This window comes from Mesorhizobium sp. P171375, assembly GCF_057786075.1.
In genome coordinates this window covers 4175469-4230462 of the sequence record NZ_JBYNWF010000001.1, presented here as the reverse complement: position 1 = coordinate 4230462, position 54994 = coordinate 4175469, and the positions used below count along the sequence as shown (strand labels likewise).

At 62.2% G+C, this 54994-nt stretch carries 58 protein-coding genes, 1 tRNA gene and 1 pseudogene (2 of these 60 only partly in view); 30 read left to right on the top strand and 30 right to left on the bottom strand.

The window, feature by feature from the left end:
* Nucleotides 1-191, bottom strand: the 5' end (the start) of a protein-coding gene (locus tag ACYHH6_RS20475) for an ABC transporter ATP-binding protein (RefSeq protein ID WP_488500464.1). The gene continues 862 nt to the left of window position 1, outside the view; only the first 191 of its 1053 coding nucleotides appear in the window; it begins with the start codon at nucleotides 189-191; its stop codon lies beyond the left edge, outside the window.
* A 275-nt stretch (nucleotides 192-466) separates the two neighbouring features.
* On the opposite strand from ACYHH6_RS20475, the gene ACYHH6_RS20470 reads away from it, so the two are divergent.
* The 3 genes from ACYHH6_RS20470 to ACYHH6_RS20460 all read left to right on the top strand — a co-directional run bounded on the left by ACYHH6_RS20470 (nucleotide 467) and on the right by ACYHH6_RS20460 (nucleotide 4271).
* Nucleotides 467-2131 (top strand): ABC transporter substrate-binding protein, encoded by a 1665-nt coding sequence (locus tag ACYHH6_RS20470; protein ID WP_352591096.1) that lies wholly within the window; start codon nucleotides 467-469, stop codon nucleotides 2129-2131.
* A gap of 97 nt (nucleotides 2132-2228) precedes the next feature.
* Entirely contained in the window at nucleotides 2229-3344 is a 1116-nt protein-coding gene (locus tag ACYHH6_RS20465; protein ID WP_352591099.1) for a carbohydrate ABC transporter permease, read from the top strand.
* A gap of 9 nt (nucleotides 3345-3353) precedes the next feature.
* Nucleotides 3354-4271, top strand: coding sequence for a carbohydrate ABC transporter permease (locus ACYHH6_RS20460; RefSeq protein WP_352591102.1), 918 nt, complete (start codon nucleotides 3354-3356; stop codon nucleotides 4269-4271).
* Between the two features lie 31 nt (nucleotides 4272-4302).
* Here ACYHH6_RS20460 and ACYHH6_RS20455 read toward each other — a convergent pair whose 3' ends face one another.
* From ACYHH6_RS20455 to ACYHH6_RS20445, 3 genes are all read right to left on the bottom strand, one after another.
* Nucleotides 4303-4785: a hypothetical protein gene (locus ACYHH6_RS20455; RefSeq protein ID WP_352591105.1), complete on the bottom strand. Its 483-nt coding sequence runs from the start codon at nucleotides 4783-4785 to the stop codon at nucleotides 4303-4305.
* Between the two features lie 78 nt (nucleotides 4786-4863).
* Nucleotides 4864-5607, bottom strand: coding sequence for a creatininase family protein (locus ACYHH6_RS20450; protein WP_352591108.1), 744 nt, complete (start codon nucleotides 5605-5607; stop codon nucleotides 4864-4866).
* 5 nt (nucleotides 5608-5612) lie between these two features.
* Nucleotides 5613-6179, bottom strand: coding sequence for an SIS domain-containing protein (locus tag ACYHH6_RS20445; RefSeq protein WP_352591111.1), 567 nt, complete (start codon nucleotides 6177-6179; stop codon nucleotides 5613-5615).
* A gap of 176 nt (nucleotides 6180-6355) precedes the next feature.
* Between ACYHH6_RS20445 and ACYHH6_RS20440 the strand changes: the two genes are divergently transcribed.
* Entirely contained in the window at nucleotides 6356-7378 is a 1023-nt protein-coding gene (locus tag ACYHH6_RS20440) for an aldo/keto reductase (protein ID WP_352591227.1), read from the top strand.
* 108 nt (nucleotides 7379-7486) lie between these two features.
* Here ACYHH6_RS20440 and ACYHH6_RS20435 read toward each other — a convergent pair whose 3' ends face one another.
* The 4 genes from ACYHH6_RS20435 to clpP all read right to left on the bottom strand — a co-directional run bounded on the left by ACYHH6_RS20435 (nucleotide 7487) and on the right by clpP (nucleotide 12842).
* Complete coding sequence (locus tag ACYHH6_RS20435) at nucleotides 7487-7759, bottom strand: HU family DNA-binding protein (RefSeq protein ID WP_112392385.1); 273 nt, start codon at nucleotides 7757-7759, stop codon at nucleotides 7487-7489.
* Nucleotides 7760-7957: 198 nt separating this feature from the next.
* Nucleotides 7958-10369 carry an endopeptidase La gene (gene lon / locus ACYHH6_RS20430; protein ID WP_488500463.1) on the bottom strand — a complete coding sequence of 804 codons (2412 nt, stop codon included), beginning with the start codon at nucleotides 10367-10369 and terminating at the stop codon, nucleotides 7958-7960.
* A gap of 274 nt (nucleotides 10370-10643) precedes the next feature.
* Nucleotides 10644-11918, bottom strand: a complete 1275-nt coding sequence (clpX, locus tag ACYHH6_RS20425) for an ATP-dependent Clp protease ATP-binding subunit ClpX (RefSeq protein ID WP_023682305.1) — start codon at nucleotides 11916-11918, stop codon at nucleotides 10644-10646.
* 294 nt (nucleotides 11919-12212) lie between these two features.
* Nucleotides 12213-12842: an ATP-dependent Clp endopeptidase proteolytic subunit ClpP gene (gene clpP, locus ACYHH6_RS20420; RefSeq protein WP_192253416.1), complete on the bottom strand. Its 630-nt coding sequence runs from the start codon at nucleotides 12840-12842 to the stop codon at nucleotides 12213-12215.
* 315 nt (nucleotides 12843-13157) lie between these two features.
* Here clpP and ACYHH6_RS20415 point away from each other — a divergent pair, with 315 nt between their 5' ends.
* From ACYHH6_RS20415 to ACYHH6_RS20405, 3 genes are all read left to right on the top strand, one after another.
* Nucleotides 13158-13748: a hypothetical protein gene (locus ACYHH6_RS20415; RefSeq protein WP_352591115.1), complete on the top strand. Its 591-nt coding sequence runs from the start codon at nucleotides 13158-13160 to the stop codon at nucleotides 13746-13748.
* A 107-nt stretch (nucleotides 13749-13855) separates the two neighbouring features.
* Nucleotides 13856-15103, top strand: coding sequence for a cytochrome P450 (locus ACYHH6_RS20410; RefSeq protein ID WP_352591118.1), 1248 nt, complete (start codon nucleotides 13856-13858; stop codon nucleotides 15101-15103).
* Complete coding sequence (locus ACYHH6_RS20405) at nucleotides 15072-15650, top strand: hypothetical protein (RefSeq protein ID WP_352591121.1); 579 nt, start codon at nucleotides 15072-15074, stop codon at nucleotides 15648-15650. Before ACYHH6_RS20410 ends, ACYHH6_RS20405 begins: the two co-directional genes overlap by 32 nt.
* A 4-nt stretch (nucleotides 15651-15654) precedes the next feature.
* Here the strand turns inward: ACYHH6_RS20405 and ACYHH6_RS20400 are convergent, their stop codons facing one another.
* The 7 genes from ACYHH6_RS20400 to ACYHH6_RS20370 form a co-directional block, all read right to left on the bottom strand.
* Entirely contained in the window at nucleotides 15655-16002 is a 348-nt protein-coding gene (locus ACYHH6_RS20400; RefSeq protein WP_352591124.1) for a cupin domain-containing protein, read from the bottom strand.
* A gap of 90 nt (nucleotides 16003-16092) precedes the next feature.
* Nucleotides 16093-17373 (bottom strand): O-acetylhomoserine aminocarboxypropyltransferase, encoded by a 1281-nt coding sequence (locus ACYHH6_RS20395; protein ID WP_352591127.1) that lies wholly within the window; start codon nucleotides 17371-17373, stop codon nucleotides 16093-16095.
* A gap of 180 nt (nucleotides 17374-17553) precedes the next feature.
* Nucleotides 17554-18075 carry a CoA-binding protein gene (locus ACYHH6_RS20390; RefSeq protein ID WP_352591130.1) on the bottom strand — a complete coding sequence of 174 codons (522 nt, stop codon included), beginning with the start codon at nucleotides 18073-18075 and terminating at the stop codon, nucleotides 17554-17556.
* The gene (locus ACYHH6_RS20385; protein ID WP_352591133.1) at nucleotides 18072-18824 is read right to left on the bottom strand and encodes a GNAT family N-acetyltransferase; all 753 of its coding nucleotides are present in this window, start codon (nucleotides 18822-18824) and stop codon (nucleotides 18072-18074) included. Before ACYHH6_RS20385 ends, ACYHH6_RS20390 begins: the two co-directional genes overlap by 4 nt.
* 10 nt (nucleotides 18825-18834) lie before the next feature.
* Nucleotides 18835-19611, bottom strand: a complete 777-nt coding sequence (locus ACYHH6_RS20380; protein ID WP_352591136.1) for an AAA family ATPase — start codon at nucleotides 19609-19611, stop codon at nucleotides 18835-18837.
* Between the two features lie 9 nt (nucleotides 19612-19620).
* Nucleotides 19621-20043, bottom strand: a complete 423-nt coding sequence (locus tag ACYHH6_RS20375; protein ID WP_352591139.1) for a VOC family protein — start codon at nucleotides 20041-20043, stop codon at nucleotides 19621-19623.
* A 3-nt stretch (nucleotides 20044-20046) separates the two neighbouring features.
* Nucleotides 20047-20862 carry an enoyl-CoA hydratase gene (locus ACYHH6_RS20370; RefSeq protein WP_352591141.1) on the bottom strand — a complete coding sequence of 272 codons (816 nt, stop codon included), beginning with the start codon at nucleotides 20860-20862 and terminating at the stop codon, nucleotides 20047-20049.
* Between the two features lie 177 nt (nucleotides 20863-21039).
* On the opposite strand from ACYHH6_RS20370, the gene ACYHH6_RS20365 reads away from it, so the two are divergent.
* The 3 genes from ACYHH6_RS20365 (at nucleotide 21040) to rpsI (ending at nucleotide 22676) form a co-directional block, all read left to right on the top strand.
* Nucleotides 21040-21504 (top strand): PaaI family thioesterase, encoded by a 465-nt coding sequence (locus ACYHH6_RS20365; RefSeq protein WP_352591144.1) that lies wholly within the window; start codon nucleotides 21040-21042, stop codon nucleotides 21502-21504.
* Between the two features lie 223 nt (nucleotides 21505-21727).
* Entirely contained in the window at nucleotides 21728-22192 is a 465-nt protein-coding gene (rplM, locus tag ACYHH6_RS20360) for a 50S ribosomal protein L13 (protein WP_112561362.1), read from the top strand.
* Between the two features lies 1 nt (nucleotide 22193).
* Nucleotides 22194-22676 (top strand): 30S ribosomal protein S9, encoded by a 483-nt coding sequence (gene rpsI, locus ACYHH6_RS20355; RefSeq protein ID WP_112561361.1) that lies wholly within the window; start codon nucleotides 22194-22196, stop codon nucleotides 22674-22676.
* Nucleotides 22677-22937: 261 nt separating this feature from the next.
* Here the strand turns inward: rpsI and ACYHH6_RS20350 are convergent, their stop codons facing one another.
* Entirely contained in the window at nucleotides 22938-23837 is a 900-nt protein-coding gene (locus tag ACYHH6_RS20350; RefSeq protein WP_352591147.1) for a LysR family transcriptional regulator, read from the bottom strand.
* A 91-nt stretch (nucleotides 23838-23928) separates the two neighbouring features.
* Between ACYHH6_RS20350 and ACYHH6_RS20345 the strand changes: the two genes are divergently transcribed.
* The gene (locus ACYHH6_RS20345) at nucleotides 23929-24801 is read left to right on the top strand and encodes an aldo/keto reductase family oxidoreductase (RefSeq protein ID WP_352591150.1); all 873 of its coding nucleotides are present in this window, start codon (nucleotides 23929-23931) and stop codon (nucleotides 24799-24801) included.
* A 197-nt stretch (nucleotides 24802-24998) separates the two neighbouring features.
* On the opposite strand, the pseudogene ACYHH6_RS20340 reads toward ACYHH6_RS20345, so the two are convergent.
* Nucleotides 24999-26010: pseudogene (locus ACYHH6_RS20340) on the bottom strand (glycerophosphodiester phosphodiesterase family protein).
* Nucleotides 26011-26279: 269 nt separating this feature from the next.
* Here ACYHH6_RS20340 and speB point away from each other — a divergent pair.
* From speB to ACYHH6_RS20325, 3 genes are all read left to right on the top strand, one after another.
* Complete coding sequence (speB, locus tag ACYHH6_RS20335; RefSeq protein ID WP_352591153.1) at nucleotides 26280-27281, top strand: agmatinase; 1002 nt, start codon at nucleotides 26280-26282, stop codon at nucleotides 27279-27281.
* A 29-nt stretch (nucleotides 27282-27310) separates the two neighbouring features.
* Entirely contained in the window at nucleotides 27311-28237 is a 927-nt protein-coding gene (gene argC, locus ACYHH6_RS20330; RefSeq protein ID WP_352591156.1) for an N-acetyl-gamma-glutamyl-phosphate reductase, read from the top strand.
* Between the two features lie 123 nt (nucleotides 28238-28360).
* Nucleotides 28361-29200 carry an aminoglycoside phosphotransferase family protein gene (locus ACYHH6_RS20325; protein WP_352591159.1) on the top strand — a complete coding sequence of 280 codons (840 nt, stop codon included), beginning with the start codon at nucleotides 28361-28363 and terminating at the stop codon, nucleotides 29198-29200.
* On the opposite strand, the gene ACYHH6_RS20320 is transcribed toward ACYHH6_RS20325, so the two are convergent.
* Entirely contained in the window at nucleotides 29190-30281 is a 1092-nt protein-coding gene (locus tag ACYHH6_RS20320; protein ID WP_352591162.1) for a COX15/CtaA family protein, read from the bottom strand. The genes ACYHH6_RS20325 and ACYHH6_RS20320 overlap by 11 nt on opposite strands.
* Before the next feature lie 257 nt (nucleotides 30282-30538).
* Here ACYHH6_RS20320 and ACYHH6_RS20315 point away from each other — a divergent pair, with 257 nt between their 5' ends.
* Nucleotides 30539-30754, top strand: coding sequence for a DUF2842 domain-containing protein (locus ACYHH6_RS20315; protein ID WP_142868027.1), 216 nt, complete (start codon nucleotides 30539-30541; stop codon nucleotides 30752-30754).
* Between the two features lie 56 nt (nucleotides 30755-30810).
* Here ACYHH6_RS20315 and ACYHH6_RS20310 read toward each other — a convergent pair whose 3' ends face one another.
* Nucleotides 30811-31869, bottom strand: a complete 1059-nt coding sequence (locus ACYHH6_RS20310; protein WP_352591165.1) for a polysaccharide deacetylase family protein — start codon at nucleotides 31867-31869, stop codon at nucleotides 30811-30813.
* A gap of 92 nt (nucleotides 31870-31961) precedes the next feature.
* Here ACYHH6_RS20310 and ACYHH6_RS20305 point away from each other — a divergent pair, with 92 nt between their 5' ends.
* Nucleotides 31962-33191: a GNAT family N-acetyltransferase gene (locus tag ACYHH6_RS20305; protein ID WP_352591168.1), complete on the top strand. Its 1230-nt coding sequence runs from the start codon at nucleotides 31962-31964 to the stop codon at nucleotides 33189-33191.
* Between the two features lie 3 nt (nucleotides 33192-33194).
* Here ACYHH6_RS20305 and ACYHH6_RS20300 read toward each other — a convergent pair whose 3' ends face one another.
* Nucleotides 33195-33908, bottom strand: coding sequence for a GntR family transcriptional regulator (locus tag ACYHH6_RS20300; protein ID WP_112561350.1), 714 nt, complete (start codon nucleotides 33906-33908; stop codon nucleotides 33195-33197).
* 264 nt (nucleotides 33909-34172) lie between these two features.
* On the opposite strand from ACYHH6_RS20300, the gene ACYHH6_RS20295 reads away from it, so the two are divergent.
* From ACYHH6_RS20295 to ACYHH6_RS20270, 6 genes are all read left to right on the top strand, one after another.
* Nucleotides 34173-35261, top strand: coding sequence for an ABC transporter ATP-binding protein (locus ACYHH6_RS20295; RefSeq protein WP_352591171.1), 1089 nt, complete (start codon nucleotides 34173-34175; stop codon nucleotides 35259-35261).
* 34 nt (nucleotides 35262-35295) lie between these two features.
* Nucleotides 35296-36585 (top strand): ABC transporter substrate-binding protein, encoded by a 1290-nt coding sequence (locus tag ACYHH6_RS20290; protein ID WP_112561348.1) that lies wholly within the window; start codon nucleotides 35296-35298, stop codon nucleotides 36583-36585.
* Between the two features lie 209 nt (nucleotides 36586-36794).
* Nucleotides 36795-37706 carry an ABC transporter permease gene (locus ACYHH6_RS20285; RefSeq protein ID WP_352591174.1) on the top strand — a complete coding sequence of 304 codons (912 nt, stop codon included), beginning with the start codon at nucleotides 36795-36797 and terminating at the stop codon, nucleotides 37704-37706.
* Between the two features lies 1 nt (nucleotide 37707).
* Nucleotides 37708-38526, top strand: coding sequence for an ABC transporter permease (locus tag ACYHH6_RS20280; protein WP_142868020.1), 819 nt, complete (start codon nucleotides 37708-37710; stop codon nucleotides 38524-38526).
* Nucleotides 38526-39275 (top strand): aspartate/glutamate racemase family protein, encoded by a 750-nt coding sequence (locus ACYHH6_RS20275; protein WP_352591178.1) that lies wholly within the window; start codon nucleotides 38526-38528, stop codon nucleotides 39273-39275. Before ACYHH6_RS20280 ends, ACYHH6_RS20275 begins: the two co-directional genes overlap by 1 nt.
* 3 nt (nucleotides 39276-39278) lie before the next feature.
* The gene (locus ACYHH6_RS20270) at nucleotides 39279-40115 is read left to right on the top strand and encodes a GNAT family N-acetyltransferase (protein WP_352591181.1); all 837 of its coding nucleotides are present in this window, start codon (nucleotides 39279-39281) and stop codon (nucleotides 40113-40115) included.
* 120 nt (nucleotides 40116-40235) lie between these two features.
* Here ACYHH6_RS20270 and ACYHH6_RS20265 read toward each other — a convergent pair whose 3' ends face one another.
* Nucleotides 40236-42452: a GumC family protein gene (locus ACYHH6_RS20265; protein ID WP_352591184.1), complete on the bottom strand. Its 2217-nt coding sequence runs from the start codon at nucleotides 42450-42452 to the stop codon at nucleotides 40236-40238.
* A gap of 265 nt (nucleotides 42453-42717) precedes the next feature.
* On the opposite strand from ACYHH6_RS20265, the gene ACYHH6_RS20260 reads away from it, so the two are divergent.
* From ACYHH6_RS20260 to ACYHH6_RS20245, 4 genes are all read left to right on the top strand, one after another.
* On the top strand, nucleotides 42718-43281 hold the full coding sequence (locus ACYHH6_RS20260) for a polysaccharide biosynthesis/export family protein (RefSeq protein WP_112561792.1): 564 nt from the start codon (nucleotides 42718-42720) through the stop codon (nucleotides 43279-43281).
* A 7-nt stretch (nucleotides 43282-43288) separates the two neighbouring features.
* Entirely contained in the window at nucleotides 43289-44419 is a 1131-nt protein-coding gene (locus ACYHH6_RS20255; protein ID WP_352591187.1) for a glycosyltransferase, read from the top strand.
* Between the two features lie 84 nt (nucleotides 44420-44503).
* On the top strand, nucleotides 44504-46039 hold the full coding sequence (locus ACYHH6_RS20250) for an undecaprenyl-phosphate glucose phosphotransferase (protein ID WP_352591190.1): 1536 nt from the start codon (nucleotides 44504-44506) through the stop codon (nucleotides 46037-46039).
* A 5-nt stretch (nucleotides 46040-46044) separates the two neighbouring features.
* Nucleotides 46045-47355, top strand: a complete 1311-nt coding sequence (locus tag ACYHH6_RS20245; protein ID WP_435053430.1) for an O-antigen ligase family protein — start codon at nucleotides 46045-46047, stop codon at nucleotides 47353-47355.
* A gap of 35 nt (nucleotides 47356-47390) precedes the next feature.
* Here ACYHH6_RS20245 and ACYHH6_RS20240 read toward each other — a convergent pair whose 3' ends face one another.
* Nucleotides 47391-48374: a glycosyltransferase family 8 protein gene (locus tag ACYHH6_RS20240; protein ID WP_352591193.1), complete on the bottom strand. Its 984-nt coding sequence runs from the start codon at nucleotides 48372-48374 to the stop codon at nucleotides 47391-47393.
* 48 nt (nucleotides 48375-48422) lie between these two features.
* The gene (locus tag ACYHH6_RS20235; RefSeq protein ID WP_352591196.1) at nucleotides 48423-49391 is read right to left on the bottom strand and encodes a glycosyltransferase family 8 protein; all 969 of its coding nucleotides are present in this window, start codon (nucleotides 49389-49391) and stop codon (nucleotides 48423-48425) included.
* Nucleotides 49392-49535: 144 nt separating this feature from the next.
* On the opposite strand from ACYHH6_RS20235, the gene ACYHH6_RS20230 reads away from it, so the two are divergent.
* Nucleotides 49536-49612: transfer RNA gene (locus tag ACYHH6_RS20230), tRNA-Pro, on the top strand.
* A 90-nt stretch (nucleotides 49613-49702) separates the two neighbouring features.
* Here the strand turns inward: ACYHH6_RS20230 and ACYHH6_RS20225 are convergent.
* The 4 genes from ACYHH6_RS20225 to ACYHH6_RS20210 all read right to left on the bottom strand — a co-directional run bounded on the left by ACYHH6_RS20225 (nucleotide 49703) and on the right by ACYHH6_RS20210 (nucleotide 52056).
* Entirely contained in the window at nucleotides 49703-50080 is a 378-nt protein-coding gene (locus ACYHH6_RS20225) for a CatB-related O-acetyltransferase (protein ID WP_352591199.1), read from the bottom strand.
* Nucleotides 50081-50265: 185 nt separating this feature from the next.
* Nucleotides 50266-51054, bottom strand: coding sequence for a hypothetical protein (locus ACYHH6_RS20220; protein ID WP_352591201.1), 789 nt, complete (start codon nucleotides 51052-51054; stop codon nucleotides 50266-50268).
* Nucleotides 51055-51102: 48 nt separating this feature from the next.
* Nucleotides 51103-51561, bottom strand: a complete 459-nt coding sequence (locus ACYHH6_RS20215; protein ID WP_352591204.1) for a YbaK/EbsC family protein — start codon at nucleotides 51559-51561, stop codon at nucleotides 51103-51105.
* A gap of 213 nt (nucleotides 51562-51774) precedes the next feature.
* Nucleotides 51775-52056 (bottom strand): helix-turn-helix domain-containing protein, encoded by a 282-nt coding sequence (locus tag ACYHH6_RS20210; protein WP_352591207.1) that lies wholly within the window; start codon nucleotides 52054-52056, stop codon nucleotides 51775-51777.
* Nucleotides 52057-52329: 273 nt separating this feature from the next.
* On the opposite strand from ACYHH6_RS20210, the gene ACYHH6_RS20205 reads away from it, so the two are divergent.
* The gene (locus ACYHH6_RS20205; protein WP_352591210.1) at nucleotides 52330-52944 is read left to right on the top strand and encodes a hypothetical protein; all 615 of its coding nucleotides are present in this window, start codon (nucleotides 52330-52332) and stop codon (nucleotides 52942-52944) included.
* Nucleotides 52945-53114: 170 nt separating this feature from the next.
* On the top strand, nucleotides 53115-53324 hold the full coding sequence (locus tag ACYHH6_RS20200; RefSeq protein WP_352591213.1) for a hypothetical protein: 210 nt from the start codon (nucleotides 53115-53117) through the stop codon (nucleotides 53322-53324).
* Nucleotides 53325-53555: 231 nt separating this feature from the next.
* Here ACYHH6_RS20200 and ACYHH6_RS20195 read toward each other — a convergent pair whose 3' ends face one another.
* Entirely contained in the window at nucleotides 53556-53759 is a 204-nt protein-coding gene (locus tag ACYHH6_RS20195) for a hypothetical protein (RefSeq protein ID WP_352591216.1), read from the bottom strand.
* A gap of 420 nt (nucleotides 53760-54179) precedes the next feature.
* On the opposite strand from ACYHH6_RS20195, the gene ACYHH6_RS20190 reads away from it, so the two are divergent.
* Nucleotides 54180-54449: a hypothetical protein gene (locus ACYHH6_RS20190; RefSeq protein WP_352591219.1), complete on the top strand. Its 270-nt coding sequence runs from the start codon at nucleotides 54180-54182 to the stop codon at nucleotides 54447-54449.
* 147 nt (nucleotides 54450-54596) lie between these two features.
* Here the strand turns inward: ACYHH6_RS20190 and ACYHH6_RS20185 are convergent, their stop codons facing one another.
* Together ACYHH6_RS20185 and ACYHH6_RS20180 are read right to left on the bottom strand one after the other, a co-directional pair.
* Complete coding sequence (locus ACYHH6_RS20185; protein ID WP_352591221.1) at nucleotides 54597-54899, bottom strand: hypothetical protein; 303 nt, start codon at nucleotides 54897-54899, stop codon at nucleotides 54597-54599.
* A gap of 90 nt (nucleotides 54900-54989) precedes the next feature.
* A protein-coding gene (locus ACYHH6_RS20180; protein ID WP_112561331.1) for a MerR family transcriptional regulator crosses the window boundary here: on the bottom strand, nucleotides 54990-54994 show its 3' portion. It continues 538 nt past the right edge of the window; the window shows 5 of its 543 coding nt (coding positions 539-543); its start codon lies off the right edge, out of view; it ends in the stop codon at nucleotides 54990-54992.

The following is a 54994-nucleotide window of genomic DNA, read 5'->3' as shown; positions in this document are numbered from 1 at the left end:
TCGCCGATGGCGATCGTGCCGCCGGAGACGGTTTCCAGCCCGGCCACCATTCTGAGCAGCGTGGACTTGCCGCAGCCCGACGGGCCGACCAGCACCACGAACTGGCCATCAGCTATTTCGACGCTGACCTCGTGCAGGACCTTGACGGTTCCGAACGCCTTGGCCACATTGGTGATCGCGACTTGAGCCATCGTCCCCCCTTTATCGTTTGCGGTGAAGCTAGCCATTGCCAACGGCAAGGGCAAGTCAGTATCTTATAGATAAAAAGTCATTCGTGTTGACAAGGTAATCGATTACGCGAATAGTGGCGAGTGCCAATCCGACAGTCGGAATTTTTCCCGAAAATCGGAGCTCCAGGCGACGCAGGCTGGGGTCCCACGTCCCCGTGTGATAAGGAGAACTGCCGACGTTTTCGGCGCCCGAGAGATTGGCATTTCAATTCACGACTGTGTTCTGGGAGGAATAGATGAGAGTCGGTCTGTACGAAAAACTCGTCCGCGCGGGTGCGACCCGGCGTGATATCCTTAAGGGAGCGGCCAGCATGGCCGCGCTCTCTGCTGCGTCCGGCGCGGGTCTCGGCGCATTGACGCGTCCAGCTTTCGCCGCCGATGATCTGCGCGCGCAGATCCTGCAGGTCCCTGGCGTCGGCAAGGGTCAACCAACCGACGCCGACTTCCAGAAGGTCGGCGAGATGTGCCTTGGCGCCACCAAGGCCAGTGTCAAGCAAGGCGAGTTCGCCGGTGTCGAACTCACCTTCATGGGCCTCAACAACCAGAACCTGCACAATGTGCTGTACCGCGGCTTCTTGAAGGCGTGGGAAGACTATACCGGGGCCAAGTTCACCTGGATCGATCTGGCACAGGCCGATTACGGCGCTCGTCTGCAACAGTCGATCGCCACCGGTACCGTCGACTTCGACGTCATCGAGATGGGTGCGCCCTTCGAAGGCGACGTCTGCGGCAAGGGGCTGGCCTCCGAGATGCCGGACTGGGTCAAGACGCAAATCGACATGGACGACCTGGTCAACTATCTGAAGCCGCCTGTCGGCACATGGGACGGCAAGCAGTATCGCGTGACCGTGGACGGCGACGCGCACAACTTCAACTATCGCACCGATGTCTTCTCCGACAAGGGTCTCGCCGACGCCTGGAAAGCCGCCGGCAACGCAACGCCGTGGGGCGTGCCGACCACCTGGCAGCAGGTGCAGGCCGTGACCAAATTCCTCAAAGGCCAGAAGTTCAACGGCCAGGACGTCTACGGCTATCTCGACGCGCCCAAGGCTTGGGGCGGGTTCGGCTTCTACTTCCTTGGCAGCCGCGCCAGCGCCTATGCCAAGCACCCCGACGACAAGGCCTGGCTGTTCGACTCCGACACGATGAAGCCGCGCATCAACAATCCGGCCTGGGTGCGTGCCATCCAGGATGTGATCGACGCGCTACCTTTCGAACCGGCCGACCAGATCAACGCCGATCCCAACACCACAGGCTTCAGTCAGTTCCTCGCCGGTACCGGCTCGATGATCCCGTGGTGGGGCGACATCGGCTCCAACGCCAAGACCAACGATTCCTCGGTCATCGGCGACACGGTCGGCTTCTCGATCCTGCCCGGCTCGGACGATGTCTACAATTCCAAGACCGGCAAGTGGGACACGCTGGCGAGCGGCCCGAACTTTTCACCGAACTGCGCCTATCTCGGCTGGGGCGTCTACGTCATGGCCCGCGTCGACAGCGACGAAAAGAAGAAAAAGGCGGCCTGGTCGGCCGCTGCACATCTCGGCGGCAAGGACCTGTCGCTTTGGTGCGCGGCGTATCCGTCGGGCTTCCAGCCCTACCGCAAAAGCCATTTCAACATTCCGGAATGGGTGGCGGCCGGCTACGACGAGGCGTTCATCACCTCGTATCTCAAGTCGGAAGCCGACAGCTACAACCATCCGAACGCGGCGATCGAGCCGCGCATCCCCGGCATCTTCCAGTATTACAGCGCTGCCGAGGACATTTTGGCCAACACCTTTGCCGGCAAGATGAAGGCGCAGGAAGGCGCTGACGCCATTGCCGCCGCCTGGGAGAAGCTGACCGATCAACTCGGCCGCGAGAACCAGATCAAGCTCTACAAGGCCTCGCTTGGCGTGTAGGCTGATCGTATGGTGAACAAGGGTCCGGCGGTGCACAACCCGCCGGACCTGACCGGCTCGGGCCGGTCGCAGGCATAGTTTTGAACGGACGGGACGCGTGGCTGACCAGACCACCAATGCATGGCCGGCAAACGCCGGTCCAGCCGATCTGATCTCGCCAAGCCGCAAGCGGGCGGGTTTTGCCCTGATGGCCGCCGCCACGCTTGGCCTTCTGGCGGTGATCGCGCTGGAAATCCTCTACAAGAGTGAAATCACTACGCTCGGTTTCGAGACCTGGCGCCCCATCGTCTACGCCTATGTGCTGTGGGGTGTGGCGCTCGGCGCCGGCCAGGTGCTGACGCGCGGCGAAGATGGCCAGCGCGCGCTGTTCCTGCTGCCGGCGCTCTTGTTCACCATCGCCATGGTGATCTTTCCGACGCTGTTCGGCTTCTACATCGCGCTGACCGACTGGAACCTCAGTTCCATCACCGGCCGGAAATTCAATGGGCTCGACAATTTCTGGCAGATGCTGGCCGACCCGTATTACCGCAACGCGCTGTTCAACATGGTGCTCTACGTGCTCGCGGTGCTGGTCGAATATGCGATCGCCTTTGGCCTGGCGCTGCTGCTCAACGCGCAGATCCGGGCACGCAAATTCTTCCGCGTCGTCTTCCTGATGCCGTTGATGCTGTCGCCGGTCGCGGTGTCGTGGATGGTCGGCAAATCGATCATGGAATACCGGTTCGGGCCGGCAGCGACGCTGGCACGCTATCTCGGCTGGGAAAACCCGGCCTTCTTCTCGGACCCGATCACCGCCCGCATCTCGATCATGGTGCTCGACGCCTGGACCTTCATCCCGTTCATGATGATCATGCTGCTTGCCGGCCTGCAGGCGATGTCGCGCGAGGTGCTGGAGGCGGCACGCGTCGACGGCGCCACGACATGGCAGACCTTCTGGCAAGTCACCTTCCCGCTGATGCTGCCGGTGTCAGTAACGGCGGTGATCCTGCGCATCATCTTCAAGCTGAAGTTGGCCGACATCATCATCACCGTCACCTCCGGCGGCCCTGGCGGCGCCACGGATTCGGTGTCGAGCTTCATCTACCGCGAATACCGCGACCGTTCGAATGTCGGCTACGGCACCATGCTGGCGATGGCCTATCTCGTCATCATCGTGGTGTTCGTGACCTGGCTTTTGAAATTCGCCAACCGCTTCGTGCGCAACGTGAACTGACAGGGGAATATGAGCGTCCAGACCACCGACTATGTCGCTTCGGAAATCCGCTCGCCGGTGGGCTTTTTGGCCAATCGCGTGTTCATCTATGGCGCGCTGGCGTTCTGGGCTTTCATCTGCCTGTTCCCAATCTACTGGACGATCACCACCTCGTTCAAGACGGCGGTCGACGTCACGCAAGGGCATCTGATCCCGTTCGTCGATTTCCAGCCGGACTGGAAAGGCTGGCGCTCGCTTGGCTTGTCGCCGGACTCGATCTTCCGGACCTCGACGGTGCGCGACGAGTTCCTCAAGCGCTTCATGAATTCGGTCATCACCTCGGTCGGGGCGTCGAGCCTGGCCATCATCATCGGCAGCCTCGCCGCCTATGGGCTGACCCGTTACCGCTACCAGTTCGCCTGGTTCAAGAACGAGGACATCTCGTTCTTCTTCCTGTCGCAGCTGATCCTGCCGCCGGTGGTGCTGGCCCTGCCCTTCCTGGTGCTCTACCGCGAAGTCGGCCTGCTCGACACCCGCATCGGGCTGATCCTGCTCTACACGCTGATGGTGCTGCCGATCGTCATCTGGATCATGCGCGACCAGTTCAACTCGATCCCCGTCGAGCTCGAGGAAGCCGCCTTGGTCGATGGGCTGTCGATCTGGGGCGCCTTTTTCCGCATAGTCATGCCGATTGCGCTCCCCGGCATGGTCGCCGCCTTCATCCTGGCAATGGTGCTGTGCTGGAACGAGTACTTTTTCGCCGCGCTGCTGACCTCGACCGATGCCAAGACCATCCCGGTCATGGTGGCGAGCCAGACCGGCTCGCAAGGCATCAACTGGTGGTCGATGGCGGCGCTCGCCACCGCCGCGATCGCGCCGCTGGCGGTGATCGGAATTGCGCTGGAGCGGTATCTTATCATGGGCATGACGGCTGGGGCGGTAAAATAGGATCCAATACAGGGCAGCGCGGCAAGGCCGCTTATGCCCCCATGAGCACCGATTTTATCCGGTCGCGGAACATCTCCGCGGTCTTGGCGGTGCTGAAGTCTCGCGTCTCAAATCGCTCGCCGTTCACCGTCGTCAAAACGACCGTGTAGCTTGGACCTCCACTGTCCCATTCGATTGTCCGCAGACTGAAGCTGGCTATGTCGCCCGGCAGCACATGATGCCGGCGCAGAAAGATCGGGTTGCGCAGCACGATGTCGATACGCCCGCGGCGGACGATCCAGCGCACCGCTGGGCTGAAGACGGCCGCGTATACAAGCGGAATGCCGACGGCATAGGCGCCGAAAATAATGAAGAGAAAGAACGGGCTGGCGACGCTCAACGGCCAGACGCCGCGATAGAGCTCCCATGTCGGCATGACAATGCAGAACAGGCCGGCAAGCCCGAGAAACAGGCGCTTGGCGACATGCATCGGAATGTCATGCCGCAACCGCCCGTCCCTGCTGATCTCGTCCATGCCATGCCTCCAAGCCGACGATGGTGGCGGAAGGTGAAAAAGCCGTAACGATGCTAAGCCTGCACGCCCGGCTATTGGTCAGGGCTTCAAAATGGCTCGCAGGTGATCGAGGATCATGGCGACACCCTTTTGCCCGAGTTCGGCGGACGCCTCCGGCGCACTTGCCGTGAACCAGCTTGTGTTGTCTGCGAAATGTCCGGCATCGACTGCTTCCGGGCACAGCGCCAGCATCAAGGAGGTCTCGCCGATGCCGGCATGGTCGAACGGGTACTTGCCGTTCATGGCGGCCGACATCAGCGGGTGCACCTGCACCCAGTTGAAGAAATTTTCGCCGGCGGCGTGCTCGGCATAATAGTCGGCCATCTCGTTCGAGCCCCACCAGCCCTCGCCGCGCTGCTTCTCGAGGAAGCGGAAGATCGCCTGGCGGCCGGCAATCTTGAAGGCGAGATCGGTCGGCATCCCCGCCGCGAAATTCTCGGTCTGGTGGTGGATGATCGCGTGGATGTTGCGAAAGCCGATGCGTAGCAGGCTGTAGAACAGCTCTTCGCCAAACGGCGCCAGCTGATTGCCCCCGACCTGCACCGAACCGCTGCCTTCGGGTGCTGCCACCACATAGCTCGCCGCGCCGTAGTAGAAGGACGGCAGGATGACGATGTCGGCTTCCTTTTCGTAGAGCTCCAGCGTCTTGATGACGGCCAGCGTGTCCATGCCGACGGCCATGTGCTCGCCGTGATATTCGAGCACGCCGAGCGGGAGGGCGACCGGCCAGTTCTCGGCGATCGCCTTGCGGATCTGGTGCGGCAGCATCAATTCGTAGCGCATCGCGCCTACTCCAAGTTGGTGTGGCGCGCGCGCATGGCCTCGGACGACTGGCCGGTCAGCCCCTTGAGCTTCAGCACCATCACCTCGAACAGCAGGAACAAAGCGCCTTCGAAGACCGAGCCCATCGGCAGCAGCGATGTCTTTTGCGGCCCCTGGTCGCGGGCCATGGTCTGCGCCGGGATCAGCAAGGTGAAGTCGGCGAGTGCGGTCGCACTGCCCCCGGCCTCGGCGGTGAGCAGCAGCACCGTCGCGCCGGCGCCACGGGCGACCCGCATCAAGGTCAGCACCGTCGTGGTCTCGCCCGGACCGGAACTGACCAGGAAGACATCGCCCGTGCCAAGAGGTGGCGTGTTCATGTCGCCGACCACCGACACGTCGAGCCCAAGGTGATAGAGCCGCATGGCGAGGCCCTTGAGCTGCAAGGCCTCGCGGCCGCAGCCATAGACGACGATTTTTTGCGCGCGGGCAAGCGTTGCGCAAGCAGTGTCGATGCCGGCTTCGTCGACGCGCGCCAGCACGGCGCCCAGCTCTTGCAGGGCGGTCGCGAACATATCCGAGCCGGCATTCGTCATCAGGGTTCCGCCAGGGTTGTGGCCGGGATTTCCGGTTGCGCATTTGCCGGGAAAGGCTTGTTTTTGTTCATGCTATCACCGCGAAAATGCGTGTCCAACAGCCGCCGCGGCTTTTGCTGTGCCACCGGCGTGATAGTGTCATGTCAGACAAATCAATCCAGGAAATCTCAAGCGACATGAAGACACGGCATTTCGACCGCATCGGCAATGGCGGCATCGACTTCACCGAACTCGGCTTCGGCAGCGCGCCGCTCGGCAACCTCTACCGCGCCGTCCCCGACGAGGATGCCAATGCCACGCTGGAGGCGGCGTGGGCGACCGGCTGCCGCTACTACGACACCGCGCCGCTCTATGGCTTAGGTCTCGCCGAAACACGCCTCAATGCCTTCCTGCGCGGCAAAAGCCGTGACGACTATGTGCTGTCGAGCAAGGTCGGCCGCCTGCTACGCGTTTGTTCGCCGGAAGAGCGCACCGGCATCGGCAAGTTCTTCGACACGCCGACGCGCCGCGAAATCTACGACTACAGCTATGACGGCGTCATGCGCTCGTTCGAGGCATCGCTGGAACGGCTCGGCGTCGACCGCATCGACATCCTTTTCGTCCATGACCTCGACATCTTCACCCATGGCAGCAAGGAAGCGTCCGACCAGCGTATCGAGGAGTTCATGGCCTCGGGCTACAACGGACTGCTTGCGCTGCGCGACCAGGGTGTGATCAAGGCGTTCGGCGGCGGCATCAACGAATGGGAGGTCTGCCAGACGCTGGCCGAGCGCGGCGATTTCGACCTGTTCCTACTGGCCGGGCGCTACACGCTGCTCGAGCAGGAAGCGCTTGCCACCTTCCTGCCGCTCTGTGAGAAGCGCGGCATCGGCATCGTGCTCGGTGGCCCCTACAATTCCGGCATACTGGCGACCGGGCCGAAGCCAGGCGCCTATTACAATTACTCCGAGGCGCCACACGACATCATGGATCGTGTCGGGCGCATCGAGGGGGTCTGCAAGCGCCATGGCATCAGGCTGATCGAGGCTGCGCTGCAGTTCCCGCTGCTGCACCCGTCCGTGGTGTCGGTCATCCCCGGCGGCCAGCGGCCGGCCGAGGTTGAAAGCAACCGCGCACTGCTCGACGCCAAGCTGCCCGCAGCACTTTGGGCCGATCTCAAGCAGGAAGGCCTGATGAGGCCCGACGCGCCGGTGGGCTGAAGGCTCGCCTCAGCGGGCTGACGGCCTGCCGTGTCGCTTTGCCGTCGAGGCAAAAGAAAAGCCGGGCGAACCCGGCTTTTCAAGATTCTCTGAAAAGAAAAAATGGTCTTAGTTGACCGCGTCCTTGAGGCCTTTGCCGGCCGAGAACTTCGGCACGGTACGCGCCGGAATCTTCACTTCCGCGCCAGTCTGCGGGTTGCGGCCAGTCGACGCCGCGCGCTTGGAGACGGTGAAATTTCCGAAGCCGACGAGCCGTACATCGCCGCCCTTCTTCAGTTCGCCAGTGATGACGGAGAACACCGCATCGACCGCCGACTGTGCGTCACCCTTCGAAATGCTCGCGGATTCAGCGACAGCGGAAACCAGTTCGTTCTTGTTCATAAAAATTCCCTTCCATGAGAAAAACCGGAACTCTTCGACTCATCCGGCAGGAAACGGACTTTAGAAAGAAGCGCTCCCGCAACCAAGTCGAAAAGCGCGGAAAAAGTTCGAAAAAGCCCGGAAAAGGTGGGTTTTTCACATGAAAAAGCCGGGCTCAAGGCCCGGCTTTCCATTTGTGCACTGCACACTTAGCAAAAACTAATGTGCAAGCGACTTTCCAGCATCGTCGGCGCTATCGGTCGTGGCCGGCGGATTGACCGGCTCGACCCACTCGATCGGCTCCGGCATGCGCACCAGCGCATGCCTCAGAACCTCGCCGACGCGTGAGACCGGAATGATCTCCATCCCGTTCTTCACGTTGTCCGGAATCTCCGCCAGATCCTTGGCGTTGTCTTCCGGGATCAGCACCTTCTTGATGCCGCCGCGCAGTGCGGCGAGCAGCTTCTCCTTGAGGCCGCCGATCGGCAAGATGCGGCCGCGAAGCGTTATCTCGCCAGTCATCGCCACATCGGCCCTGACCGGAATACCCGTCAGTATCGACACAATGGCTGTCGCCATGGCGGCACCTGCGGACGGTCCGTCCTTCGGCGTAGCGCCCTCCGGCAAGTGCACGTGGATATCGCGCTTGTCGAACAGCGGCGGCTCGATGCCGAAATCGACGGCTCTTGAGCGGACATAGGAGGCCGCCGCCGAAATCAATTCCTTCATCACGTCGCGCAGATTGCCGGTCACTGTCATGCGGCCCTTGCCGGGCATCATGACGCCTTCGACCGTCAGCAGCTCGCCGCCGACTTCCGTCCAGGCAAGACCGGTGACGACACCGACCTGATCGTCAGCCTCGACCTGACCGAAGCGGAAGCGCTGAACACCGAGGTAGTCGGCGAGGTTCGCCGCCGTGATGCTCACCGTCTTCTTCTTGGTCTTCAGGATCTCGGTCACCGCCTTGCGCCCGAGCTTCATCAGCTCGCGCTCCAGGCTTCTGACACCCGCTTCACGGGTGTAGGTCTGGATGATGCCGCGGATCGCGTCCTCGCTGACCGAAAATTCCTTCGGCTGCAGCGCGTGGTCGCGAACCACCTTGGGCATCAGGTGACGCTTGGCGATCTCGATCTTCTCGTCCTCGGTGTAGCCGGCGATACGGATGATCTCCATGCGGTCCATCAAGGGCGCAGGGATGTTCAGCGTGTTCGCCGTCGTCACGAACATCACGCTCGAAAGGTCGTATTCGACCTCGAGGTAATGGTCCATGAACGTCGAGTTCTGCTCGGGATCGAGCACCTCGAGCAAGGCCGATGACGGATCGCCGCGGAAGTCCTGGCCCATCTTGTCGATCTCGTCGAGCAGGAAGAGCGGGTTGGACTTCTTGGCCTTCTTCATCGACTGGATGACCTTGCCGGGCATCGAACCGATATAGGTGCGGCGGTGACCACGGATCTCAGCTTCGTCACGCACGCCGCCAAGCGCCATGCGGATGAACTCGCGGCCGGTCGCCTTGGCGATCGACTTGCCGAGCGAGGTCTTGCCGACGCCGGGAGGGCCGACGAGGCACAGGATCGGCCCCTTCAGCTTCTTCTGGCGGCTCTGCACGGCGAGATACTCGACGATGCGGTCCTTGACCTTGTCGAGGCCGAAATGATCGGTGTCGAGCACGTTCTGCGCAAACGCCAGGTCCTGCTTGACCTTGGAGTTCTTGCCCCACGGGATCGACAGGATCCAGTCGAGATAGTTGCGCACGACGGTTGATTCAGCCGACATCGGCGACATCGTCCGCAGCTTCTTCAACTCGGCTTCCGCCTTTTCGCGGGCCTCCTTGGAGAGCTTGGTCTTCTTGATGCGCGCCTCGATCTCGGCGGCTTCGTCGCGGCCGTCCTCGCCTTCGCCGAGCTCCTTCTGGATCGCCTTCATCTGCTCGTTGAGGTAGTATTCGCGCTGCGTCTTCTCCATCTGGCGCTTGACGCGCGAGCGGATGCGCTTCTCCACCTGCAGGACGGAGATTTCGGCTTCCATGAAGCCCATCGCCTTTTCCAGCCGCTCCTTGACGGAAAGCGTGGCCAGCATCTCCTGCTTTTCAGGGATCTTGATGGCGAGATGCGAAGCGACCGTATCGGCGAGCTTGGAATAGTCGTCGATCTGGCTGGCAGCGCCCACCACTTCGGGCGAGATCTTCTTGTTCAGCTTGACGTAGTTCTCGAAGTCGGTGACGACCGAACGCGCGAGCGCCTCGACCTCAACCTCTTCCTCTTCCGGCTCGACCAGCGCCGCAGCGCGGGCTTCGTGGAAGTCCGGACGGTCGGTGAACGAGACGATTTTGGCGCGCGAAGCGCCTTCGACCAGCACCTTGACGGTGCCGTCGGGCAGCTTCAGCAATTGCAGCACATTGGCGAGCGTGCCGATGTCGAAGATCGCATCGGGCTCGGGATCGTCATCGGCGGCATTCATCTGGGTGGCAAGCAGGATCTGCTTTTCCTGACCCATAACCTCTTCCAGCGCCTTGATCGACTTTTCACGCCCGACAAAGAGCGGAACGATCATGTGCGGGAACACCACGATGTCGCGCAGTGGGAGGACTGCGAAGACGCCGTCGCTGGGAGCCTTGGATATTTTGGCCATTGTCCAACCTTTCATGTCGCGGCCGCTAATTGAGCCAACCGCGAATCTCATATTAACGACCGTGGGTCGTTCCGCCTACCACCGTTTGTGACGGGAGTTTTACAGCACAGAATTCGGCACCACGGCCTTCCAGTGTTAGTTGGATGCACAAGGGGCAAAGATCAAGGGTCAACACGGGCCGTTCGTCCACTCCAGCACTAGGCTTGATACCTCACCACAGCAAAACGGCGCCCAAGGGGCGCCGTTCCATAAAAAGGTTGGGCCAGATGCCATGTCAGGCGCTGACGTTGCCCTTCTTTTCTTTCTGCTCGGAATAGATGTAGAGCGGCCGGGCGCTGCCGGTCACCACTTCTTCCGAAATCACCACTTCGCGCACGCCTTCCAGCGCGGGCAGTTCGAACATGGTGTCGAGCAGGATCGCTTCCATGATCGAGCGCAGGCCGCGGGCGCCGGTCTTGCGCTCAATGGCGCGCTTGGCGATCGCCGACAGCGCATTTTCGTGGAAGGTCAGGTCGACACTCTCCATCTCGAACAGCCGCTGATACTGCTTGACCAGCGCGTTCTTCGGCTCGGTCAGGATCTGGATCAGCGCCGGCTCGTCGAGGTCTTCCAGCGTCGCCAGGACAGGCAGACGGCCGACAAACTCAGGGATCAGGCCAAACTTCAGGAGATCCTCGGGCTCGACCAGGCGGAAGACGTCGCCGGTGCGACGATCCTCGGGCGAAGCGACGATGGCGCCGAAGCCGATCGAGGTTTTCCTGCCGCGATCCGAGATGATCTTGTCCAGCCCGGCGAAGGCGCCGCCGCAGATGAACAGGATGTTGGCAGTGTCGACCTGCAGGAACTCCTGCTGCGGATGCTTCCTGCCGCCCTGCGGCGGCACGGAGGCGACGGTGCCTTCCATGATCTTCAGAAGCGCCTGCTGCACGCCCTCGCCCGACACGTCGCGGGTGATCGAGGGGTTGTCCGACTTGCGCGAAATCTTGTCGATTTCGTCGATGTAGACGATGCCGCGCTGGGCGCGCTCGACATTGTAGTCGGCCGACTGCAAGAGCTTCAGGATGATGTTTTCGACGTCCTCACCGACATAACCGGCTTCGGTCAGGGTCGTGGCGTCGGCCATGGTGAAGGGAACGTCGATGATGCGGGCCAGCGTCTGCGCAAGTAGCGTCTTGCCGCAGCCGGTCGGGCCGATCAGCAGGATGTTGGACTTCGCCAGTTCGACGTCGTTGTTCTTGCCGGCATGCGCCAGGCGCTTGTAGTGGTTGTGCACGGCCACCGACAGCACGCGCTTGGCGTAGGGCTGGCCGATGACATAGTCGTCGAGGACCTTGAGGATCTCCTGCGGTGTCGGCACGCCCTCGCGCGACTTCACCATCGAGGTCTTGTTCTCCTCGCGGATGATGTCCATGCACAGCTCGACGCACTCGTCGCAGATGAACACCGTCGGGCCGGCGATCAGCTTGCGCACCTCGTGCTGGCTTTTGCCGCAAAACGAGCAATAAAGCGTGTTCTTGGAATCACCGCTGTTGTTGCCGACCTTGCTCATTTTCCTGTCCTTTCATCGCCGCCCGCCGATGGTCTGGCTGAAACGGCGCATATTCTATCTATCGCGGGAATTCGCCGCCGCCAGTGTCCCGGCTCCCGCAACGCAATCCTTACGAAACACAAATCAGAAAACGTAGCAATGATTCGCGACAACCCCACCCAAAGCTAAGCCGTCGAAAATCAACATAGCATTAACGTAGGCAATCCCATCCGCCGAGGGAACAGCCAATTGTGGCCGAAATGCCGCAAATCCCAGCAAAAGCGTGTTATCCCGCCATCCAACGGCCATGCAGCCTTATGCGGCGACGCCTTCGACCGGCTCGCGCGACGAAATGACCTTGTCGATGAGGCCGAAATCCCTGGCTTCGTCGGCGGTCATGAAATGGTCGCGGTCAAGCGTCTTTTCGATCTCTTCGTAGCTCTTGCCGGTGTGCTTGACATAGACCTCGTTGAGGCGGCGCTTCAGCTTGATGATGTCCTGGGCGTGGCGCTCGATGTCGGACGCCTGGCCCTGGAAGCCGCCGGAAGGCTGGTGCACCATGATGCGGGCATTCGGCGTGGCAAAACGCATATCCTTGTGGCCGGCGGTCAGAAGCAGCGAGCCCATCGACGCCGCCTGGCCGATGCACAGCGTTGACACCGCCGGCTTGATGAACTGCATGGTGTCGTAGATCGCCATGCCCGAGGTCACCACGCCGCCCGGCGAGTTGATGTAGAGGTTGATCTCTTTCTTCGGATTTTCGGCCTCGAGGAACAAAAGCTGCGCACAAACCAGCGTCGCCATGCCGTCTTCGACCGGGCCGGTGATGAAAATGATGCGCTCTTTCAGCAGGCGCGAGAAAATGTCGTAGGCCCGCTCGCCGCGATTGGTCTGCTCGACCACCATCGGAACGAGGTTCATGTAGGTTTCGACGGGGTTCTTCATGGACTATCCCTTTTTGGAGATGGGGATTCCGGCGCCGGGAATATGAGCAATCGGGCAGAATCGGTTCTGGACGGTTAGGATGTAAATAGGATGCCGGCTCACCCTAGCGCAAGGCCGCCTTCTCCTAGCCATCTGGTTAAGTCGAATCAAGGTTTCCGCGCAAGGGGAAGCCAGGACGCGGCTGGCCCCGTTGAGTGTAGCAATTCCTTAACCGCATCGCTTAACGAAATGCGGCGAAACCGCTTTCCCCTAGAGAACCATACCCTACAATTCAACGTTGAACTTGCGTTTTCGCGTTCAAACAGGGGGAGTGCCATGATCAGGAAAACAGCTTGCCTCGCCATTGCCGGCCTGGCCGGTCTCGGCATGGTGTCTGAAGCGGTCGCCGGCGGCCGCGCCGCCGAATGCTACGAGCCGGTGCACAGGCCGGCGCTCTATGACACGGTCTATGAAGACGTCATGGTCAGCCCCGGCGGGCAGCTGGTCGATTACGACCCCCCGATCTACGGCACGATGGAGCGCGTCGAGCAGATCGCGCCGCCCCGCGTCACCTATGAGGTCGTGCCGGCCATCACCCGCACCGTCTATCACACGGTCAAGGTCGACGATGGCGGCTATGCCTGGGAGTGGCGCGTCATCCATGGCCGCCGGGTGCTGTGCAAGATCTGGCGCAAGGCGCGCTATGCGCGTGTCGCCGAAACGGTAGAGATTGAACCCGCGCGTACCCGCCGGGTCGTGCTGCCGGCCGAATATGAGAGCGTCGCGCATGAAGTGCTGGTGCGGCCCGAGCGGCGGCACATCACCGAGATTGCGCCGTCATACCAGCGGGTGGCGCGCCGGGTGGTGGTGCAGGAAGGCTCGACCAGCTGGCGCCGCGTGCATATTGCGCGCCATTGCCAGGATTAGAGTTCGGCACGTCGTTGAGAGCCGTCCCGGCTGGCTCAATCCATAGGCCCGTCGGTGGGCAACATACGGTCTGGCACCAAGCTGGCAAGCCGCGCTAATGGTCTGGCATGACCAAATCCATGCCGCCCTACCTCTCCTTTGATCCAGCCGCGCGCCGTCTTCGGCTCGATCCGCATGAGCCGGCGTTTTTCCAGAACCCTTACGACGCCTACGCCTTCCTGCATGGCGCATCGAACGCCTTCTTCTGGGAAGAATTCGGCTTCTGGTGTTTTGGCGGCTTCGACGACGTCAACCGGCTGCTGCGCGACCGCCGCTTCGGCCGGCAGAGTCCGACCGGCGTTCCGGACAGGCGCGGCGTCGGCATGGATCGCTCGCATCTTGCCGCCTTCGACGGCATCGAGACCAATTCGATGCTGGAGCTGGAACCGCCGGTGCACACCAGGCTGAGGACGCTGGTCAACCGCGCCTTCGTCTCGCGCCAGGTTGAGCGGTTGAGACCCCGCGTCGAAGCGCTCGCAAATGAGCTTATCGACCGGTTCGAACCGGGCCAGGTCGATCTGCTGCCTGCCTTCGCCTCACCCTTGCCGATCACCATCATCGCCGAAATGCTTGGCGTGCCGGTCGAAATGGGGCCGCAACTGCTCGACTGGTCGCACCAGATGGTGGCCATGTACATGCACAGCCGCACACGCGAGATCGAGGAAACGGCCAATCGCGCCGCGCGCGATTTTTCCGACTTTTTGCGCGGCTATGTCGCCAAGCGGCGCAAGCAGCCAGGCGACGATCTGTTGTCGTTGCTGATCGCGGCGCAGGAGGATGGCCAGAAACTCTCGGAGGACGAACTGGTCTCATCCGCCATCCTTTTGCTCAATGCCGGCCACGAAGCAACGGTCCACCAGACCGGCAACGCCGTGCGCTCATTGCTGGCGCAAGGCGGCGATCCCGGCCGTTTCTTCACCTCGCCGGAGGCTACCGCGGCTACCGTCGAGGAATGCCTGCGCTTCGACGCGCCGCTGCACATGTTCACCCGCTACGCCTATCATGAGATCGAGGTGACATCAGGGGTTGTCGTACAACCGGGCGAGACGATCGGCCTGCTGCTCGGCATGGCCAACCATGACTCGCTTGCCTTTGCCGAACCCGAGGTCTTCCGGCCCGGCCGCGCCGACCAGAAGAACGTCTCGTTCGGCGCCGGCATTCATTTCTGCATCGGCGCGCCGCTGGCGCGGCTGGAATTGCAGGTATCGCTGAAAACGCTGTTCGAGCGGCGGCCGCAGCTCCATCTTGCCGAGGAGCCGTGCTTCCGCGACACTTATCACTTCCATGGGCTGGAAAGGCTCGTCGTCGGGTTCTGACGCGAGGCCGGGGTCAAACGAGCAGCCCGAAGAGGGCGAGGCCGAAAGGGTCGCCGGCGAATGTCAGTGCCAGTTCAATCGCTTTCAGGCGATCGGTTTCACACAGGCCGACCTCGATCAATATGCCGCCTCTCTGGGCGAGAAATTCGACTATCCGACGGGCGACAAGGAGAAGGCCTGGCAGGCCATCGCCACCAGCGCAAGCGACACCGCAACCGGTTGCGACATCATCGGCGGCAAGAGCCAGTGGCAGCCGGCCTACTTCAACCATGGCGACCAGACGCAAGATTTCAGTGACTTCATCGCCGCCTGTCCGGCCAAGGATTTCATCCTGGGCAACCGCAAGTTCGGCACACGGGACCGGGCGCTCGGCCTGTGCGGCTGCCTTGCCCGCGAAATGCCGACGCAAGGAATAACGCAAGCCGGGCTCGACCTGGTGACACGCTACTACCGCGACGAAATATCGGACAGCGATGCCGAGGCCGAGGATGCGCTGGCGATGCACGACAAGGCGTCGGAAGGGTGCCTCAGTTCGTTTCCGAAGTAGTCGTTCAGAGCTTGATCACGTACTCCTTGCGAGTCGTTTCAAGCACTTCCCAGCTGCCCTTGAAGCCCGGCCTGAGCACGAAACTGTTGCCGGCACGCACGGTGCGCGCCTCGCCGCCGTCCTCAGCTATCACCGAAACGCCGGACAGGATGTGGCAGAACTCCCATTCGTCATAGACGATGCGCCACTTGCCGGGCGTGGCTTCCCATATCCCGGCGTATAGGCCGCCGTCGCGCTCCTCGACGTTCCATGTGCGGAATTTCGGATCGCCCGCAATCAGGCGATCCGGTGCCGGCGCGCCATGCTCGGCGTCGACGCTGTCGGTCGATATCGTCAGGTAATGCGTGGACAAGAATTGCCTCCATGAAAGAGCCGGCTTGCGCCGGCTTGCCCCCACCCCGGCGCTGCGCGCCGACCCTCCCCACAAGGGGGAGGGTAAAGATCAAACCTTGGCCAGAGCCTGTTCCAGATCGGCGACGATGTCGTTGACATCCTCGATGCCGATGGAAAGCCGGACCGTGTCCGGTCCCGCGCCGGCCTTGACCTTCTGCTCGTCGGACAGCTGGCGGTGCGTGGTCGAGGCCGGGTGGATGACCAGCGATTTGGTGTCGCCAACATTGGCCAGATGCGAGAACAGTTCGAGCGCCTCGACGAATTTGACGCCCGCCTCGTAGCCACCCTTCAGGCCGAAGGTAAACACTGCGCCGGCGCCGAGGGGCGAGTATTTCTTCTGCAGCGCGTTGTTCTTGTCACTTGGCAGGCCGGGATAGTTCACCCAGGCGACCTTGGGGTGGTTGGACAGCCAGCCGGCGACGGTGACCGCATTGTCGCAATGGCGCTGCATCCTGAGCGGCAAGGTCTCCAGCCCAGTCAGGATCAGGAAGGCGTTGAAGGGCGAGATCGCCGGGCCGAGGTCGCGCAGGCCAAGCACGCGCGCGGCAATGGCGAAAGCGAAATTGCCGAAGGTTTCGTGCAGGACGATGCCGCCATATTCGGGGCGCGGCTCCGACAGCATCGGGTACTTGCCCGATTTCGACCAGTCGAAGGTGCCGCCGTCGACAATGGCGCCGCCGATCGAATTGCCGTGACCGCCGATGAATTTGGTCAGCGAATGGACAACGATGTCGGCGCCATGCTCGATCGGCCGCACCAGATAGGGCGAGGCCAGCGTGTTGTCGACGATCAGCGGCAGGCCGTGCTTGCGGGCGATGTCGCCGATCTTTTCGATATCGACGAAAGTGCCGCCCGGATTGGCCAGGCTTTCGATGAAGATCGCCTTGGTCTTGTCGTCGATCTGGCTCTCGAAGGTGGAGATGTCGTTGGTGTCGGCCCAGCGCACTTCCCAGCCGTAATTCTTGAAGGCATGGCCGAACTGGTTGATCGAGCCGCCGTAAAGCCTTGTCGCAGCGACGAAATTGTCACCGGGGCGCATCAGATTGTGGAACACCAGGACCTGCGCGGCGTGGCCGGAGGCAACGGCCAGCGCCGCGGTGCCGCCTTCAAGCGCGGCGATGCGTTCCTCCAGCACCGCCTGGGTCGGGTTCATGATGCGGGTGTAGATGTTGCCGAAGGCCTTCAGCCCGAACAGCGACGCGGCATGGTCGGCATCGTCGAAGACGAAGGAGGTCGTCTGATAGATCGGCGTGGCGCGTGCGCCGGTCGCCGGGTCGGGCTTGGCGCCGGCATGGACGGCGAGCGTGTTGAAACCGGGCGTACGGGTCATCGAAACCTCCCTCTCCTGAACCTTCTGAAAATCGTGGGCATTCTTGGCGAACCGCAGCCACGAATGCAAAGAAGAAAATACCTTTCGGCAAGCGATCTACGATGAACGCGCGGGGAACTTCATCGCTTCCCGGAATATTTTGCTCGCCTGGGAACCGAGCATGGCTTTCGGGATCGCGGTCTATTTCTGGCGCACGCCAAAACTCTGGAATCCCGACCGCATCAGCGGCTTCTTAGATGACAGCACACCCGAGTTAACACCGGTCCAGCCGATCTCGCCCGACAGCTTGCCATATTCGATCTTGGGGCAGCGGTTCATCACCACCTTGATGCCGGCCGCTTCGGCGCGCGCCGCCGCCTCGTCATTGCGCACGCCAAGCTGCATCCAGATCACCTTCGGCAAGGGATTGAGCTTCAGCACCTGATCGAGAATGCCGGGCACTGCAGTGGAGGCCCGAAAAATGTCGACCATATCGACGGGACCCGGCAGATCGGCCAGGCTGGCATAGACTGTGCGGCCGAGGATTTCCTTGCCGGCCTGTCCGGGATTGATCGGGAAGACCAAAAAACCCTTGGCCAGCAGATATTTCAGCACGAAAAAGCTCGGCCTGACGTCATTGGCCGACGCGCCGACCATGGCGATGGTTTTCACCGAATTGAGGATGCCGCCGATATAGGCATTGTCGTAGGTATCGTGGTTCATCCGGCAATTGCCTTCCTGCGGTAGTGATAGCGGTAGAGTTCTTTGGTGAACCCAAGCGAAGCATAGAGCGCGCGGCCCGGCGCATTGTCGGCGACGACCTGCAGGCAGGCCGCCGAGACCCCTGCACGCCGCGCCCAGCCGATCAGGCTGCCGACCGTCCTTCGGCCGAGGCCTTGCTGCCGAAACCGGCTGTCGGTCTCGACCGACTCCACCACAAGCAGCCCATTGCGGATGACGCCATAGGCCAAAGCGGCAATTTCGCTGTCGCGCTCGCAGGACACGAACGCCTTGTCGCCGGTGATCAGCCCGGGCATCTCGCGAAAGACGCGGCGATCGGTGTCGTCATAGGCACCCATGCGGAACCGCGCGGCGAACCAGTCCTCGCTGGGCGTCGGCGACACGGTGACGTACTCATCGCTGACATCGACCAGTTCCTCGATCCCGCCATAGAGATGGATGGTTCCGCCTTCGAAATCGTAGCCGCGGCGGCCGAGCAGCGTGTCCATTTCGGCGGCGATGTCGGGAACCCGGAACAGCGGCGTCTGGCCATGATCGAGATAGAATGCCTCGGCAACATCGAGCACGCTTTCAGGCGTTCCGCGCTTGCCCCGCAAGGGATTTACCGAATTGCTGCGCCGGATCCGGCCGCCGGAGCGCCTGAGAAGCCAGCCGTCGAAAACCGTCTCTACCGCTGCCGGCCAGGCTTCGCGGCAAGCCTGTTCGCTCTGCCAGTTGAGATCGTCGCTCATGCCCGCACCGTCACTCGTTGTCTTCCTGCAGCGCCTCTTCCATAAACGCCTGCGGGTCGGTGCAGAAGTCGCGCATCATGCGAAAATGGTCGGTGTCGCTGAAATCGGTCGGGTCGAGGCCGAAACGGCTGATGCGGAACAGCCTAGCGCCCGGACAGGCCATCAACAGCGGCGAATGCGTGGCCATGATCACTTGCGCGGTCCCCGACTGGTCCATGCGCCGCAGCATCTTCAAGAGTTCGATCTGCCGCGATGGCGACAACGCGCTTTCGGGCTCGTCGAGGATGTAGATGCCTTGCCGGCGGCAGCGCTCCTCGAAGAAGCGGATGAAGCCCTCGCCATGTGACCAGGACAGGAAATCCGGCGGCGTCCCGCCGGATTCTCTGGCCGCCTCGTCGAGGTAACGGGCTACAGAATAGAAGGATTCGGCGCGAAAGAACCAACCGGCTGTAACCTTCGGCAGCCAATGGCAACGAAAGCTGTTGGCAAGCCCAGCACCGCTCTTGTCGATGGCATGAGAATGGTCGACCGGCATGTAGCCCTTGCCGCCACCTGCTTCGTCGTAACCGGCCAGCGCGCCGATGGCTTCCAGCAGCGTCGATTTGCCTGTGCCATTTTCACCGACGATGATGGTGATCGGCGTGTTGAATTCGAGCGAGAATTCCTGGCCGCGAAACAGCGGCAGGTTCCACGGGTATTTTTCCCAGTCGGCCACCCGCTCGGGATCGAGCAGGATGCGCTTGAGGTAAGGCGCCTTCAGCCGCGTCAACTGCTTGCGGTAGGCCATCCCCGGCGATCAGTCCGGCAGCGAAATGGTGCCGTCTTCCGCGATCGGGAAGGCCGGATTGTGGGCGACTTCCCAGACATGGCCGTCGGCATCGGCGAAATAGCCGTACCAGCCGCCCCAGAAGGCGCGGCCGGCCGGCTTGACGATCCTGCCGCCGGCTTTCTCCGCCATGGCGAGCACCTCGTCGACTTCGGCATCGGAGCGGGTGTTGTAGGCGAGGTAGACCGCCGACGGCGCCCTGGCGAAGGTGACGCCTGAATCTTCTTCGGCGCTTTGGCGTGGAAACAGGCCGAGAATGACGCCGCCCATCTGGAAGAAGGCGACGCCGTCGGTGATGCCGGCGTGACGCTTCAGGCCCATTGCCTCATAGAAGCGCACGGCGCGGTCGAGATCGTCGGTGGCGACGGTGATGATCGAGATGCGCGGTTCCATGTTTTAGTCGTCCGTCCATTCCGGCTTGCGCTTGCCGATGAAGGCGCCGATGCCTTCTTCCGCATCGCGTGCCAGCATGTTCTCGACCATGACGCGGCCTGTATAGGCATAGGCGTCGGCCAGCCCCATTTCGGCCTGCGCGTAAAAGGCTTCCTTGCCGGTCTTGACCACCAAAGATGATTTGGAAGCAATGGTTTGCGCGTATTTGGTGACGATCTGATTAAGGTATTCGCGCGGCACGACGCGGTTGATAAGGCCGAACTCCTTGGCCGTCGCGGCATCAATGGTCTCGCCCGTGAGCAGCATCTCCATCGCCTGCTTGCGCGAGACATTGCGCGACAGCGCCACCATCGGCGTCGAACAGAACAGGCCGATATTGACGCCGGGCGTGCAGAAGGTCGCTTCGTGCGAAGCAATCGCGAGGTCGCAGCTGGCCACCAGCTGCAGTCCGGCGGCGGTGGCAAGGCCATCGACCTCGGCGATTATCGGCAGCGGATGGCGCACGATCGCCTGCATCAGGGCAGCACAAGCCGAAAATGTCTGCTCGAAGAACACCTTGCCCTTGTCCGCGTCGGCGCGGCGCGCGGTCATTTCCTTGAGGTCGTGACCCGCACAGAAAACCTTTCCGGCCGCCGCCAGGACGATGACGCGGACGGATTTGTTGGCTTTTGCATGGTCGAACTCGGCACTCAGCGCCGCCATGGCGGCAAGCGACAAGGCATTGGCAGGCAGGTTGGCGAGCGTCAGACGCAGCACGCCCTTGTCCAGCCTGGCGATGACCGGACCTTCGGGCGGCTTGATCGCGACTATTTCGGCCATGAGCCGCTTCTCCCCAGTCGAGTTGGATGACTACAATCTAGTATGCGATCTTGCTTCGTCCAACACCTTGAAACCGACGCTGGCACAAGCGACGAACCGACCTGACGCCATCGGCGACGGTTGCAACAGGGACCGGACCACGTTCATACAGGCGCAGGTGCCAAGGGGGAAACCGACATGCCCGCCCAGGACAATCTCAAGCCGGTGCTGAATGCGGCTGAAGTCAATGCGCTGATGGCCAGCGTCTACCCGCAGCTCAACGACGAATTCGCTTCATACGAAGCACTTGAAGTGTTTCCTGGCGGCTGCACGGTGCGGCTCAATGCCGACGAGCGGCATTTGCGGCCCGGCGGCACGGTGTCGGGTCCGTCGCTGTTCACGCTGGCCGATATTGGCGGCTATGTCTGCGTGCTCAGCCATGCCGGACAGGACGCGCTATCGGTGACCGTCAACCTCAACATCAACTTTGTCCGCAAGGCCGAGGCCGGGCCGATCGACGGCCATTGCCGCATCCTGAAGCTGGGCAAGAGCCTTATGGTGTTCGACATCGACATCGTTGCCGGACCAGACGGACACACGGTGGCGCATGCAACGGGCACCTATTCGATCCCGCCGAAGCGGATAAATGATGTGGTAAAATAATACCTTTTACTCAAGTAGTTGTTTTTACTATATTTTTGGCGATGACGGGCGTTTCCTGCGCCTTGACGCGCAAAGCCCCCTCGCCTATAAGCCCTCCCGAAGCAGCGGCCCGCAAAGGCCGCCGTTTTGTTATTGGCGGCGGACAAGCGTCTTGTCACCAATCCAAGCAACAAGAAACGCCTTCCCGATCGTTTGGGTAGGTCCTAACCGAAAGCAGAAATCCATGGCAACCTTTTCGCAGAAGCCTGCGGATGTGGTGAAGAAGTGGGTGCTGATCGACGCCGAGGGTCTCGTCGTCGGCCGTCTCGCCACTGTCATCGCCAATCATCTTCGCGGCAAGCACAAGCCCACCTTCACCCCGCATGTCGACGACGGCGACAACGTCATCGTCATCAATGCCGATAAGGTGGTGTTCACCGGCAAGAAGTTCACCGACAAGGTCTATTACTGGCACACCGGTCACCCCGGCGGCATCAAGGAGCGCACCGCGCGCCAGCTGCTCGAGGGCCGTTTCCCCGAGCGTGTCGTTGAGAAGGCCGTCGAACGCATGATCCCGCGCGGGCCCCTCGGCCGTCGCCAGATGAAGAACCTCCGCGTCTATGCAGGCACGGAACATCCGCATGTCGCCCAGCAGCCCGTCACCCTCGACGTCGGCGCGCTGAACGCCAAGAACAAGAAGGCTTCGTAAGATGGCTGAGCTTTCCTCGCTCGCAGAACTCGGAACGGCTACCGGCAACACCAACACGCAGCCGGCTGCTCCCGTCCATGTCCAGAAGCTCGACAAGTCGGGCCGCGCCTATGCCACCGGCAAGCGCAAGAACGCTATTGCGCGCGTCTGGGTGAAGCCGGGTTCCGGCAAGATCGTCGTCAATGACAAGGAATTCGCGACCTATTTCGCGCGTCCGGTCCTGCAGATGATCCTCAACCAGCCGATCATCGCCTCCAACCGCGCCGGCCAGTACGACATCGTCGCCACTGTCGTCGGCGGTGGCCTGTCCGGCCAGGCCGGTGCGGTTCGTCACGGCATCTCCAAGGCGTTGACCTACTACGAGCCGGCACTGCGCGCCGTGCTGAAGAAGGGTGGCTTCCTGACCCGCGACAGCCGCGTCGTCGAGCGCAAGAAGTACGGCAAGGCGAAGGCCCGCCGCAGCTTCCAGTTCTCGAAGCGCTAAGCGTATCGAGCTTCCATGTCGAAAAGGCCGCCTCCGGGTGGCCTTTTTGTTTTGGGTCTCGGCAGTCACCCCTCCCGCGCCTTCGGCGCGACCTCCCCATCGAGGGGAGGTAGAAGGTCGCGGCAGTTTCGCCCGACGCCATTCAATAAGGTGGCAGGGCACGGAACGACAGTGCAAGGGGCGTGACGCCCTACCTCCCCTCGATGGGGAGGTCGGCGCGCAGCGGCGGGTGGGGTGACGGCGCCGGCTTCAGTTCAAGTCTCAGAACTTGCCGGCCTTGACGAAATCGATAAACGCCCGCAGCGGCGCCGGCACCAAGCGCCGTCCCGGATAATAGAGAAACGGTCCGGAAAAGCTCTGCCACCACGGTTCGAGGACGGGCTCGAGGGCGCCGCTCTCGAAGTGAGGGCGAAGCCAGCCCTCGAAGAGCGCGACGATGCCGCTGCCGGCAATCGCCGCATGGACGGCAAGGTCGCTCGCGCCGCCGATCCGCACGATCAACGGCCCCGTCGTGTCGACCCGCACCACTTCGCCGTCGCGCTCAAATTCCCACGGCAGCATCGCACCGCTGGCAAAGCGGCCGCGCAGGCAGGAGTGGCCAAGCAGGTCGCTCGGATGTTGCGGCCGTCCATGAAGATCCAGATAGGCAGGGCTGGCAGCCGTGGCGAAATGCTGCACGCGCGGTCCGATCGGCACCGCGATCATGTCCTGCTCCAGCCGCTCGTCGTAGCGGATGCCGGCATCGCAGCCGGCCGCCAGAACGTCGACAAAGTTCTCATCGGCGATCACCTCGAGCCGGATGCCGGGATAAGCGGCGAGGAAGCCCGGAATGATGTCGGGCAATATCAGCCGCGCGGCGCTGACCGGCACGTTGAGACGCAGCGAACCGGCCGGCCTGTCGCGAAACCCATTGACCACGTCGAGCGCCGCCTCCACCTCCGACAGTGCCGGGCCAAGCCGTCCCAAGAGGCTGAGGCCGGCCTCGGTCGGGACAACGCTGCGCGTCGTGCGGTTGAACAGCCTGACCCCAAGCTGCGTCTCCAGCCGGCGCACCGCCTCGCTCAAGCCCGACGCGCTGCCGCCACTGGCGCGAGCCCCTTCGCGAAAACCGCCGGCACGCGCCACCGCCACGAATGAGTTCAGATCGCCAAGGTCCATCATTGTTCGCCATTCCGCACAAGCTGTGCGGATTGTACCTTATTATCCCGAGGTTGAGCAGCGTCTATCTTCGCCTCCTCAAAGGAGATCGAGCATGTCCACTATCCAAAAGTCCGGCATATTCACCCTCGGCAGCCACACCGTGAAGCGGCTCGGCTACGGCGCCATGCAACTTGCCGGCCCCCACGTTTTCGGTCCGCCGAAGGATCGGGACGCGGCCATTGCCGTGTTGCGCGAGGCGGTGGCGTCCGGGGTCAACCACATCGACACCTCGGACTATTACGGCCCGTATGTCACCAACCAGCTGATCCGCGAAGCGCTGGCGCCCTATCCTCAAGACCTCGTCATCGTCACTAAGATCGGCGCGCGGCGCGGCAGCGATGCCTCCTGGCTGCCTGCCAATTCGCCCAAGGAGCTTGAGCAAGCTGTGCACGACAATCTGAGGAACCTCGGCCTTGAGGTTCTGGACGTCGTCAATCTGCGCTCCATGTTCGGGACGATGGGGCCGTCCGAAGGCTCGATCGAAGGGCAGTTGACAGCGCTTGCCGAATTGCAGCGCAAGGGGCTGGTGCGCCATATCGGCCTGAGCAACGTCACTCCTGCGCAGGTCGCGGAAGGCCGGGGGATTGCCGAGATCGTCTGCGTGCAGAACATGTACAATCTGGCGCACAGACACGACGACGGATTGATCGACGAGTTGGCGCGCGCCGGTATCGCCTACACTCCATTTTTCCCGCTCGGCGGCTTCAGCCCGCTGCAATCGTCGACCTTGTCGGAGGTGGCGGCGCGGCTCGGCGCCACGCCGATGCAGGTGGCGCTGGCCTGGCTGCTCGAGCGCTCGCCGAATATCCTGCTGATTCCGGGGACATCGTCGGTTGGGCATTTGAGGGAGAATTTGGCGGCGGCGGAGCTGGAGCTGTCGGTTGATGTGCTGAGCGAGTTGGATGGGGTCGCGAAGGCGGCGTGAGACCTTTGCGGGTTGCGCTATCACCCCACCCGCGCCTTCGGCGCGACCTCCCCATCGAGGGGAGGTAGGAGGCTGCGGCAGCTTCCCTGCCCTGCGATCATTGCAATGGTCAGGACATAAGCGCCAACGCCCTACCTCCCCTCGATGGGGAGGTCGGCGCGCAGCGCCGGGTGGGGTGAAGCGCCGGCGTTGAATTTCTAATTGATACTCGCCGTACTCGCCGGCTCGGCCGGCTTTGCATCATCCGCATAAGGCACGCGAAACCCATTCGCCGCCAGCCACGCAATCGCAACCTTCGGTTCGTCGGTCTGGATGATGGTGGCGCCGCGTTCGGCCCAGAAACCGTAGGTCTCGGCCGGCAGGCTGGCCGCGGCCGCCTGAGAGGAAGCCGCCCGGTTTGTTGACGATGGCGTAGGTGTCAGCCCAGATGTGCCAGCCGCCCCGCACCGACACTGCCCGCATGCGAGTGCTGAACAGCGGACCGCCGGTCTCAGTTAGCGTTTGCGCCTCGATCGCGCCGGGCGTAAATGCCTTGCCGACCTGCTCGGCAAAGGCAGCGTCATGCACGGCGTCGTCAGCGATGATCGGCATGAACTGGAAACCGCCGCCGGCGGTGTCGAGCGTCGCCTTGACGGTGTCGATCCGCTGCTGGTTCCAGAGGTTTTCCTTGACGATCACCTGTTCGGCCATGCCGAGATCGCGGGCAACCGCGATCATCCCGGGCAGCGCCTGGACATCGAGCTTGTTGTCGAGATTGATCAGGATCCGATCCCTGGTCGCCAGCAGCATTTCGCGCAGCGTGGAAACACTTTCCCCGGTGACGGCGCCGGTGCCTTCGACCACCAGCTTGCAACGCTTGAGCTTTGCCAGCGTGTAGTTGAACACCTCGCCCTTGCAAGTCGTGGTGCGGTCGAGCCAGCTGTCATGCATGACGACGAATTCACCATCCTTCGAGCGCCTGATGTCGACCTCGACGATCTCGGCGCCGATGGCGATCGCGCCTTCGACGGCGACGAGCGAGTTTTCGGCATAGAGCGTCTTGCCGGCCTGCATGCTGCCGGCGCGATGCGCGGCGACAATGACATGGTCGCGCCACTGGTTGGCATGCTCGAAACGGTCGAGGATCTGCCTGGCGCGGGTTTCGCTTGCCTGGGCCTCGCCGGTGAAGGCGGCAAGTGCTGCGCAAAACAGAAGGCATATGGTCCGCATCGAGAATCGCTCCTTGCCGGGTCGACCCGGGGATAGGCGACGTCAGTGACAGGCCGGTGAACGAAGCCGGCTATCGGCTGCCTTGGGAGCCAGGGAGCAGCCCGTCGTGCTGCTGCAATGAAGTCGTGCTGAAACCCTTGTGCAATGGCGGGATGCCTGCTGCGCAGCGGCATAAGAGAAGCGCGCCATGTCGTTTCGCCAAGCTGTGACTGGCATCTTGCGTACCGGTTCTGTAGTTGTGGCAGCCCGATGAACAAAGAGGACCCGTAATGGCGAACCAGACCATCGACAACGCCTTCACCGCCCGCTCCAAGACGGGGGCATCCTTCGAGCCGACCTATGCCGGCGCGCTGTCGTTCATGCGGCGCAAATACACCAAGGATGTAAAGGGCGCGGACGCGGTCGTATGGGGCATTCCTTTCGATGCCGCCGTGACCAACCGGCCGGGCGCGCGCTTTGGGCCGCAGGCGATCCGCCGCGCTTCGGCGATCCTCGACAACGACCCGCAATATCCGTTCTCGCGCGACCTGTTCGAGCATCTCTCGGTCGTCGACTATGGCGACTGCCTGCTCGATTCGGGCAATCACCAGAAGACGCCCGGCACGATCGAGCGCGAAGCGGCGAAGATCCTGAAATCGGGCGCCTTCCTGCTCTCGCTCGGCGGCGACCATTTCGTCACCTGGCCGCTGCTCAAGGCGCATGCCGCCATCCATGGGCCGCTGGCGCTGGTGCAGTTCGACGCCCACCAGGACACATGGCCGGACGACGGCAAGCGCATCGACCACGGTTCGTTCGTCGGCCGGGCCGTCAATGAAGGCATCATCGACCCTGATCGTTCGATCCAGATCGGCATCCGCACCCATGCGCCCGATACGTTCGGCATCAAGATCCTCTACGGCCACGAGATCGAGGAGATGCGGGCTTCCGACATCGCCTATGCCATCGTCGACCGCACCGGCGGCAGGAAGACCTATCTCACCTTCGACATCGACTGCCTCGACCCGGCGTTTGCGCCCGGCACCGGCACGCCGGTCGCCGGCGGACCGTCCTCGGCGAAAATCCTCTCAACGCTGCGCCAGCTCGGCCAGATCGATATTGTCGGCGCCGACGTTGTCGAGGTTGCGCCGGCCTATGATCACGCCGATATAACGGCGATCGCCGGTTCGATGGTGGCTATGCACTATCTCGGCCTGGTGGCCGAACGAAAGGCGCGCGCCGAGGAGTTGAACAACGGCAACCATGGCGCTACGAACCACGGCCAAGGCATATAGGTTTGAATTAGAACGGAATTTGCAGGGATATGAAACCGAAAATCTTCATCGACGGCGAACACGGCACCACCGGCCTGCAGATCAGGGCGCTGCTGGCCGAGCGCGGTGACCTGGAGATCATCTCGATCCCGACCGAGCGCCGCAAGGAAACGGCGGCGCGCGCCGAATTCCTCAATGCCGCCGATGTCGCCATCCTGTGCCTGCCGGATGCGGCCGCCAAGGAAAGCGTGTCGCTGATTGCCAACGACACCACCAAGGTGATCGACGCCTCGACGGCGCATCGCGTCGCGCCCGGCTGGGAATACGGTTTTGCCGAACTGGACAAGGGCCAGGCCAAGACCATCGCCAACGCCAAGCGCGTCGCCAACCCCGGCTGCTGGCCGCAAGGGCCGATCGCGACGCTGCGGCCGCTGGTGGCGGCGGGCCTGTTGCCGCCGGACTTCCCGGTTACGGTCAATGGCATTTCGGGCTATTCGGGCGGCGGCCGGCCGATGATCGAGGAGTATGTCGCCCAGGGCGAGGATGCCTCGGAATTCCTGCCCTATGGGCTGACTCTGCAGCACAAGCATGTGCCGGAACTGCGCACCTATGCGAAGCTGTCGCATGATCCGATCATGCAGCCGGCGGTCGGCAATTTCGCCCAGGGCATGATCACCGTGGTGCCGCTGCAACTCGGCGGCCTCGACCACGTGCCGACCGGTGCCGAACTGCACGCCGCGATCGCCGACCATTTTGCCACCATCAAGGGCGGCGTGGTCGAGGTGGCGCCCTATGTGCATATGGAGCGCATGCCGGAGATCAATCCGGAGGTGTATAACGGCACCAACCGCATGAAGGTGTACGTCTTTGCCAATGACGACAGGGCACAGGCGCTGCTGATTGCCGTCTACGACAATCTCGGCAAGGGCGCTTCAGGTGCGGCCGTGCAGAACATGGACCTGATGCTCGGCCTCTAGAGCCTTTCACCGTTTCGTGGAAACGGCGAACCGCTCTATCTCTTTGTTTGGAGAAATTCCCCAGGGAAAGCGCTACGCGCTTTTCCCGGAAAAACCGCTCACACTTTTTCTGGAATTGCTCTAATGGACGCGCCGGCATTTCCAAAGCGCTGGAAGGTCAGCGCGCCCGAGCTTATTGCCGAGACGTTTTCGAGCCGTATCTGGAAGGTTGTCCGCGAGGATGGCTCGCCGGCGATCGTCAAGGCATTAAAACCCTTCGACGATGTCGAGGACGAACTGCGCGGCGAACACTATCTCGCCTGGCGGCGCGGCGAAGGCGCGGTGCGGCTGCTTGGCCGCGACGGCCACCGCATGCTGCTTGAATATGCCGGCGACACCTTGCTTGCCGAGGTTCTCGACAAAGAGGGCGACAACGCCGCCACCGCAATCGCAGCCGAAGTGATGGCAAGGCTGTTCTCGCCGTCAAAGCACCCTGCCCCACTGGACCTGCAGCCGCTGCGGACACGGTTTGCCAGCCTGTTCAAAAAGGCCAAAACCGATCGCGACGCGGGGAAACCGAGCCTTTATCTCGAGGCCGCCGAAATCGCGGACCGACTGCTCGATGCCCCGCATGCGGTCAGGCCGCTGCATGGCGATCTGCACCACGACAACATCCTGCAGGGACCGCGCGGCTGGCTGGCGATCGACCCGAAGGGCGTGCTCGGCGATCCAGGCTTCGACGCCGCCAACCTGTTCTACAACCCACTCGAGCGCGACGATCTCTGCCTCGATCCGGAGCGCATCGCGCATATGGCGGAAGTCTTCACCGCAACGCTTGGCCAGGCGCCGCCCGCCATTCTGGACCACGCAATCGCCTGGGGTTGCCTGTCGGCCGCGTGGCACCACGAAGACGAGAATGCGGTCGATGAAAACCGCGAGTTGTCGGTAGCCGAAGGGATCCGGAAGGTGCGGCTCAGCTTCTGACTTCTATCTCGTGCGGCAGCGGATAGGCGCCCTTTGTGCCGCGCCAGTGCGCGGCGGCAAACCCCAGCAGGATAAGCGCGAAGGCCTGATGGGTCAGCGCCATGTGCAACGGCACCTGCATCAACAGCGTACCGATGCCGATCGAACCCTGGACCAGCACCAGCAGAAACAGCAGCGTCGCGCGTCGCGCATGCGTCGTTCCCGGCTGGCGCATCCGTGTCGCGATCATGTGCCAGAGTGCCACGACAAAGACGGTATAGGCGCCCAGCCGGTGAACGAACTGCACCGTCTTCGGGTTCTCGAAGAAATTGCGCCAGGCCGGTTCGAGCAGCAGCAGGTCGCTGGGGATGATCTTGCCGTCCATCAGCGGCCAGGTGTTGTAGCTCAGGCCGGCATCGAGCCCGGCGACCAGGCCGCCGAGATAGATCTGGATGAGAGCCAGGAGCACGATGAAACCGGCCAATCTTTGCGTCGACCGGTCGGCGGCGGGCTCGGAATGCGGCGCCAGCCCACGCGCGACCACCATGGTGGCGGTGAAGATCAGTGCGGCAAGCGTCAGATGCGTCGCCAACCGGTACTGGCTGACGGAGACGCGGTCGACAAGGCCGGAGGCCACCATCCACCAGCCGATGGCGCCTTGCAGTCCGCCGAGCAGCAGAATGCCGAGCAGCTTTGGCCCAAGGCCGCGCTCGATGCGGCGCGTCGCCCAGAAGACCAGCAGCGGCAGGCCGAAGACCAGGCCGACGCTGCGCGCCAGGATACGGTGCGCCCATTCCCACCAGAAGATCGACTTGAAGGCGTCCAGGCTCATGCCCTTGTTGAGTTCGGCATACTGCGGGATTTTTTGGTAGAGCTGGAATTCCTCCTGCCACTCCGCGTCGTTGAGCGGCGGTATCACGCCGTGGATTGGCTTCCATTCAGTGATCGACAGGCCGGACTCGGTGAGCCTTGTGGCGCCGCCGATCAGCACCAGCGCAAACAGCACCAAAAGCACGACATAGAGCCAGCCGCGCACCAGCGCCCGGTTGTTTAGGTCGCGGTCGCGGGCCGTGTACGGCGCGGCAGCTGATATGGCGGCCATGTGTTTGTCCCGGCAGGTTGCAAGTGGCGGATTGGTGAACCATCGCAACCCGGCTGACAAGACCGAACGGCGCGGCACGCCGTCGCGCCGCAAGCGGAGCATTTCACCGTTTCACGGAAACGGCGAACCGCTCTATCTTTTGGTTTTTCGGCGCAATTCCGGACGGAAAACCGTTTCACACTTTTCCTGGAATTGCTCTGGCGGGTTGCACAGGCGCCCCGTTGGGCCTAAGCGAAGGCGATCAACGAGAACGCCTCATGCCCATCCGCCTGAAAAAGCTGATCGGAACCTTCCTGCTGGTGGCGCTGGTCATCATCTACGCGCTGGTCGCGTCGATCATAGCGGTTGCGCAGCTGTCGGAATCCGGCCCGCTGGTGCATTTCCTGTTCTTCCTGTTCAGCGGCCTGTTCTGGGTGCTGCCGGCGATGGGCATCATCAAATGGCTGATCCTGGAGCCGCGGCCGAAGGGCTGAAGCGGGCCATTTGCAGCCAGCTGAATATCGACGCACCCTAGATCGTCACAACCGTCTCAGATGGTCACCACCATCTTGCCGGCATTGGCCAGCGGCGTCGTCACCCCCGACAGCATGGTGCGGATATGGGCGACGCTCTGGTAGCGGCCATTGACCGAGATGCGCGGCAGCGCGTGCAGGAAGCCGGCATGCTCGGCATGCAGCACGCCGTGGCGGGTCGTCACCGCCGAGGCGTAGCCGGCGTCGCGGGCAAAGTCGACTTCGCGGCAGCCGACAGCGCTTGCATAGCCATAGGGGTAAGCGAGATGGCGCGGCTCTTCGCCGAGCTGCGCCTGCAGCTGGCGCCTGACGTCGCCGATCTCATGACGCGCATCGGCTTCGTCGAGCCGCTTCAGATTGCGATGGTTGACCGTGTGCGCGCCGATCGTCACCAACCTGTGCCCGGCCATGGCGCGGATATCGTCCCAGGTCATCAGTGTGCTTGAGCGCAAGCCATCGAGTTCGATGCCGTTCGAGCGCGCGAGGTCGCGCAGCACAGCGCGCTGGTCCTCCTCGCGCACTTCCAGCGTCAGATAGGCGTGCAGGCGCGCATTGGCCTGGAGTTTTCTGCCGTGGGTAGAGCAGTCGATCGTCACCGGCCCCTTCGGCGTCGCCAGCGTCAGCCGGTCGCGCGAGTTGACGATGTCCTCGACCACGTCCCACCACAGGTCGGCGCTGCCGTCGATCAGGCCCGGCGCGACATAGATGGTGATCGGCGCGTCGTGCTTTTCCAGCACCGGCAGCGCTTCGGTCATGTTGTCGCGATAGGCGTCGTCGGCGGTGATGGTGGCGAACTGGCCGTCCTTGCCACCGGCCTTGATGCGCTCGATCGCCTCGTCGAGCGTGACGAAGGCATAGCCCCTCGCCTTCATGTCGGCGACAAGAGTGTCGAGGAAACGCGGGGCGATGTTGAGGTGGCGGTTGACGCCGTCGGGCTTCTCCGGCGTGGCGGTGACCCGGTGCAACATCAGGATGGCGCCGATGCCGCCGACGAAGGGCTTGGCCAGCGGTGCAAGGCCGGTAAAGCGGGCGATGTTAAGCGCCAGTTTCCGAACTGCCTCCCCGCCGTCGATCATTCATTCACCTTTTGCGCCTAGGCTCAATCCAAGCACGGAACGCGCCGACGCGAACTCCCTGATCGCGACGAATACGCCTTAAGGATTGAGGTATGGTTGACGCCACCGCGTCATTTGACGGCAATCGGCTCGCCGCTAGCAAGGCGTCCGCGCGCGCAACGGCTGCCGACCAGACCAGCCTGTCGGTGTCGATCGCCGACGCTGCCGCGCTCGCCTCTTACGGGGAATTCTGCCGTTCCGCGCTGTTTGCGCCGGCGCAGAGCGCCGCCTGGGCCCGCGCCTGGACGACGCAGGCCAATCCGGATGCCGTCGTCGCCACGCTGAAAATCGGGGACCGGCCGGTCTTCTCGCTCGCACTGGAAATCACGCGAACTGGTCCACTCCGCGTCGCCCGCTTCATGGGCGGACGTCATGCCAACGGCAATTTCGCCGCCGCCGATGAGGCCTGGCTGGCAAAGACCGATGCCGGGGCGGTCCGCAGTCTGGTGACGGCGATCGGCAAGGCGCGTTCCGACATCGACGTCGTTGCGCTGGAAAGGCTGCTGCCCGATCTCGATGGCGTTGCCAATCCGCTGGTGGCATTGGCGCATTTCCCCAGCCCCAATTTGTCGCTCGCCGTCGACCTCGATGGTGGTTTCGATGCTTTGCTCTCCCGCGCGAGCGGCAAGCGCAAACGCAAGAAGCACCGTTCGCAGACGCGCAAGTTCGAGGCTGTCGGCAGTCATCGCCGCATCGAAGCGCAGACGACGGAAGAGGTGAACAGGCTGCTCGATGCTTTCTTCGAGATGAAGGAATTCCGCTTCGCCAAGATGGGCATCGCCAATGTCTTCGGCGAACCGGAGGTGCGCGCCTTCTTCCGCGCTTTGTTCGCCGGCGCGCTGGCCGAGGAGAAACCGGCCTTTGTGCTGCATGGGCTGGAAGTGGCCGGCAAGCTGCGCGCCATCACCGGCTCGAGCCGCTCGGGCAAGCGCCTGATCTGCGAATTCGGAGCCATCGCCGAGGACGATCTCGGCCACACCAGCCCCGGCGACTTCCTGTTCTTCGACAACATCCAGGAAGCCTGCGAGACGGGTTTCGAAGTCTATGATTTCTCGGTCGGCGACGAGCCCTATAAGCGCCTCTGGTGCGATATCGAGACCCAGCATTTCGAGGTGCTGGTGCCCTTGACACTGAAGGGACGCACCCTCGCGTCGGCGCTGCGGCAAGGCGCGCGGGCGAAAGCCTTCATCAAGAACAGCCCGACGATCTGGAAACTGACCAAGATGCTGCGCCGCAAGGCGGCCGGACAGGCGGCGCCCGCCACCACGGAAGACGAAAACTAGCCGTCAGAAATTGAGAGCTTCGCGCAGCGCGGGACCGGCCCTGACACGCAGATCGAGATCAGCCTCGATGTGGTCGATGTGATGCAGCATCAAACGGCTCACCAACCCGCAATCGCCGCTCTCCAGCGCACCGACAATCCCCGTGTGCTCGCTATGCCCGCAGGCTGACACGCCAGAGCGGCCGTAAAGGGCGATAACGAGTGAGGAGCGCGCAACCAATTCCTCCATAAAGCGCTGCAGGATGGCGTTGCCGGCGACCGAGGCCAGCAGCAGATGGAAATCACCTGACGCCTTGATTTCGGAGCGCCGCGCGGTCGGACCGCGTTCGGCGATGAAGCGGCCTTCCTCATCGAGTTGGGCGCGGAACGCGGCGATATCGGTGGCTGTGACCCGCCCGCAGGCGGCGGTGGCAAGGCCCGGCTCGATCAGCCGGCGGGAGGCGAACACCTGGCGCGCTTCCTCGGGCGACGGGTTGGCAACGAAGGCGCCGCGGTTTCGCTCGGTACGCACCAACCCCTCGAAGGACAGCATCTGCAGCGCCGCGCGCGCGACAGTGCGCGAGACGTCGAACAGCGTGCCGACCTCGCCTTCCGACAGCTTGGTGCCCGGCGCCAGCCGTCGGTCGACGATGGCGTCCCGCAGATTGTCGCGGATCGCCTGGGCGCGATCCTGATTGGCGCTGTCGGCTGCGGAATAGATCTGATCGGCAATGTTCATGGCGATGATGGTTCCCGCCCCCTTCTAGCGCGACTCATCGTCTGCACACGAGAGGCAAAGTGGACACGAAGCTAAAAAAGATTGCATACGATTCCTGTGCAAATCGCGCACAATCGCCCATAATTTGTGCAATGCACAAGGCAGCTTGCCAGATAGGCAGCACTGCCGAAGCCTGATTTTTCAGCCAATTCAATCGCTTGGCCGCTGGCCCGCAAATTGGCACGCATGATGCTTTGGTTAATGCGACCAAACGGGGAAGCCTGAATGTCCAAAGCCGCCGAGATCGACATCGTGTCCGTTTCGAAAGTCTACGGAACGACGACTGCCGTCGAGGCCATCAGCCTGAAAATACCGGCAGGCACCTATTGCTGCCTGCTAGGCCCCTCCGGCTGCGGCAAGACCTCGACGCTGCGCATGATCGCCGGCCACGAAAGCATTTCGTCGGGCGATGTCCGACTTGGCAACACCGTCGTCACCGATCTGCCGCCCGCCAAGCGAGGCACGGCGATGATGTTCCAGTCCTATGCGCTGTTCCCGCATCTCGACCTTATCGACAATGTCGCTTTCAGCCTGAAGATGAAAGGCGTCGACAAGGAAAAGCGCCGTGCCAAGGCGCTCGACATGCTCAAGCTGATGCAGATGGAAGCCTATGCGACGCGCCGCCCCGCGCAGCTTTCCGGCGGCCAGCAGCAGCGCGTCGCACTCGCCCGCGCGTTGATCACCGACCCGGAGGCGCTGCTGCTCGACGAGCCGCTGTCGGCGCTCGACCCGTTCCTGAAAATCCGCATGCGCGCCGAGTTGAAGAAGCTGCAGACTTCGCTCGGCATCACCTTCGTCCACGTCACCCACAGCCAGGAGGAGGCCATGGCCTTGGCGGACCTGATCGTGGTGATGAATGACGGCCGCATCGAACAGGCGGCACCTCCGCGCAATGTGTTCGAACGCCCGGCCACGGCCTTTGTCGCGCGCTTCATGGGTGACCACAATGTCATCTCCGGCCGGGTCAGCGGCGCGCGCGACGGCATGGTCGTTTTCGACGTCAATGGCGGCGGCTCGCTCGCTGCCTGCGGACAAGGCCAGGAAGCGGGAGCCTCAATCGAAATCGCGATCCGCACCGACCATGTGCGCATCGGCGAGCCACCCTCGCCCGGCCTCGGCTTCAACGGCATCGTCTCCAACATCGAATATCGCGGCGCCACGGTGAAGCTGTCGGTGACCGGTGCCGGCATCGACGATTTCACGGTCATCGTCGACGATTCCGACTTTTTCGCCAAACCCGTCGCCATTGGCGACGCCGTACCGCTCGCCTGGGATTCCGAGGATGCGATTGTCCTCGGGCGCCTTCATTCATGAATTCAACGAAGCAAAACAAAACAGGGGAATAAGCATGACAAACACACCGCAAACCAAGACTGGCATTTCGCGCCGCTCGCTGCTCAAGACCGGTGCCGCCGCCGTCGGCCTCGCCGCAGGCTCCGGCGTCATCACCGGGTTCCCGACCATCTGGGCGCAGTCCAACATCACGCTGCGCCAGTTCGGCACCGGCGTCTCGAACCTCAACGCCATCGCCGACAAGTGCAAGGCCGACCTCGGCATCACGCTTGAGATGACGGCGACCGATTCCGACGCCGCCGCCCAGCGCGCCGTTACCCAGCCCGACAGCTACGACATTGCCGACATCGAATACTGGATCTGCAAGAAGGTATTCCCGAGCGGCGTGCTGCAGCCGATGGATGTCAGCAAGCTGAAATACTACGACGAGCTGGTGCCGCTGTTCAAAACCGGCAAACTGACCCCCGACAGCGTCATCGCTCAGGGCACCGCGCCGCACACGGTCGGCTATGTCGAGGCGCAGGACTCAAAGACCTTCGCCAAGGCGCCGACCAACTGGTTCACCATGGTGCCGACGATCTATAACGCCGACACGCTGGGCATCCGGCCCGACCTCGTCGGTCGCGACATCACCACCTGGGCCGATATCATGGACCCCGCCTTCAAGGGCAAGACCGCGATCCTCAACATCCCGTCCATCGGCATCATGGATGCGGCCATGATCATGGAGGCCACCGGCAACATCAAATATGCCGACAAGGGCAACATGACCAAGGAAGAGATCGACAAGACGATCGACTTCCTGATCAAAGCCAAGCAGGCCGGCCAGTTCCGCGCCTTCTGGAAGTCGTTTGACGAGAGCGTCAACCTGATGGCATCGGGCGAAGTGGTCATCCAGTCCATGTGGTCACCGGCCGTCGCCGCGGTGCGCTCCAAGGGCATCGCCTGCCGCTTCCAGCCGCTCAAGGAAGGCTACCGCTCCTGGGGCGGCGGCCTTGGCCTTGCCGCCCATCTCAAGGGCGCCGAGCTCGACGCGGCCTACGAATACATCAACTGGTACACGTCGGGCTGGGTCGGCGGCTATCTCAATCGTCAGGGCTACTATTCCGCCAACATGGTCTCGGCCAAGAAGTTCATGTCCGAGGACGAATGGGGCTACTGGATCGAGGGCAAGCCCGCCAAGGGCGAGATCAAGGCGCCGGACGGCACAGTCATGGAAAAGGCCGGCGCCGTGCGCGACGGCGGCTCGTTCGAGGAACGCATGGGGAAGGTCGCCTGCTGGAACTCGGTCATGGACGAGGACCGCTACATGGTGAAGCGCTGGAACGAGTTCATCGCGGCGTAAGGAAGAGCCGGCGCCGCCACCTTCTCCCCTTGCGGGAGAAGGTGGATTGGCGCGCAGCGCCAAGACGGATGAGGGGTGTTGGACGGAGTGCCGTCATTGCCAAGATGGAACACCCCTCATCCGACCGAGCTTCGCTCGGCCACCTTCTCCCACAAGGGGAGAAGGAAAGGCCGCTCCGCCCGTACCGCGAACCTGCACCGGGAGCATTGATGACAGTCGCGCTCGAACGTCCCGCAACCGCCGCCGCCAAGCCCGCCAGGCGCGGCCGCTTCTCGCTCAGTGCCGTCACGCCCTATTTGCAGTCGGCACCGCTGGCACTCATCCTCGGCGCGTTCCTGCTGCTGCCAATCATCATGATCGCCGTCGTATCCTTCTGGGATTACGACTTCGCCGCCATGTATCCGGATTTCCTGACGACGAACTATTCAGACGTGCTTGGCTCCTGGGTCACCTGGAAGACCTATCTCAACACCATCAAATTCGCTGCCATCGTCTGGGCGCTGACCTTGTTCATCGGCTTCTGGGTGGCCTATTTCCTTGCCTTCCACATCCGCACCACGGCCATGCAGATGGTGCTGTTCCTGGTTTGCACCGTACCGTTCCTGACCTCCAACATCATCCGCATGATCTCGTGGATCCCGGTTCTTGGCCGCAACGGCTTGATCAACTCGACGCTGGTGCAACTGGGGCTGGTGCCAAAACCCATAGAATGGCTGCTCTATTCCGAATTCGCCGTCGTGCTGGCGATGGTGCATCTCTATACGCTGTTCATGGTAACGCCGATTTTCAACACGCTGATGCGGATCGATCGTTCGCTGTTCGAGGCCGCGCGTGATGCCGGCGCGTCCGGCTGGCAGGTGTTGTGGAACGTGATCATTCCGCTGGCCAAGCCCGGCATGGCGATCGGCACCATCTTCGTCGTCACACTGGTGATGGCCGATTTCTCCACCGTGCAGGTGATGTCGGGCGGCCAGAGCGCGTCGGTCGCACTGATGATGAAGAACCAGATGTCGCTGCTGCAATATCCTGCCGCCGCCGCCAATGCCGTGGTGTTGCTGGTGCTGGTGCTGTTGATGGTTGCCGGCATCCTGCGCATCGTCGACATCCGCAAGGAGCTTTGAGGTGAGCCACGAAAAACGCACCCTCGAATTCTATGTGCTTGCGGCCTTCTTCACTCTGTTCGTCCTGTTCCTCTATGGTCCGCTGTCGGCGATCCTGATCCTTTCTTTCCAGGGCGAGACCGGCGGCCTCACCTTCCCGCTCAATGGCGTGTCGCTGCACTGGTTCGCCAATCTGTTCGAGCGCCAGGCGGTCGGCGATTTCGGCGGCAGCTTCAAGCGCTCGCTCGTGCTCGGTCTGATGGTGATGATCGTCACCGTCGTCGTGTCGCTGCTGGCAGGGCTCGCCTTCCGACAGAAATTTCGCGGCGCCACCGCATTGTTCTACCTGGCGGTCGCCAGCCTCGTCGTACCTTCGATCATCATCTCGCTGGGCATCGGCGTCGTCTTCCAGCAGGTCGGTTTTCGCCCCGCCTGGTACACGTCGGCCTTCGGCGCGCACCTGACCTGGACCTTGCCCTTCGGCGTGCTCATCATGTTCGCCGTCTTCAACCGCTTCTCGCCCGCCTATGAGGAAGCCGCGCGTGACCTTGGCGCCACCTCCTGGCAGACCTTTGCCCATGTCGTGCTGCCGATGATTGCGCCGAGCCTGATCGGCGTCGGCCTGTTCGGTTTCACGCTGTCCTATGACGAGTTCGCCCGCACGCTGATGACGTCGGGCACCTTCAACACGCTGCCGCTCGAGATCTACGGCATGACCACCAATGTCACGACGCCGGTGCTCTACGCACTGGGCACGGTGACCACCGTGTTCTCCTTCCTGGTGATCCTGGCGACGCTGGGCGCTATCCTCTATGTCGGCCGCCGCCGGGCGAGAACGTGATGGTGCAGATACTGGTGGTGAACCCCAACACGACGGCGAGCATGACCGAGACGATCGCGGCAGCGGCGCGAGCCGTCGCCGGCGCCTGGACAGAGGTGGTGGCCGTCACCTCCTCCATGGGCCCAGCGTCGATCGAGGGCTATTACGACGAGGCGCTCGCCGTGCCCGGCCTTTTGATGGAGATCGCCGCCGGCGAACGTGCCGGGGCGCAGGCCGCCATCATTGCCTGTTTCGACGATACGGGCCTGGACGCGGCACGTGCCATGGCCTCCATTCCGGTCATCGGCATCTGTGAGGCCGCACTCAGTGTCGCCTCGTACATTGCCCAGCGCTTCACAGTCGTAACGACCACCGAACGCTCGCGTGTCCCTGTCGAGGGCCTGGTGCAGCGCTACGGCATGGCCGGGCGTGCCCGCGTGCGCGCCGCTGACATTCCCGTGCTCTCCCTCGAAGACACTACATCCGGCGCGGTCGAGAAACTTCGCGCAGAGATCGCACGCGCCATTGAGGAAGATCGCGCCGAAGCCATCGTGCTCGGCTGCGCCGGCATGGCCGACCTGGCCCACCAGTTGCAGGACGAGTTCGACCTGCCGGTCATCGACGGCGTCGGCGCGGCGGTCAAGCAGGCCGAGGCGCTGATCGCATTGGGCCTTTCGACCTCGAAGCGCGGTGCCTATGCCAGCCCGCTGGCCAAGTCCTATCGCGGCGTGCTGAAATCCTTCTCGCCCGGAACTATCGCCGCGGAGTGAGCCATGAAGCCGACCATCCGTGCGCTGTCGCTGCAAGAACTGGCCGTTCTTATCGACTGGGCGGCCGCCGAAGGCTGGAACCCTGGCCTTGACGATGCCGCCGCGTTTCAGCCAACCGACCCCGAAGGCTTCATCGGCGCCTTCGTCGGCAACGAGTTGGTGGCCGCCATCTCGGCTGTCGCCTATGGCGGCAATTTCGGTTTCATCGGTCTCTACATCTGCCGACCAGATATGCGCGGCCAAGGCCACGGCAAAGCGGTCTGGAGCGCCGGCATGGCCAGGCTGGCCGGCCGAACAGTCGGCCTCGACGGCGTCGCAGCACAGTTGGCCAACTATCGGCGTAAGGGATTCAGGCCAGCTTACGAAACGATCCGCTTCAGCGGCCGTACCGCGATACCGTCCGTCCGAAGCGATGGGGTGCGCGCGATAAGCACGCAACTCGTGCCCGACATCATCGCCTATGACGCCCGCTGTTTCCCCGCACCTCGGCGAGCCTTCCTGCACCGTTGGTCGCAACCACCGCATGTCGGGTTCGCCGCGATCAGTTCGCTCGGCACCATAGGCTACGCCGTGGCTCGTCCCTGCCGTTCGGGTTACAAGGTCGGCCCGCTGTTTGCCGACGACACCGAGACAGCGATGCAACTGTTGGGCAGTCTGGCTGGTGCATGCGAAGGCGGCGACCTGCATATCGACGTTCCAGCCGACAATATCGATTTCACTACGGCGCTTGCAGCGATTGGTTTCAGGCCGACCTTCACCACCACCCGCATGTACAAAGGCACGCCTCCGAAGGTCGACTCGCGCCGAATATTTGGCGTGACGACCCTGGAGTTAGGGTAGATCCAGGCGCAGCCTGACAGGCTTGGCGAGGCGCGGCTGACGGCTTTGGTTTTTGGGGACCGGCGCGCGATGGACGATCCAATCTGTAGAAGCGCCGCCTAAGTAGAAGTGTCTGATGTCTCAGGCGGCGCTACGTCGTCCCGGCACGGGGTGTCCCGGCGTCTCATGGCCAATCGGCGTCACCAGAGTGAGGTCGGGATAGCCGCTCTCGATCAGCTTGACGGCGGCCTGCGCCACCTCATCGTCCGCTTGCAGCATGGAGAGGAAGACCTCGGTGCTGTCGCCAACCAGTCGGCTGATGCTGTGCGCGTCGGCCGGTCCGCATTCGACAATGACCAGATCATAGGCGGTGGTCAGCGACTGCATGATGATCGGCAGCCGATCGGCGGCGCGCATGGCGCGGACCGGGTCGGCGGTGCCGACGGGAATGACATGGCAGTCGGAATAAAGGTCGGCGTGGATGACGTCGCTGAACTGCGCTTCGGAAGCGAGCAAATTTGTAATGCCGGGGAACAGTCCGCTGTCCAGCATCGGCCGCGAGGCCGCACCCGATGCAGTTAGGTCCAGCAGCAGCACGCGCAGGCCTGCGTCGGAGACTTCGCGTGCCACCAGCACAGCCGAGGCCGCGGCCTCATCGCCTTCAGGCGAGACGAAGATGGCGCGCGCAGCACCGCTGGCGATCAGCTTTTCCGCCGCCTTCTCGACATCGATCTCGCCAAGGCTGGAGCGCACCGGTTCGGGTTCCGCGTCTGCGGCCGCTGCTTCTTCCAGCGCTGCGAGGGCAGACTCGGGAACCGCCTTCGGCTCCAGTTCATGCTCCATGTCCGCCGGCCGGTCTTCGGCCTCCCCGGTCTTAGCTGCCACCGGTTCCGGCTCGACGACCGGCACCGACGCGACTGGCATTGCCACCTGTTCGACGCGCTCATATCGGGCGCCGGGGGCCGGACGCATGGCGCGGCCCGAAAACAGCTCCTGCAGAAGCGTGATGATCGACATCAGCAGCAGCGAGCCGACGAAAGCGGCGCCGACGATTGGGACGAGTTTGGGGAAATAGGGTTCCGATGGCACCGAGGCCTTTGAGGCTATCCGAGCGTCAACCGGCAGATATTTGCGATCCTGGCGCGAAGCCGCCTCACGGTAGTTGGTCAGGTACAGTTCAAGTTGCTGACGTTTAGCGGCTGCATCGCGCTGCAGCGCGTCGAGTTCGACCTGCTCCTTCCCGGCGCGCGCCGATGCGGCCTTCAGCGTATTGAGATCTGATATGAGCTGGTTTTCGCGAGCTTGCGCGGTCTGCGCCTGCGTCAGAAGCCCCTTCATGATTTTTTGCGCTTCGTTGCGGATCTGGCCGTCGAGATCGGCGAGCTGCGATTTCAGCGCACGGATGCGCGGATGATTGTCGAGCAAGGTGGTGGAGAGGTCAGCGATGTTGGTCTTCAACTCGACCTGGCGCTCGCGCAGGCGCTGGATCAGATCGGACGATAGCACCTCCGGCACCGCATCCAGCGAGCCGCCGCCCTGCAATGCCTTGCGCACGCTGTCGGCGGTCGCTTGCGCCGAAGCGCGGTTGGCGCGCACGCGCATCAGTTCACTCGACAGTTCGGACAGCTGTTGCGTCGCCAGCACCGAATTGTTGCCGCCCATCAGAAGATCGGACTGGGCGCGGTAGTCAGCGACCTTGTCCTCGGCAACCCTGACCTGCTGTTGCAGGTCTGCGATCTCCGGTGCCAGAAAATCGGCGGCGGCGTTGTTCGACTCGCGTTTGGCCGCCCCTTGCCCAGCGATGTAGGCGGCGGCAATGGCATCTGGTATTTCGGCCGCGAGCTTGCGGTTTTCCGATGAGAACTCAATGGCAATGATGCGCGTCTTCTCGACACCATAGACGTTGAGCTTCTCGTGCATTTTCTTGAGGACACGCTCTTCCGCCGGAATTTCCATTGGGTCGCTTTTCAAGCCGAAGAGGACCAGAGCCCGACTCAACGGCGACATGTCGAGCGCATCGTCGAACTCGGGGAGTTTTTCCAGACCAAGCTTTTCAGCGACCTGCTTCAGGATCTCGTTGGAGGAAATAATCTGGACCTGAGTGGCGACGCCTTGTTCATCGAGAATTGGCTTGTCGGTGTCGTTGTTGCTGGGCGGCCGCGTATAAACGGATTCACGCGGAACGATCTCCACCTGCGTCTGGGCCTTGTAGTGCCGGGTTGCCAGCGAGGCAAAGGCGAACGCCAACCCTGTCACCACCAGCGTAACCACAAGGATGCGCAGCCAATTCCTCGCCAGGCTGGCGAAGAGCTGTCTCAGGTCGACATCGACATCTGCGGCCGCGGACTGAACGGACATGCATTCCTGCTCCGGAACATGAGTCTAGGAAGTACCGTAAACAACTATGGTAACTCAGGCGTTAAGATGGCGGTAAGCAGCCGTTGGGGTTTGCTACCAGCGGGTAAACAAAGGCCGGGAAACTACTCGGCTTTTGTCGATTTGCCGCCAAATCGGCCGCATCCCTTTACCGGCCATTAACCCTAACAGGATGATAACAAACTCAGATCCTTAAGGTTTGCCGCCGCATCATGGCGGCCACAGCGACGAAGGTGTGTGTCCGATCATGAAAAGCGCTGCTGGTCTGTTTCGCGCTCTGCTGGCCGTGTCGATGCTCGCCGGCTGCTCCAGCTACCGGCCGACGCCGGCGGCCTTCCACGAAGTCCTCGACCAGCCCTACCGGCTCGGCGCCGGCGACCGTGTCCGCGTCACCGTGTTCGAGCAGGACGGGTTGACCAACACCTACAGCGTCGACCAGTCCGGCTACATGTCCTTTCCGCTGGTCGGCGCCGTGCCGGCACGTGGCCACACGGCCCAGCAGCTGGAAAAAGAGATCGCCGACAAACTGCGCCAGGGCTATCTGCGTGACCCCGATGTGTCGGTCGAGATCGACCGCTACCGGCCGATCTTCGTCATGGGCGAAGTGGGTGCTGCCGGCCAGTATTCCTATGTGCCGGGGCTTACCGTGCAGAAGGCGATTGCGATTGCTGGCGGTTTCTCGCCGCGCGCCAACCAGGAAAGCGTCGACATCACCCGCGACATCAACGGCAAGGTGATGACCGGCAGGGTGGTCACCTCCGACCCGTTGCTGCCTGGCGATACCGTTTACGTTCGCGAACGCCTGTTCTGACATCAACGTGGCGGACCAGCTCAGGATCGTCCACTGCTTTCGCTCACCCGTCGGCGGGATTTTCCGGCATGTGCGCGACCTGACGGAGGCACAACTCGCCGCCGGACACGTTGTCGGCATCGTCTGTGATTCGACCACAGGCGGCGAATACGAGGAACACCTGTTCGACCAGATGAAGGACAGCCTGGCGCTGGGTATCCATCGCACACCAATGCAGCGCCATGTCGGACCGGGCGACCTCGCCTCGGCCTGGCGTACCTATCGAATCATCAAGGAATTGCGGCCGGACGTGTTGCACGGGCACGGCGCCAAAGGTGGCGCCTATGCCCGTCTGTTCGGCTCATTGTTGCGGGTATCAAGGTCTCGCGTAGCCCGCCTTTATTCGCCGCATGGTGGCTCCCTCCACTATGACGAAACGACGACGACCGGAAAGCTGTTCTTCGCGCTGGAGCGCTTCATGGCGCGCTTCACCGACTGCCTGCTGTTCGTCTCCGACTATGAGCGGCGCACCTACCGGCGGAAGGTCGGCGAGCCGCCGATCCCGAACACACTGGTCTACAACGGCCTGCGCGCTGCGGAGTTCGAGCCGGTGGTAACCGCGCCTGATGCCGCTGACCTGCTCTACATCGGCATGATGCGTGACCTCAAAGGCCCGGACATCTTCATCGACGCGCTGGCGTTGGCCGGCACGCAGCTCGAGCGTCGCTTGACCGCAGTCATGGTTGGCGACGGCGACGACCTGCCACGCTACCACACCCAGGTGAAACGGCTGGGGCTCGAAAAACAGGTTCGCTTCGTGCCGCCAATGCCGGCCAGGGACGCCTTTGCACTGGCCGACCTCGTGGTCGTGCCGTCGCGCGCGGAAGCCATGCCCTATATCGTGCTGGAGACCCTGGCCGCCGGCAGGCCGATGATCGCCACCGCCGTCGGCGGCATACCCGAAATCTTCGGTGAGGGATCCCCTGCCCTGATCCGTCCCGATTCGCGCGACCTCGGCGACAAGATGGGCGAGGCGCTAGGCGATCTCGACGCATATCGGCGCGCCATGCCCGACACCGCCAGCCTCAAGGCGCGCTTCGGCGCCGATGTGATGGCCGCCGAAATTGAAAAGGCCTATTTCGCCGCGCTCAGCAAATAGGCTACCTCCCAAAACCACAGGTTGTCTCAAGGTTTTTTTAGCTCTCTTCTGCTATGGTCATGGCGGAAGCTAGTGGGAAACCCGATGAACGAGACCGACCCCACGCGCCGCTTTTCGGCCGATGCGGTGCGCAAATTCGACGGTCCTGCCGAGAGCCCCACGCCCGGCGGCATGAACAGTGTTGCCCGCCAGGTTGCCTCGCAATACCGGCGCGATACGATGTCGCCGGTCATGGTCAGCGGCGTGCTGCGCATCGTCGAATTCGCCTTGCTGTTCCTGTCGGGGCTCGTGCTCTACTTTCATTTTGTCGGCTTCTTCACTTACCTCGCCTGGCAATATCCGCTGACCATCGCCGCGGCCTCGTTCCTGGCCGTCGTGTTGCTCGATGTCAGCGATTGCTACCAGATCTCCGCCTTGATGCGGCCGATCTCCAACCTCGGCCGCGTGCTGGCGGTCTGGGCCGGCACCTTCGCGCTGATGGCGCTGACGGCCTTCATCATGAAGATGTCGGAGGATTATTCGCGCCTGCTGTTCGGCACCTGGTTCGTCATCGGCCTGCTTCTGCTGTTTGTCCTGCGCCTGGTGATGTCGAAGCTGATCCGGCGCTGGGCGCGCGACGGCCGCATGGAACGCCGCGCCGTCATCGTCGGCGGCGGCAAGGCGGCCGAGATGCTGATCCGCTCGGTCGAAAAGCAGCCCTACAACGACATCCGCATCTGCGGCATCTTCGACGATCGCGGCGACAAGCGCTCGCCACCGATCGTGGCAGGCTACCCCAAGCTCGGTACCATTTCGGAGCTGATGGAATTCGCCCGCATCGCGCGCATCGACATGCTGATCGTGTCACTGCCGCTGACCGCTGAAACGCGCGTGCTGCAGCTGTTGAAAAAACTCTGGGTGCTGCCGGTCGACATCCGGCTCTCGGCGCATTCGAACGCGCTGCAGTTTCGCCCGCGTGCCTATTCCTACATCGGCTCGGTGCCGATGCTCGATATCTTCGACAGGCCGATCAACGACTGGGATTCGGTCGCCAAGCGCGCTTTCGATATCGTCTTTTCGCTGATCGGCATCATCCTGTTTTCACCGGTGATGCTGGTGACGGCCCTCGCCATCAAGCTCGACAGCAAGGGGCCGGTGCTGTTCAAGCAGAAGCGGCACGGCTTCAACAACGAGATCGTCGAAGTCTATAAATTCCGCTCCATGTACACCGACCGCTCGGACCCGAGCGCCAAGCAGACGGTGACCAAGAACGATCCGCGCGTCACCCGGGTTGGCCGCTTCATCCGCAAGAGCTCGATCGACGAACTGCCGCAGTTCTTCAACTCGCTGTCCGGCTCGCTGTCGCTGGTCGGTCCGCGCCCGCACGCGATCGCCGCGCAATCGCACAATTTGCTCTACAACGAGGTGGTCGACGGCTATTTCGCCCGCCACAAGGTCAAGCCAGGCGTCACCGGCTGGGCACAGATCAATGGCTGGCGCGGCGAGATGGACACCAATGAAAAGATCCGCATGCGCACGGAGTACGACCTCTATTACATCGAGAATTGGTCGATGCTGTTCGACTTGCGCATCCTGCTCCTGACGCCGCTGCGGCTGCTCAACACGGAAAACGCCTATTGAGCGCGATTTCCCATGATGTGCCGCAGGCTGCGGTCAACACGTTGCCGCCTTCGGCGGTCAACACATTGCCGCCATCGGCGGTCAACGCCAAGCTGATCGCGCTGATATCCTCGGGCGCGGTGTTTTTTGGCGTCTTCCTCTCGGGCTTCGTCATCGACGAACCGGCGCCTTACGATCTCTTCATGGTCGGCCTGATCGGGGTGTGGGCGCTGTTTGGCCTGCGTATATCGCGCGCTGCCGTGCCGCTGCTGGTGCTGCTGATCACGATGAACATCGGCGGCATGATCGCCATGACGCAGATGGCCGATCTCGCCAACACGCCGCTCTATCTCGCCGTCTCGCTGTTCCTCGCCTTCACCGCGGTGTTCTTCTCTTCGGTGACGGCAGTGCAGCCTAGTCTCTACCGGCTGATCTTCATCGCCTATGTCTTCTCCGCCGTGGCGACAGCGCTGCTTGGTATTGCCGGCTATTTCCACGCCTTCCCCGGCGCCGACATCTTCACCAGATACGACCGCGCCCAGGGCGCCTTCCAGGATCCGAACGTGTTCGGCCCGTTCCTGGTGCTGCCCGGCATCTATCTGCTCTATCTCATGTTGACCGGGTCGATCGCGCGCATGCCGCTTTTGGCGGTGCCGCTGCTGATCATCACCGCCGGCATCTTCTTTTCGTTTTCGCGCGGCGCCTGGGGGATGTTCGCCGTTTCGGCGATCCTGCTCACCGGCGCCCTGTTCCTGCAGAGCAACAGCGGCAAGTTCCGGCTGCGCGTCGTCATCATGACCATTGCGGCCGTCACGCTGCTGGTGGTCGCGATGATCGTCATCCTGCAACTGCCGGGCGTCAGCGAGATGTTTTCCAGCCGCGCCCAGCTGGAACAGAGCTATGACACGGCGCGGCTTGGCCGTTTCGCCCGCTACAGCATCGGCTTCCAGATGGCGCTCGAGCATCCGCTCGGCATCGGACCGCTGGTGTTCGGCACCATTTTTGGCGAAGACACGCACGACATCTGGCTGAAGACGCTGATGGACTATGGCTGGCTCGGCTTCGTCTCATTCCTGTCGCTGACGCTGTGGACGATAGCCGCCGGCTTCCGCATCCTCTTGCGCGACCGGCCCTGGCAGCCCTATCTGCTGTGCGCCTATGTCGCCTTCATCGGCAATATCGGGCTCGGCACCTTCATCGACATCGACCACTGGCGCCATGTCTACCTGCTGCTCGGCCTGATCTGGGGCGCGATTGCGCTGGAATACAGGCATCAGAGGGAATTGAGGGCGGGGGCGGCAATCCGAACCGATGGGAAAGCCGCCGAGTTCGGATGACTCCGCCCTGCTGACGGATCGCAGAGATATTTCACCTATCTCGCGATGCCGGCGACCCGTTCGGGGTATTGCACGGCCAGCATCGAATTGTCGGCGTGGCTGGCAAAGATTGCACTGACCTTTTCCGCGTCGAACCTCGCCCTGCGTTTGCGCTTCTCGTCGTTTAGCAAAATGCCGCTGATGGCGTCGAACTTGCGTCCGAGGTTCTTCATGATGCCTCGCTTGATCGGCCAACTGCGGCTGAAGCGGCCGGCCCAGGGCGTGCCTTTCGCCAGATCGCGGTAGATCGCCATGGCGTCGACCTCGACACCGACCGGGCGAGGCTCCCAAGGTTTGCCCCAGGCGAAGTGACGGGCGTAGGACCTGCTGAACGGGATCTGGCTGCTGTAGTTGGTCATCACGTTCCAGAACGGATGCATCGTCTGCCACCGGCCTTCGAAGGCCACGTTCAACGCGCCTTGATCCATTCCGTAGACATGTTCCGACGCCAGCTGCCGCGTACGCTCCAGGAGCCCCTCAGCCCTAAGTAGCGGCATGTTGAAGAGAAGAACGCCAGCATTGAATTTCGGCGCACCGGGCTGCATCGGCAGATGTTGCCTGTACTTCGCGTCGAAGTAGGTCTGCTCGTCGTGAGCGGCCAGCAACGGCGCGTTGAGCGGTGTGTTGCAGAGATCGGCTATCGATCGGTTGAAGAGCACGTCGGCGTCGGAATAGGCGATGCGGTCGTATGGCTCGAATTCAGGCAATTTATCCGCGAACAGCCTGATGTAGGTCGCAAGGGTGGGATGCGTTCCACGATTGAAGTTCGTCGCCTCCATGAACTTCGTTACGTCGATGATGCTGATCCTCCCACCGAGCAAACGCTCGCCGGCGGACCGGTCTTCGATGGGAATGATGCCGGTGTGCAAAATAAAGCCGTCGACTGGGCCGGATAGATCCAACACACGACGCGCTGCCAAGCAGGTGTACGGAAAATACCTTTGATCGGCGGCGAAAAAGAAGCATGACGTTTGCGACACAGTCTAATTCTCCTGCCCTGCGCCTTACGGATTGAAGTCGCGGATATCTCAAGCGAAACCGCCGAGTACTTCGGGAAATTGCACGGCCATCGCACCGGCAAGGGCATGCTCGGCATACATCTTATGGACCTTGCTGCCGTCATACCGTGCGCGCCGCCGATACCGATCCTTGTTCGGAAGCATCCCCATGATGCCGTCGAACCTGCGGGCGAAGCGCCTCATGACGCCCCGCTCGAAGGGAATGCGCTGCATAAAGGGCTGAAGCCAGGGCGTATCCCTTGCCAGACCGCGCCAGACGGCAAGCGCCTCGGGCTCCACGTCGACCTGGCTCCCCCAGGGCTTGCCGCCGGCGAAATGCCGTGCATAGGCTTGGGCGAACCGAAATTCCTTCGTATCGTTGGACATCAAATTCCAGTTCGGATGCATCGTCTGCCACTTGCCCTCGAAGACGATGTTCAGCGCGTTCTGGTCGTTCATCTGCCCTGCGACGGCCACGTCCCTGGCGCGGTGCAAGAGGCCCTGTTCACGCACCAACGGCATATTGAAGACGATGATACCGGCATTGAAGTAAGGCGCTCCCGGCTGCATCGACAACTTCTGCCGGTAGCCAGGGCGGAAATACATATAATCGTCATGGGCGGCCAACAACGGCGCATTCAAAGTCTGGCCCACCAGGTCACCGATATCCCGATTGAACAGAACATCACAATCGACATGGGCGATTCGGTCGTAGTCCGTGAACTGAGGCAATTGGTCGGCGAAAAGCCGCACAAAAGTGCCGACATTGCTCGGCCGGAACGTATGGCCGGCCTGCGCAAACAAGGCCGAGACGTCCATTATGCGAAGGCTGTTCTTCAGCAGGCGATCAGCAACGCGCATATCGGTATCGCGTGCACCGACATGCAGGATGAAGCCTGGCGTTGCGTCTCCCGAAACGTCCAGAATTCTGCGAGCCGCCAAGCATGCATACGGAAAATAGTTGGCGTCAGCCGCTAGAAAAAAACAGGAATTCGCCACGCGCAATCCTTCTAATCGATATGGGCGAGCCATATCGCCTTGGCGTAGCGCCGACAAGGCCGGATGCCTGGCGACTTTTCCGGTCCAACGCGCCGTTTTAGCGCTTGCACCATAACCCTTGAAAATATATGGCTTTGCGCGGTCCGGAGTGTAGCGCAGCCCGGTAGCGCACTTGACTGGGGGTCAAGGGGTCGTCGGTTCGAATCCGGCCACTCCGACCAAACAACACAGGCGTTTAGCTGCTTCCCCCAAGTGGCCACGCGATTTCTCAGCCGCATTACAGCCACTCGCAAAATGCGTTTCCTAGGGCGTCACGCCGCGTGTCGCTCCAGGAAAGGCTCGATGGGGCCTGTAAGAAGAGCAGCCTCCTGCTTGATCTTCTCGTCGCTCCATTCCCACCACCGGATCGCCAGCAATTTCGCAATGACGTCCTCCGAAAACCGATAGCGGATAAGCCTGGCCGGAACCCCGCCGACGATCGCATATGGCGGCACATCCTTGGTGACAACGGCGCCGGCCGCAACGATGGCGCCATCGGCAATGTGGACGCCTGGCATGATCATCGCATGACGGCCGATCCAGACATCGTTGGCGATGGTAATGCCGACGGGTTTGCCGCCATGCGCATTGGGATCGGTCGAGTCCATCATGCGGCTGTGGATCGGAAAAGTGGTTGCAGCCCAAGGCACGTGGCTTCCCCCGGAACATTCAAAGCTGACGTTGCCGGCGACCGAACAGAACGCCCCGATGGTCAACGGAGTGGCGTCAGACGCTCCAAGCACCTTCTTCCGGCTCACTCCATAGGTGTGACGTCCGAGGGTCACGCTTGAGGGCAGCTTGGATCGAAACGGATTCTTCATGCGGAGCCACCCCGTCACGGTGATCTCCTGAGCTTCTGGCGCAAGAGATCCGCGGGAGTTCGCCACAGACGATATCGACCGGCTTTTGCAATCTGCTGGCCGACTGGCACCTTGCCATAAGCGTTAAAGAACGCATGAACACGCGGCTCAGCAAACTGCTTTTTGCCTCGAGTGTTGTAGTGTCGGATCGGCAGGCCATGAGGGCTGATGGTTCGGCCGTTTTGAGAAAGAGCTACCCCGAGGCAGAACTGTTCCGGCGCCCACGTGTCGGTCACCTCATAAACGGCCTTGATAGCTGCGAAGGCGTCCACCATGGCACTGAGGTTGTCGCGGTGGATTCCTACGATTCCACTGTTCCACATCGGTTCCTGGCCGCTCAGGATCTGGCCACCGATGCTGATGTTCTTGCCCGGCAGCGCGCTCTGATAGATGCGATGCGGCCCTTCGCACAGGCGCATAAAGGAATGGGTCGCGGAGATCGAGCGGAAGCCTTTCGACGGGTCCCCCACCGGGTACATGTCGGTGTCCATGAAAAGGAGCCGATTTGCTCGCTGCAAAAGCTCACGCATAGCACCGGCCTTGATGCCGAAATGGTAGCTTCCTCCGAAAGACCATTGCTGTTTCTGCTCAGCCGTTATGAGCATTGTCTCAACAGGATAAGCGCGAAAGAGTTCAGTCCTGTCCGTTGCGACGACTATTCTAGCGGTCGGGCAGTGGTGCAAAAGCTTGAGCGCGCTGAGTAGCGCACCGCGATGGTAAAGCTCGTTCTCACCATAGGCGATGTAACCAAAAACGTCGTTCATTCGATCACGTATAGTGAGTCGCCCAATCTTCTACCAGCCGCTCAGCCGCTACTGGCACACATCGACCCATTCGGCGTTGACGATCTCGGCCATGCGCTGCGGGCTGAGCCGTACGGCGGCGTTGGTGGCGCCGGCCGCGGGGACGACTTCATCGAAGGCACGCAGCGAGACGTCGGCATAGACCGGCAGCGGCGCCGGCAGGCCGAATGGACAGACGCCGCCGACAGGATGGCTTGTGGCGGCGACAACCTCATTGGCGTCAAGCATGCGCGGCTTGCCGCCGAAGCGGTCCTTGAATTTGCGGTTGTCGAGCCTCGACATGCCGCCGGCCACGATCAGCATGGTCTGCTCGCCGACGCGCAGGCAGATGGTCTTGGCGATCTGCGCCGGTTCCACGCCATGCGCTGCTGCTGCCAGCGCCACCGTCGCCGAACTGGCATCGGTGACTACAACTTCGACATCGGGCGCACGGGCAGCCAGAAAAGCACGCACGGACTCAAGGCTCATTCCGGTGTTTCTCCTCCATTCGATCCGGCGGGCAACAGACACTTGTTTTTCGCAATTCCCAAGGGAAAGCGCTACGCGCTTTTCCCGGGAATCCGCTCACACTTTTCCTGGAATTGCCCTGGTTTCCTGGAATTACTCTGGCCACTCGAACATGAAAAAGCTCGCCAGGGCAAACCATGGCGAGCTTGTTGAGAGACGCTTTGGCGTCGTCGTTTATGAAACGGACCGATTTTCTACAGGCGCTGTTGGCGCCGGGGCATCGATCAGGGCCGTTTCCGGCAGTTGCAATGCTGCGGCGATCCGGCGAAGTTTCGACGGATCGGTGTCCTTGCCGCTCTCTATGTCGCCAATCTCGCTGGTCGACAGACCGCAGGTCAGGGAAAGCTCTTCAATACTGTATCCCTTTGTTTCCCGGATGGCTTTAAGGCCTGGGTGCTCAAGCGCAACATCGGCCGCCAGCCTGGAGAAGGGTCCGTGTTTTGCATTTTGGGGCATTGGCAACTCCATGGGCTAAAGAGTTTTGGATCAAATGATAGGGTGTTGCCTGAGAGCCGGGACAATGCCCGCTCAAGCGCGATTTGCCAAGACCCAAACCGACCGTCACGGCATCGTGAACCGGCGCCAAAAACCGCCTGCCGTCGGGCACGTCGGATCAAGTTCTTTTGAAGGACCGCACGCCGAAGTGTTCAGCGGTTTAGGGCCGCTGGCGCGTTGGCATGATGTCGCTGGCAACGCATCGGACCAGCTTTCCCCAAGAGGATCAGACCCATGACATTGAAGACATCAGCCCTCGTGCTCGCCACGATCTCAGGCCTCGCCGGCGCCAGCCTGGTCGAGGCACAAGCCGCCGACGCGGTGCGCATTCGCGGCACCGTTGCCGCTTTTGCCGGATCGACGCTGACGGTGAAGACCCGTGAAGGCGCCACCGACGCCATCGCGCTGGCTGACGGCTGGAAGATTTCCGGTGTCGCCAAGGCCGAGGCCGGGGATATCAAGCAAGGCGATTTCCTCGGAATTGCCTCGGTTTCAAAGGCCGATGGCGGCAGCGGCGCGCTGGAGGTGGTGATCTTCCCGGCTGCGCTCAAAGGCACCGGCGAAGGCGACCGTCCGTGGGATCTCGAGCCCAACAGCCGGATGACCAACGGCACGGTTGCCGATGTCACCGAGATTGCGGGCCGGACGGTGACACTCACCTACGACAATGGCCAGAAAAAGCAGATCGCGATCCCGCAGACGACACCGGTGGTGACCTTCGCGCCGGCCACACCGGCCGACCTTAAGCCCGGTACCGTGGTGTTCGTCAACGCCGAGCGTGGCAGCGACGGAACGCTGACCGCAGGCCGGGTCGTGGTTGGCAACAACGGCGTCGTTCCGCCGATGTGAAAGCGGTTGCTGCCCCTGCGAAGGCGCCGGACACAATCCAGAAACAAAATTCTACAGTCGGGAAAAACTGTCGAAAAATTCGGAGGCGATAGTCATGGCTGCGGGGTTCACGTCACCGATCTTGCTCGGTGGCGGTCAAATTCAGCCCGCGCAGAAAAGGAAACGAAGTCATGAAGAAGTCCCTCCTGTCGGCTCTCGGGCTGGCTTTCGCCCTTGCTGTCTCGCTGCCGATCATCGGCGCCAGCAGCGCGGACGCAGCTCCGGTGGCGAAGAAGCATCACCACCATCATCATCATCATCATTACCACAAGCACCACAAGAAGCATCACCGCCATCATCACCACCATCACCACAAGAAGGTGGAAGCCAAGAAGGCCTGAGCCGGCTGACTTGCCCGATGGGAAGGTTGGCTTTGGAGTCCTCGCCAAGGCCGCCTTCCCATTGGGTTTTGCCAGGCGAGACGTGGCGAGATGAGGACAGGATTCGATGGCGCCCATGCGCCAGAAGGCGAGCAGCCAACGAAGGTATCAGGCGCAAGGCCGAGGAGCACAGCGGTTGCGAGGCATGCTGCAGGACATCGAGATGTGTCTCAGTGCGTTGCCGAAAACCCGCTAGGATGGCGCCGCGAACGCGAGCACTATCGCGATCAAAATCAACAGCGGTCCCATCCATTTGAAGTGCCTCGCGACCTGCAGCAACCACGGCTGCTGACCTGACCGAGCCTGAAAAGGACTTTGGAGCAGCCCAAAGCCAACGCCTGTCACCCACAGCCCAACGCAGAACATGATGAACTCGTCGATGTAATTTGCGACCACGCCCCGCCTCCTCCGCCGGTATCTTTGGATTGGCGTTATAGCCGCAGCCGGTTGGGGCAGAAAGCGCGGTGCCAAGATGGCGACAATGACTGCTGCCGCCACCTGACATGAGCCGGGGCGGACTCGGTTCTTGGCCGGCCATTTTCGGCACACCACCGTGCGACCTTCGCGTGGCATGCGGCGCGTCCATGCCAGCGCACTCCACGCCAAATGCTTGATCGATGCCGGCCGTTCCCGCCAGGCGCCGGCTGTTGATGAAGGCTAAAAATCGCCTTCGCGAAAAAACACGAAGAAAATTCGAACCACGCATGAACCTTTCCTCTGGGAGCCGCACTAACCCGGCATGGACGCCAAGAAGGCGATCCCAACCCAGAAGGACGCCATGATGGCGATCCTCGATCCAGAGAAGGAAACGCTCCAATGACCAACTTCAAGCGCATCACGCTCGCCGCGGCTTTCGTCGTCTCGGCTCTCGGTTCGGCTTCGGTTTCGACCTCGGCTTTCGCCGGCGGCACGCATCCCACTGGCGACGGCGGCGCGGTTTGCAAGGGCGCCGGCCATTGCCTGGTGCTCTCGATCGAGTGCAAGGGCACCTATACCGATGCCACTGACAAGAATGGCACGGTCTATGGCAAGTGCAGCCAGACCGCGCAGGTTTCGCCGCAGGGCAAGATCAAGCTCGCCAAGTAATCGGTCCCTGATCAAGGAAATGGCGGCCGTCCACGGGACAGCCGCCATTTTCTTTTGTGCGAGGCCTTTTTGTTTTTACGCTATTCCCAAGGGAAAGCGCTACGCGCTTTTCCCGGGAAAACCGTTCACACTTTTCCTGGAATTGCTCTAGCGCCGGCTGAGCAACAGGCTGGCGACAAGGCCGACTACGACCAGACCCACGGCAGCCGCCGTCGCCGGATGATCGCGCGCCGTCTTTTCAATCGCCCTGCCCTGCTTCCTGATTGCGGGCATGGCATCGCTGATGCGGTCGGCAAGCTGCGCATAGTAGTCGGAGGCAGCATCGCGCCCGTCCTCGTAGTAAGCGCCGCCGCGTTTGGCTACAGCTTTCCTCAAAGCAGCAAGTTCCTTGGAAAGGGTCGCGACCTGCTTTTCAAGATCGAGATCGGAGAGGGTCGAAAGCGATGCCATGATTGTTTTTCCTTCGTTCAAGAGAAGGCCAAACGCATGGCTGCGGAACCGGTTCCGATTTTGCTTGCCTCAGGCAATTGACCGAGAGGTCTAGC

Coding starts and splice junctions, on each gene's coding strand:
- ACYHH6_RS20440 (WP_352591227.1), top strand. CDS start 6,356: ATGAAGACACGGCATTTCGACCGCATCGGCAATGGCGGCATCGACTTC.
- ACYHH6_RS20350 (WP_352591147.1), bottom strand. CDS start 23,837: ATGATGGACCTTGGCGATCTGAACTCATTCGTGGCGGTGGCGCGTGCC.
- ACYHH6_RS20260 (WP_112561792.1), top strand. CDS start 42,718: ATGAAAAGCGCTGCTGGTCTGTTTCGCGCTCTGCTGGCCGTGTCGATG.
- clpX (WP_023682305.1), bottom strand. CDS start 11,918: ATGAGCAAGGTCGGCAACAACAGCGGTGATTCCAAGAACACGCTTTAT.
- ACYHH6_RS20305 (WP_352591168.1), top strand. CDS start 31,962: ATGGTTGACGCCACCGCGTCATTTGACGGCAATCGGCTCGCCGCTAGC.
- ACYHH6_RS20370 (WP_352591141.1), bottom strand. CDS start 20,862: ATGGCCGAAATAGTCGCGATCAAGCCGCCCGAAGGTCCGGTCATCGCC.
- ACYHH6_RS20285 (WP_352591174.1), top strand. CDS start 36,795: ATGACAGTCGCGCTCGAACGTCCCGCAACCGCCGCCGCCAAGCCCGCC.
- lon (WP_488500463.1), bottom strand. CDS start 10,369: ATGGCCAAAATATCCAAGGCTCCCAGCGACGGCGTCTTCGCAGTCCTC.
- ACYHH6_RS20200 (WP_352591213.1), top strand. CDS start 53,115: ATGAAGAAGTCCCTCCTGTCGGCTCTCGGGCTGGCTTTCGCCCTTGCT.
- ACYHH6_RS20275 (WP_352591178.1), top strand. CDS start 38,526: ATGGTGCAGATACTGGTGGTGAACCCCAACACGACGGCGAGCATGACC.
- ACYHH6_RS20250 (WP_352591190.1), top strand. CDS start 44,504: ATGAACGAGACCGACCCCACGCGCCGCTTTTCGGCCGATGCGGTGCGC.
- ACYHH6_RS20455 (WP_352591105.1), bottom strand. CDS start 4,785: ATGGACGAGATCAGCAGGGACGGGCGGTTGCGGCATGACATTCCGATG.
- rpsI (WP_112561361.1), top strand. CDS start 22,194: ATGGCTGAGCTTTCCTCGCTCGCAGAACTCGGAACGGCTACCGGCAAC.
- ACYHH6_RS20415 (WP_352591115.1), top strand. CDS start 13,158: ATGATCAGGAAAACAGCTTGCCTCGCCATTGCCGGCCTGGCCGGTCTC.
- ACYHH6_RS20380 (WP_352591136.1), bottom strand. CDS start 19,611: ATGGCCTACCGCAAGCAGTTGACGCGGCTGAAGGCGCCTTACCTCAAG.
- argC (WP_352591156.1), top strand. CDS start 27,311: ATGAAACCGAAAATCTTCATCGACGGCGAACACGGCACCACCGGCCTG.
- ACYHH6_RS20435 (WP_112392385.1), bottom strand. CDS start 7,759: ATGAACAAGAACGAACTGGTTTCCGCTGTCGCTGAATCCGCGAGCATT.
- speB (WP_352591153.1), top strand. CDS start 26,280: ATGGCGAACCAGACCATCGACAACGCCTTCACCGCCCGCTCCAAGACG.
- ACYHH6_RS20265 (WP_352591184.1), bottom strand. CDS start 42,452: ATGTCCGTTCAGTCCGCGGCCGCAGATGTCGATGTCGACCTGAGACAG.
- ACYHH6_RS20220 (WP_352591201.1), bottom strand. CDS start 51,054: ATGAACGACGTTTTTGGTTACATCGCCTATGGTGAGAACGAGCTTTAC.
- ACYHH6_RS20410 (WP_352591118.1), top strand. CDS start 13,856: ATGACCAAATCCATGCCGCCCTACCTCTCCTTTGATCCAGCCGCGCGC.
- ACYHH6_RS20295 (WP_352591171.1), top strand. CDS start 34,173: ATGTCCAAAGCCGCCGAGATCGACATCGTGTCCGTTTCGAAAGTCTAC.
- ACYHH6_RS20365 (WP_352591144.1), top strand. CDS start 21,040: ATGCCCGCCCAGGACAATCTCAAGCCGGTGCTGAATGCGGCTGAAGTC.
- ACYHH6_RS20375 (WP_352591139.1), bottom strand. CDS start 20,043: ATGGAACCGCGCATCTCGATCATCACCGTCGCCACCGACGATCTCGAC.
- ACYHH6_RS20185 (WP_352591221.1), bottom strand. CDS start 54,899: ATGGCATCGCTTTCGACCCTCTCCGATCTCGATCTTGAAAAGCAGGTC.
- ACYHH6_RS20470 (WP_352591096.1), top strand. CDS start 467: ATGAGAGTCGGTCTGTACGAAAAACTCGTCCGCGCGGGTGCGACCCGG.
- ACYHH6_RS20310 (WP_352591165.1), bottom strand. CDS start 31,869: ATGATCGACGGCGGGGAGGCAGTTCGGAAACTGGCGCTTAACATCGCC.
- ACYHH6_RS20405 (WP_352591121.1), top strand. CDS start 15,072: ATGGGCTGGAAAGGCTCGTCGTCGGGTTCTGACGCGAGGCCGGGGTCA.
- ACYHH6_RS20325 (WP_352591159.1), top strand. CDS start 28,361: ATGGACGCGCCGGCATTTCCAAAGCGCTGGAAGGTCAGCGCGCCCGAG.
- ACYHH6_RS20190 (WP_352591219.1), top strand. CDS start 54,180: ATGACCAACTTCAAGCGCATCACGCTCGCCGCGGCTTTCGTCGTCTCG.
- ACYHH6_RS20300 (WP_112561350.1), bottom strand. CDS start 33,908: ATGAACATTGCCGATCAGATCTATTCCGCAGCCGACAGCGCCAATCAG.
- ACYHH6_RS20390 (WP_352591130.1), bottom strand. CDS start 18,075: ATGAACCACGATACCTACGACAATGCCTATATCGGCGGCATCCTCAAT.
- ACYHH6_RS20270 (WP_352591181.1), top strand. CDS start 39,279: ATGAAGCCGACCATCCGTGCGCTGTCGCTGCAAGAACTGGCCGTTCTT.
- ACYHH6_RS20215 (WP_352591204.1), bottom strand. CDS start 51,561: ATGAGCCTTGAGTCCGTGCGTGCTTTTCTGGCTGCCCGTGCGCCCGAT.
- ACYHH6_RS20395 (WP_352591127.1), bottom strand. CDS start 17,373: ATGACCCGTACGCCCGGTTTCAACACGCTCGCCGTCCATGCCGGCGCC.
- ACYHH6_RS20385 (WP_352591133.1), bottom strand. CDS start 18,824: ATGAGCGACGATCTCAACTGGCAGAGCGAACAGGCTTGCCGCGAAGCC.
- clpP (WP_192253416.1), bottom strand. CDS start 12,842: ATGAAGAACCCCGTCGAAACCTACATGAACCTCGTTCCGATGGTGGTC.
- ACYHH6_RS20210 (WP_352591207.1), bottom strand. CDS start 52,056: ATGCCCCAAAATGCAAAACACGGACCCTTCTCCAGGCTGGCGGCCGAT.
- ACYHH6_RS20460 (WP_352591102.1), top strand. CDS start 3,354: ATGAGCGTCCAGACCACCGACTATGTCGCTTCGGAAATCCGCTCGCCG.
- ACYHH6_RS20290 (WP_112561348.1), top strand. CDS start 35,296: ATGACAAACACACCGCAAACCAAGACTGGCATTTCGCGCCGCTCGCTG.
- ACYHH6_RS20450 (WP_352591108.1), bottom strand. CDS start 5,607: ATGCGCTACGAATTGATGCTGCCGCACCAGATCCGCAAGGCGATCGCC.
- ACYHH6_RS20345 (WP_352591150.1), top strand. CDS start 23,929: ATGTCCACTATCCAAAAGTCCGGCATATTCACCCTCGGCAGCCACACC.
- ACYHH6_RS20315 (WP_142868027.1), top strand. CDS start 30,539: ATGCCCATCCGCCTGAAAAAGCTGATCGGAACCTTCCTGCTGGTGGCG.
- ACYHH6_RS20445 (WP_352591111.1), bottom strand. CDS start 6,179: ATGACGAATGCCGGCTCGGATATGTTCGCGACCGCCCTGCAAGAGCTG.
- rplM (WP_112561362.1), top strand. CDS start 21,728: ATGGCAACCTTTTCGCAGAAGCCTGCGGATGTGGTGAAGAAGTGGGTG.
- ACYHH6_RS20205 (WP_352591210.1), top strand. CDS start 52,330: ATGACATTGAAGACATCAGCCCTCGTGCTCGCCACGATCTCAGGCCTC.
- ACYHH6_RS20320 (WP_352591162.1), bottom strand. CDS start 30,281: ATGGCCGCCATATCAGCTGCCGCGCCGTACACGGCCCGCGACCGCGAC.